Annotated in this window: 55 protein-coding genes, 2 tRNA genes, 2 rRNA genes and 1 riboswitch (2 of these 60 cut by a window edge); of the genes, 28 read left to right on the top strand and 31 right to left on the bottom strand. The window is 28.1% G+C overall.

Translation table 11 applies throughout. From position 1 onward, the window contains the following. Positions 1-1,221: the 5' portion of a hypothetical protein gene (locus AMN83_RS04690; protein ID WP_075504508.1), read on the bottom strand. It extends 483 nt beyond the left edge of the window; 1,221 of the gene's 1,704 nt are visible here — the first part of the coding sequence; its start codon is at positions 1,219-1,221; the stop codon falls past the left edge of the window. Between the two features lie 13 nt (positions 1,222-1,234). Beyond that, positions 1,235-1,798: an SIS domain-containing protein gene (locus AMN83_RS04685; RefSeq protein WP_075504507.1), complete on the bottom strand. Its 564-nt coding sequence runs from the start codon at positions 1,796-1,798 to the stop codon at positions 1,235-1,237. Positions 1,799-1,871: 73 nt separating this feature from the next. On the opposite strand from AMN83_RS04685, the gene AMN83_RS04680 reads away from it, so the two are divergent. From AMN83_RS04680 to AMN83_RS04650, 6 genes are all read left to right on the top strand, one after another. Continuing rightward, positions 1,872-2,549, top strand: a complete 678-nt coding sequence (locus AMN83_RS04680; RefSeq protein WP_075504506.1) for a glycosyltransferase family 2 protein — start codon at positions 1,872-1,874, stop codon at positions 2,547-2,549. A 3-nt stretch (positions 2,550-2,552) separates the two neighbouring features. Next, the gene (locus AMN83_RS04675; protein ID WP_075504505.1) at positions 2,553-3,029 is read left to right on the top strand and encodes a hypothetical protein; all 477 of its coding nucleotides are present in this window, start codon (positions 2,553-2,555) and stop codon (positions 3,027-3,029) included. A gap of 445 nt (positions 3,030-3,474) precedes the next feature. Beyond that, positions 3,475-3,987 (top strand): D-glycero-alpha-D-manno-heptose-1,7-bisphosphate 7-phosphatase, encoded by a 513-nt coding sequence (locus AMN83_RS04665; protein ID WP_075504503.1) that lies wholly within the window; start codon positions 3,475-3,477, stop codon positions 3,985-3,987. Continuing rightward, on the top strand, positions 3,984-4,766 hold the full coding sequence (locus AMN83_RS04660) for a 1-deoxy-D-xylulose-5-phosphate synthase N-terminal domain-containing protein (RefSeq protein ID WP_075504502.1): 783 nt from the start codon (positions 3,984-3,986) through the stop codon (positions 4,764-4,766). The genes AMN83_RS04665 and AMN83_RS04660 overlap by 4 nt, the downstream gene beginning before the upstream one ends. Continuing rightward, positions 4,756-5,664: a transketolase family protein gene (locus AMN83_RS04655; protein WP_075504501.1), complete on the top strand. Its 909-nt coding sequence runs from the start codon at positions 4,756-4,758 to the stop codon at positions 5,662-5,664. Before AMN83_RS04660 ends, AMN83_RS04655 begins: the two co-directional genes overlap by 11 nt. Beyond that, positions 5,661-6,323 (top strand): class I SAM-dependent methyltransferase, encoded by a 663-nt coding sequence (locus tag AMN83_RS04650; RefSeq protein ID WP_075504500.1) that lies wholly within the window; start codon positions 5,661-5,663, stop codon positions 6,321-6,323. Before AMN83_RS04655 ends, AMN83_RS04650 begins: the two co-directional genes overlap by 4 nt. On the opposite strand, the gene AMN83_RS04645 is transcribed toward AMN83_RS04650, so the two are convergent. Together AMN83_RS04645 and AMN83_RS04640 are read right to left on the bottom strand one after the other, a co-directional pair. Further along, positions 6,316-7,329, bottom strand: a complete 1,014-nt coding sequence (locus tag AMN83_RS04645; RefSeq protein WP_075504499.1) for an NAD-dependent epimerase/dehydratase family protein — start codon at positions 7,327-7,329, stop codon at positions 6,316-6,318. The two genes, AMN83_RS04650 and AMN83_RS04645, sit on opposite strands and share 8 nt — an antisense overlap. Position 7,330: 1 nt before the next feature. Then, positions 7,331-8,323, bottom strand: coding sequence for an NAD-dependent epimerase/dehydratase family protein (locus tag AMN83_RS04640; protein ID WP_075504498.1), 993 nt, complete (start codon positions 8,321-8,323; stop codon positions 7,331-7,333). 54 nt (positions 8,324-8,377) lie between these two features. Between AMN83_RS04640 and AMN83_RS04635 the strand changes: the two genes are divergently transcribed. Together AMN83_RS04635 and AMN83_RS04630 are read left to right on the top strand one after the other, a co-directional pair. Further along, on the top strand, positions 8,378-9,223 hold the full coding sequence (locus AMN83_RS04635) for a sporadic carbohydrate cluster 2OG-Fe(II) oxygenase (RefSeq protein WP_075504497.1): 846 nt from the start codon (positions 8,378-8,380) through the stop codon (positions 9,221-9,223). A gap of 1 nt (position 9,224) precedes the next feature. After that, positions 9,225-9,683, top strand: coding sequence for an LIC12192 family sporadic carbohydrate cluster protein (locus AMN83_RS04630; protein ID WP_075504496.1), 459 nt, complete (start codon positions 9,225-9,227; stop codon positions 9,681-9,683). On the opposite strand, the gene AMN83_RS04625 is transcribed toward AMN83_RS04630, so the two are convergent. The 6 genes from AMN83_RS04625 to AMN83_RS04600 are packed head-to-tail and all read right to left on the bottom strand — an operon-like array spanning position 9,676 to position 15,912. Then, the gene (locus AMN83_RS04625) at positions 9,676-11,157 is read right to left on the bottom strand and encodes a PfkB family carbohydrate kinase (RefSeq protein ID WP_075504495.1); all 1,482 of its coding nucleotides are present in this window, start codon (positions 11,155-11,157) and stop codon (positions 9,676-9,678) included. The two genes, AMN83_RS04630 and AMN83_RS04625, sit on opposite strands and share 8 nt — an antisense overlap. A gap of 48 nt (positions 11,158-11,205) precedes the next feature. After that, positions 11,206-12,402 carry a UDP-galactopyranose mutase gene (locus AMN83_RS04620; RefSeq protein ID WP_075504494.1) on the bottom strand — a complete coding sequence of 399 codons (1,197 nt, stop codon included), beginning with the start codon at positions 12,400-12,402 and terminating at the stop codon, positions 11,206-11,208. A 43-nt stretch (positions 12,403-12,445) separates the two neighbouring features. Beyond that, complete coding sequence (locus AMN83_RS04615) at positions 12,446-13,447, bottom strand: Gfo/Idh/MocA family oxidoreductase (RefSeq protein WP_075504493.1); 1,002 nt, start codon at positions 13,445-13,447, stop codon at positions 12,446-12,448. Beyond that, positions 13,444-14,316: a sugar nucleotide-binding protein gene (locus AMN83_RS04610; protein WP_075504492.1), complete on the bottom strand. Its 873-nt coding sequence runs from the start codon at positions 14,314-14,316 to the stop codon at positions 13,444-13,446. The genes AMN83_RS04615 and AMN83_RS04610 overlap by 4 nt, the downstream gene beginning before the upstream one ends. Further along, positions 14,313-14,789 (bottom strand): WbuC family cupin fold metalloprotein, encoded by a 477-nt coding sequence (locus AMN83_RS04605; RefSeq protein WP_075504491.1) that lies wholly within the window; start codon positions 14,787-14,789, stop codon positions 14,313-14,315. Before AMN83_RS04605 ends, AMN83_RS04610 begins: the two co-directional genes overlap by 4 nt. 1 nt (position 14,790) lies before the next feature. Continuing rightward, positions 14,791-15,912 carry a methyltransferase domain-containing protein gene (locus tag AMN83_RS04600; RefSeq protein ID WP_075504490.1) on the bottom strand — a complete coding sequence of 374 codons (1,122 nt, stop codon included), beginning with the start codon at positions 15,910-15,912 and terminating at the stop codon, positions 14,791-14,793. Positions 15,913-15,959: 47 nt separating this feature from the next. Between AMN83_RS04600 and AMN83_RS04595 the strand changes: the two genes are divergently transcribed. Continuing rightward, positions 15,960-17,144, top strand: coding sequence for a DegT/DnrJ/EryC1/StrS family aminotransferase (locus AMN83_RS04595; protein ID WP_075504489.1), 1,185 nt, complete (start codon positions 15,960-15,962; stop codon positions 17,142-17,144). A gap of 30 nt (positions 17,145-17,174) precedes the next feature. Here AMN83_RS04595 and AMN83_RS04590 read toward each other — a convergent pair whose 3' ends face one another. From AMN83_RS04590 to AMN83_RS04570, 5 genes are all read right to left on the bottom strand, one after another. Next, a complete protein-coding gene (locus AMN83_RS04590) occupies positions 17,175-18,284 on the bottom strand; it encodes a hypothetical protein (RefSeq protein WP_075504488.1) in 1,110 nt (369 codons plus the stop codon). A 46-nt stretch (positions 18,285-18,330) separates the two neighbouring features. Continuing rightward, a 23S ribosomal RNA gene (locus tag AMN83_RS04585) occupies positions 18,331-21,083 on the bottom strand. 131 nt (positions 21,084-21,214) lie between these two features. Next, a tRNA-Ala gene (locus AMN83_RS04580) sits at positions 21,215-21,290 on the bottom strand. 12 nt (positions 21,291-21,302) lie between these two features. Further along, a tRNA-Ile gene (locus AMN83_RS04575) sits at positions 21,303-21,379 on the bottom strand. 98 nt (positions 21,380-21,477) lie between these two features. Next, positions 21,478-22,952 (bottom strand): 16S ribosomal RNA (locus AMN83_RS04570). Together the 16S and 23S rRNA genes with 2 tRNA genes alongside form the textbook arrangement of a ribosomal RNA operon. 334 nt (positions 22,953-23,286) lie before the next feature. On the opposite strand from AMN83_RS04570, the gene AMN83_RS04565 reads away from it, so the two are divergent. Beyond that, positions 23,287-24,573: a M23 family metallopeptidase gene (locus tag AMN83_RS04565; RefSeq protein WP_075504487.1), complete on the top strand. Its 1,287-nt coding sequence runs from the start codon at positions 23,287-23,289 to the stop codon at positions 24,571-24,573. Here the strand turns inward: AMN83_RS04565 and AMN83_RS04560 are convergent. The 5 genes from AMN83_RS04560 to AMN83_RS04540 are packed head-to-tail and all read right to left on the bottom strand — an operon-like array spanning position 24,570 to position 29,269. Next, entirely contained in the window at positions 24,570-25,019 is a 450-nt protein-coding gene (locus AMN83_RS04560) for a DUF4167 domain-containing protein (protein WP_075504486.1), read from the bottom strand. The genes AMN83_RS04565 and AMN83_RS04560 overlap by 4 nt on opposite strands. 12 nt (positions 25,020-25,031) lie before the next feature. Then, entirely contained in the window at positions 25,032-25,874 is an 843-nt protein-coding gene (gene prmC, locus AMN83_RS04555; RefSeq protein ID WP_075504485.1) for a peptide chain release factor N(5)-glutamine methyltransferase, read from the bottom strand. 3 nt (positions 25,875-25,877) lie between these two features. Continuing rightward, complete coding sequence (gene prfA, locus AMN83_RS04550) at positions 25,878-26,951, bottom strand: peptide chain release factor 1 (RefSeq protein WP_075504484.1); 1,074 nt, start codon at positions 26,949-26,951, stop codon at positions 25,878-25,880. 4 nt (positions 26,952-26,955) lie between these two features. Further along, positions 26,956-28,053 carry a flavodoxin-dependent (E)-4-hydroxy-3-methylbut-2-enyl-diphosphate synthase gene (gene ispG, locus AMN83_RS04545; protein WP_075504483.1) on the bottom strand — a complete coding sequence of 366 codons (1,098 nt, stop codon included), beginning with the start codon at positions 28,051-28,053 and terminating at the stop codon, positions 26,956-26,958. Positions 28,054-28,057: 4 nt separating this feature from the next. Further along, entirely contained in the window at positions 28,058-29,269 is a 1,212-nt protein-coding gene (locus AMN83_RS04540; protein ID WP_075504482.1) for an aspartate kinase, read from the bottom strand. Positions 29,270-29,344: 75 nt separating this feature from the next. Here AMN83_RS04540 and ubiG point away from each other — a divergent pair, with 75 nt between their 5' ends. Beyond that, the gene (gene ubiG / locus AMN83_RS04535) at positions 29,345-30,067 is read left to right on the top strand and encodes a bifunctional 2-polyprenyl-6-hydroxyphenol methylase/3-demethylubiquinol 3-O-methyltransferase UbiG (RefSeq protein WP_075504481.1); all 723 of its coding nucleotides are present in this window, start codon (positions 29,345-29,347) and stop codon (positions 30,065-30,067) included. On the opposite strand, the gene AMN83_RS04530 is transcribed toward ubiG, so the two are convergent. Together AMN83_RS04530 and argJ are read right to left on the bottom strand one after the other, a co-directional pair. Then, the gene (locus tag AMN83_RS04530; protein ID WP_075504480.1) at positions 30,064-30,492 is read right to left on the bottom strand and encodes a DUF1178 family protein; all 429 of its coding nucleotides are present in this window, start codon (positions 30,490-30,492) and stop codon (positions 30,064-30,066) included. The two genes, ubiG and AMN83_RS04530, sit on opposite strands and share 4 nt — an antisense overlap. Before the next feature lie 38 nt (positions 30,493-30,530). Then, on the bottom strand, positions 30,531-31,832 hold the full coding sequence (argJ, locus tag AMN83_RS04525; protein ID WP_075504479.1) for a bifunctional glutamate N-acetyltransferase/amino-acid acetyltransferase ArgJ: 1,302 nt from the start codon (positions 31,830-31,832) through the stop codon (positions 30,531-30,533). A 65-nt stretch (positions 31,833-31,897) separates the two neighbouring features. On the opposite strand from argJ, the gene secA reads away from it, so the two are divergent. Next, positions 31,898-34,444: a preprotein translocase subunit SecA gene (secA, locus tag AMN83_RS04520; RefSeq protein ID WP_075504478.1), complete on the top strand. Its 2,547-nt coding sequence runs from the start codon at positions 31,898-31,900 to the stop codon at positions 34,442-34,444. Between the two features lie 3 nt (positions 34,445-34,447). On the opposite strand, the gene AMN83_RS04515 is transcribed toward secA, so the two are convergent. Further along, positions 34,448-35,542: an acetyl-CoA carboxylase carboxyltransferase subunit alpha gene (locus tag AMN83_RS04515; protein ID WP_075504477.1), complete on the bottom strand. Its 1,095-nt coding sequence runs from the start codon at positions 35,540-35,542 to the stop codon at positions 34,448-34,450. A 102-nt stretch (positions 35,543-35,644) separates the two neighbouring features. Further along, positions 35,645-35,728, top strand: a riboswitch (glycine riboswitch). An 82-nt stretch (positions 35,729-35,810) separates the two neighbouring features. On the opposite strand from AMN83_RS04515, the gene AMN83_RS04510 reads away from it, so the two are divergent. Further along, the gene (locus tag AMN83_RS04510; RefSeq protein WP_075504476.1) at positions 35,811-37,985 is read left to right on the top strand and encodes a malate synthase G; all 2,175 of its coding nucleotides are present in this window, start codon (positions 35,811-35,813) and stop codon (positions 37,983-37,985) included. On the opposite strand, the gene recR is transcribed toward AMN83_RS04510, so the two are convergent. From recR to kdsB, 5 genes are all read right to left on the bottom strand, one after another. Beyond that, entirely contained in the window at positions 37,960-38,571 is a 612-nt protein-coding gene (recR, locus tag AMN83_RS04505; protein WP_075504475.1) for a recombination mediator RecR, read from the bottom strand. The two genes, AMN83_RS04510 and recR, sit on opposite strands and share 26 nt — an antisense overlap. A 3-nt stretch (positions 38,572-38,574) precedes the next feature. Further along, the gene (locus tag AMN83_RS04500; protein ID WP_075485012.1) at positions 38,575-38,892 is read right to left on the bottom strand and encodes a YbaB/EbfC family nucleoid-associated protein; all 318 of its coding nucleotides are present in this window, start codon (positions 38,890-38,892) and stop codon (positions 38,575-38,577) included. Then, entirely contained in the window at positions 38,885-40,540 is a 1,656-nt protein-coding gene (gene dnaX, locus AMN83_RS04495) for a DNA polymerase III subunit gamma/tau (protein ID WP_075504474.1), read from the bottom strand. Before dnaX ends, AMN83_RS04500 begins: the two co-directional genes overlap by 8 nt. A gap of 140 nt (positions 40,541-40,680) precedes the next feature. Next, entirely contained in the window at positions 40,681-41,514 is an 834-nt protein-coding gene (locus AMN83_RS04490; RefSeq protein ID WP_075504473.1) for a prephenate dehydratase domain-containing protein, read from the bottom strand. Beyond that, positions 41,514-42,245, bottom strand: a complete 732-nt coding sequence (gene kdsB / locus AMN83_RS04485) for a 3-deoxy-manno-octulosonate cytidylyltransferase (protein ID WP_256998071.1) — start codon at positions 42,243-42,245, stop codon at positions 41,514-41,516. Before kdsB ends, AMN83_RS04490 begins: the two co-directional genes overlap by 1 nt. Positions 42,246-42,358: 113 nt before the next feature. Here kdsB and AMN83_RS04480 point away from each other — a divergent pair, with 113 nt between their 5' ends. Continuing rightward, entirely contained in the window at positions 42,359-42,898 is a 540-nt protein-coding gene (locus tag AMN83_RS04480; protein ID WP_075504471.1) for a c-type cytochrome, read from the top strand. Here AMN83_RS04480 and argF read toward each other — a convergent pair. Next, entirely contained in the window at positions 42,890-43,819 is a 930-nt protein-coding gene (argF, locus tag AMN83_RS04475; protein WP_075504470.1) for an ornithine carbamoyltransferase, read from the bottom strand. The genes AMN83_RS04480 and argF overlap by 9 nt on opposite strands. Before the next feature lies 1 nt (position 43,820). Beyond that, the gene (locus tag AMN83_RS04470) at positions 43,821-44,987 is read right to left on the bottom strand and encodes an aspartate aminotransferase family protein (protein ID WP_075504469.1); all 1,167 of its coding nucleotides are present in this window, start codon (positions 44,985-44,987) and stop codon (positions 43,821-43,823) included. A 167-nt stretch (positions 44,988-45,154) separates the two neighbouring features. Here AMN83_RS04470 and AMN83_RS04465 point away from each other — a divergent pair, with 167 nt between their 5' ends. Next, positions 45,155-45,649, top strand: coding sequence for a GcrA family cell cycle regulator (locus tag AMN83_RS04465; RefSeq protein ID WP_075504468.1), 495 nt, complete (start codon positions 45,155-45,157; stop codon positions 45,647-45,649). A gap of 1 nt (position 45,650) precedes the next feature. On the opposite strand, the gene AMN83_RS04460 is transcribed toward AMN83_RS04465, so the two are convergent. Further along, positions 45,651-46,637 carry a complex I NDUFA9 subunit family protein gene (locus AMN83_RS04460; protein ID WP_075504467.1) on the bottom strand — a complete coding sequence of 329 codons (987 nt, stop codon included), beginning with the start codon at positions 46,635-46,637 and terminating at the stop codon, positions 45,651-45,653. A gap of 16 nt (positions 46,638-46,653) precedes the next feature. On the opposite strand from AMN83_RS04460, the gene AMN83_RS04455 reads away from it, so the two are divergent. The 13 genes in view from AMN83_RS04455 to AMN83_RS04395 are tightly spaced (at most 16 nt apart) and all read left to right on the top strand, a layout consistent with a single transcriptional unit that may run on beyond the window. Then, positions 46,654-47,265, top strand: a complete 612-nt coding sequence (locus AMN83_RS04455; protein ID WP_082255117.1) for a ribonuclease D — start codon at positions 46,654-46,656, stop codon at positions 47,263-47,265. Beyond that, positions 47,265-48,233 (top strand): KpsF/GutQ family sugar-phosphate isomerase, encoded by a 969-nt coding sequence (locus tag AMN83_RS04450; protein ID WP_075504466.1) that lies wholly within the window; start codon positions 47,265-47,267, stop codon positions 48,231-48,233. Before AMN83_RS04455 ends, AMN83_RS04450 begins: the two co-directional genes overlap by 1 nt. Next, positions 48,234-48,809: an LPS export ABC transporter periplasmic protein LptC gene (gene lptC / locus AMN83_RS04445; RefSeq protein ID WP_075504465.1), complete on the top strand. Its 576-nt coding sequence runs from the start codon at positions 48,234-48,236 to the stop codon at positions 48,807-48,809. Next, positions 48,810-49,586: an ATP-binding cassette domain-containing protein gene (locus AMN83_RS04440; RefSeq protein ID WP_075504464.1), complete on the top strand. Its 777-nt coding sequence runs from the start codon at positions 48,810-48,812 to the stop codon at positions 49,584-49,586. Positions 49,587-49,594: 8 nt separating this feature from the next. After that, the gene (aroA, locus tag AMN83_RS04435; RefSeq protein ID WP_075504463.1) at positions 49,595-50,917 is read left to right on the top strand and encodes a 3-phosphoshikimate 1-carboxyvinyltransferase; all 1,323 of its coding nucleotides are present in this window, start codon (positions 49,595-49,597) and stop codon (positions 50,915-50,917) included. Continuing rightward, the gene (gene cmk / locus AMN83_RS04430; RefSeq protein ID WP_075504462.1) at positions 50,917-51,585 is read left to right on the top strand and encodes a (d)CMP kinase; all 669 of its coding nucleotides are present in this window, start codon (positions 50,917-50,919) and stop codon (positions 51,583-51,585) included. The genes aroA and cmk overlap by 1 nt, the downstream gene beginning before the upstream one ends. Beyond that, positions 51,572-53,299, top strand: a complete 1,728-nt coding sequence (locus AMN83_RS04425) for a S1 RNA-binding domain-containing protein (protein WP_075504461.1) — start codon at positions 51,572-51,574, stop codon at positions 53,297-53,299. Before cmk ends, AMN83_RS04425 begins: the two co-directional genes overlap by 14 nt. 16 nt (positions 53,300-53,315) lie before the next feature. Beyond that, positions 53,316-53,609: an HU family DNA-binding protein gene (locus AMN83_RS04420; protein WP_075504460.1), complete on the top strand. Its 294-nt coding sequence runs from the start codon at positions 53,316-53,318 to the stop codon at positions 53,607-53,609. Then, a complete protein-coding gene (gene pyrF, locus AMN83_RS04415; protein WP_075504459.1) occupies positions 53,599-54,291 on the top strand; it encodes an orotidine-5'-phosphate decarboxylase in 693 nt (230 codons plus the stop codon). The genes AMN83_RS04420 and pyrF overlap by 11 nt, the downstream gene beginning before the upstream one ends. Beyond that, positions 54,288-54,917 (top strand): phosphoribosylanthranilate isomerase, encoded by a 630-nt coding sequence (locus AMN83_RS04410; protein WP_075504458.1) that lies wholly within the window; start codon positions 54,288-54,290, stop codon positions 54,915-54,917. The genes pyrF and AMN83_RS04410 overlap by 4 nt, the downstream gene beginning before the upstream one ends. After that, positions 54,907-56,136, top strand: coding sequence for a tryptophan synthase subunit beta (locus AMN83_RS04405; RefSeq protein WP_075504457.1), 1,230 nt, complete (start codon positions 54,907-54,909; stop codon positions 56,134-56,136). Before AMN83_RS04410 ends, AMN83_RS04405 begins: the two co-directional genes overlap by 11 nt. Next, complete coding sequence (gene trpA / locus AMN83_RS04400) at positions 56,136-56,936, top strand: tryptophan synthase subunit alpha (protein ID WP_075504456.1); 801 nt, start codon at positions 56,136-56,138, stop codon at positions 56,934-56,936. Before AMN83_RS04405 ends, trpA begins: the two co-directional genes overlap by 1 nt. Continuing rightward, on the top strand, positions 56,933-57,671 hold the 5' portion of the coding sequence (locus AMN83_RS04395; protein WP_075504455.1) for an acetyl-CoA carboxylase carboxyltransferase subunit beta. 191 nt of this gene lie beyond the right edge of the window; 739 of the gene's 930 nt are visible here — the first part of the coding sequence; the start codon lies at positions 56,933-56,935; the stop codon falls past the right edge of the window. The genes trpA and AMN83_RS04395 overlap by 4 nt, the downstream gene beginning before the upstream one ends.

Here is a 57,671-nt window from a genome sequence, read left to right as displayed (position 1 = left end):
GCCACTAATTAAATATTTAATTTCATTCAAATCTTTTTTAAATTTTAATTGATCATACAAATATTTCTCATTTTTTTTTAAAATACTTTGAGAATAATTATTAAAAGATAAAACAAAAAAAATTATAAAAACAAACGAAAATAGAGCAATAATTCTTTTATATACTAATTTATTAAAAATTATATTTGTTATGAAAAAAATGTTTATCCATTGTAAAGGTTTGGAGAAATACATATCAACATGATAAAATTGCAAATCATAACCAATTAAAAACTTTGCGTTATAAACTATAAAAACTGTTAAAAAAGATAAGTTTAAATAAATAAATTTTTCTATTTTGTAAAATCTATAAAGAAGAAGATTTAAGCAGAAAAAAAATATAATAATGGAATTTCGTTTATCAAATATCAAATCATAATTAGCACCTAATAAAAATTTAGAAAACCAATTTGATTCTATCTGATTTAATAAATACCATAGAAAAAAAGAAAACAAATTTAATGATAGAAAATAAAAAATTTTTTGATTTTTGTATTTTTTTTTAAATAAAAAATAAAATGAAAATAGAAAAGATCCTGTAATTTGTATTAAAGAATTAAACGGATATATGAAATAGAATAATGGAGTAAACAGTAATATTTTTTTTTTGTTAGATTGAAAATATTTAAAATTCAAAAAGATAAATAAAACTAAAAAGATTGATGTCATTGATGGTGAGATTTGCCTATAAATATATGGCATGGACTTTAAATTCATATTTTTAAATATTTCTAGGAAAAAATTTATTGTGGTTGGACCTGTAGAAAATAAAATTAAAAATATTATGCTAAATAAACATGAATAAAATTTATCTAATTTTAAAATTTTGTTAAAAAAAAGGTGTATGGTAATCAAAAATCCAAAACTCAATATTATATCAATAAAAATTGGAAAATAATTATTAGTCAATAAAATTTTTAAAAATGATAAAACAATTATTGAAATTGACATACTGCTAAATTTAAAATTATTATCAATTTCATTTACACCAAAACTTTTGTTTTGGAGTAAGTTATCAGCTCTTAAAAAATAACTTGTTTGTTCATCCCAAATAAAATTACTCTGTAAAATAATATTTGGATCAAAGTTTTCAGAATTAAATAAATATAAATTGTAATAAAAAACTGTTGGTATTAATGAAATAATAAAAAAAATTAAAATAATTTTTAAACTTTCTTTCATTAAAATTTTCTGATCAAATAAACTTATCTTGACATATATTGTGAATAATTGTCATCTGTAAATCTTCCACTAGACCATAATTTTTTGAATTAAATTTAATACACACATCAGATTTTTTCTTAATTTTTCCTCCAGAAAAACCTGAAACTGATAATACATTAATACCTTTTTTTTTTGCCTTTTCTGCAGCTCTAATAACGTTTGGACTTGAGCCAGAAACACTAAAAACTATTAAAAGATCTCCTTTATTACCCAAGCTATCTAACTGCATACTAAAAATATTTTCATATCCAAAATCATTGGCAAGTGCTGTGATCATGGGAATATTAGAACTTAATGAAACGCATCTTGCTAATCTTTTATTTTTAAATTTAATTTGATTTGATATATCTACTGCTGCATGATTTGCATTCGCTGCAGACCCTCCATTTCCACAGATAAATAATGTTTTTTTACTCTTTATTTTTTTCAAAACTAACGATTTAAAATCATGATATTCTTTTGATTTCATTAAATTTTTGTAAATATTTCCAATATCTGAATAATTTAAGAATGATAATTTTTTTTTAGGCATCATTTATTAATATTTTTTTTTTTTTATTTGCATATATTTATAACAAAATTAAAACTTAAAACTAAACTATATTAAAATGCTTTCTATTATAATACCTGCTTACAATGAAGAAAAAAACCTTCATAATACACTAAATAATTTAGAGGAAGCTATTAATTCAAAATTCATAAACCATGAAATTATTATAGTAGATGATTGTAGTACCGATAACTCCAGTCAAATAATTAATGAGCTTTGCAAAAAAAATAGAAATATCATCTCAATAAAAAATAGTAAAAATTTAGGCTTCGGTTCAAGTTTTAAAAATGGTTTAAAAGTTGCTAAAGGAGATTGGATTATGATGCTTCAGGGTGATAATGCATGGAATAGTGATAATTTAAAAAAACTCTATAGCTATTATAATGAGAGAGATTTATTGATACAAATAAATTCAAAGATGCTTTCTGAAAGAGGTTTTTTCAGATGGTCAATTTCAAAAGTTTTTACAATATTATTAAATCTATTTAGAAAAAAAAAAATAAAATATTACAATGGACTGCAAATTCATAAAAAGGAGTATTTGAATAAAATTAAAATTGAAGAGTCTCAATATTGTTTTCAAGCTGAAATATTATTAAAAACAATTAAGGAATATGATAATTTCAAATATGTAGATATGCAGTCTCAAAGTAGAGATTATGGCTATTCAAAAGCTTTTAAATTAAAAAATATATTATCAACACTGCAATTTTTGATAAAATCCCAAAAATACTAATCAATGAATGTTCTTCTTTCTACATTATTATATGTAATTCTTATAATTTTAATTAGTAAAATTTTTAAGATAAAAAAAATTTTAAAAATCTTTTTATGTAATTATATAATTATATTATCTTTTTTTATAATTTTAAATTTTGAAAATAAGGAAATTTTTTATATAGATTTATTATTTCTTTGTTCAATAAAGTTATTTATTATTTGGTTTTATTTTACATTTGTTGATGGTTTTTCATCAAAACTTTTACTATTTATTAAAAAAGACAAAAAAACTAAAAAATTAGTTAGAAGATTTATTTCAAAAAATAAAAAAAATAAGATTATTGCTGAAAGAATAAATTACCTTAAAAAAGGAAATTATATTTATATACGTAATAATAAAATTTTTTTAAAAAATAAAATTAAACCTATAGTTTTAGCTCATAACTTAGTGAGTAATTTTTTAGGTGTGAAAAAAAGTGGTGGGATACAAAACTAATGGAAATCATAATTAAAATATTTGTATTACAATTTGTTTTTTTAATAATCCTATCATTAACAAGACTCCTTACAAAAAAAATAAGTATTCATCTACAGAATATTTTAAATTTGTTAATTCTTTTTGTGATAATAGTTATTTATCAAAATCAAATTAGTACTGTTTTGCTTATTAAGTTTTATTTTTCAAATGCAGTTATATTTACAATTTTATTGTCTACCCTAGAAAGATCAGTGGCATTAGGTTTACTGAGAAAAATTTATCTAAAAAAAGAAATTAATATTAAAGACCTTGAAAAGTCATTTAATATTGAAACTCTTATTTTTCAGAGACTAAAAAATCTACAAAATAATAATTTATTAAAAATAAATAATACGAATTTGTATCTCACAAAATCTGGTTCTTTTCTTTTAAATATTATTAAATATTCAATTAAAACTTTTAAATGATAGCATGTTTTTTAGATAGAGATGGTGTTGTCATAAAAGATAAAAATTATTTAAAAAACTTAAAAGATATTAAATATACAACTGGAATATTCGAGGGTTTAACAAAAATAATAGATAAGAAGTATTCAATATTTATTATAACAAATCAAAGTGGTGTTGGTAGAGGTTATTTTTCAGAGAAAAAACTAAAAAGTATACATAATAAAATAGAAAAAAAATTGAAATCTAAAAATGTCAAAATCAAAGGAATTAAATACTGTCCTTGCCACCCTAAAGCAAAGATAGAAAAATATAAAAGAAAATGTTCTATGAGAAAACCGAACCCTGGAATGATAAATTATTTTATTAAAAAATATGCTATTGATAGAAAGAAAAGTTTTTTAATTGGTGATAAAAGATCTGATGTATTGGCAGGTAAAAGAGCTAAATTAAAAAATAATTTTATATACAATGACAAAAAAAACTTTGAATCATTTGTAAATAATTTAATTAATAGGAATAAAATATGATTTCAAAACTAAAAAAAGCCAAAAAGAGATGTATTAATTATAGAAAAAGACTACTTGAAATCTCTCAAAAAGTTCAAGCTTTACATGTGGGTGGTTCGTTCTCATCTGTAGAAGCCATGGATGTAGTCTACAATGTTTTGAAGAAAAAAAATGATAAGGTAATACTTTCTAAAGGACATTGTGGTATAATTCAGTATATTATTTTAGAAGATCATAAAATTATTAGTAAAAAATTATTAAATAGCTATTGTCAGCCCAATGGTAAATTAGGTGTTCATCCAGAAGTATTTACAAGAGGTATAGAGGCTTCAACTGGTTCTTTAGGGCATGGTTTAGCTATTGCCGCAGGAATGGCAATTGCAAACAGAAAAAATAAAATATTTGTTGTTTTGAGTGATGGAGAATTGATGGAAGGATCTGTTTGGGAAACTGTCTTAATTATATCCTCACTTAATTTAAATAATATAATTATTGTCATTGATAATAATGATTTACAAAGTGCAACAAGAGCGACTAATACACATCCGTCCCTTTATCCAATTAAAGAAAAATTTATAAATTTTGGATGGGATTCTGAATATTGTGATGGTCATAACTCTTTTGATATTTATAAAAAAATTTCAAAAAAGAAAAAAAATAAACCTTTTGCTCTAATTTCTAAAACAATTAAAGGTTATCCAATCTCATTTATGAAAGATGTTCCTATGTGGCATTATCGATCTCCAAATAAAACTGAGTACAAACAATCATTAAAAGAATTAGAAAAATATGAGAAATAAATTTTCAGAAGAATTAGTAAAAATTGCTAATAAAAACAAATCAGTGCATATTGTAGTTGCTGATATTTCTCCTGCTGGGAGCATGGAAAAATTTCAAAAAAAATTTAAAAATAGATTTATAAACGTTGGGGTTTCTGAACAAGCTATGATTGGAATTGCTGCTGGACTTTCCCTTCAAAAAAAAATTGTATTTGCATATACAATTGCAAATTTTTCTCTTTATAGGCCTTTTGAAATGATAAGAAATGATTTGTGTTATCAAAAACTACCAGTGACAATAGTTGGTATGGGTTCTGGCACAATTTATGCAAATTTAGGTGGAACACATTTAACACAGGAAGATGTTTCTGTTGCTAGATCAATCCCAAATATGCAAATTTTAATTCCGTGTGATCCTGATGAGCTAAGTGAATGTATTAAATATTGTGCTAAAAATAAAAAAGGTCCGATATATTTGAAAATAGGCAAATCAGGAGAAAAAAATTTTACAAGAAATTCAGAGAAATGGGCCTTTGGAAAAATAAGAAAAATTAAAAGTGGCTATAAAACAGCAATCATTTCATGTGGACCTATTATAAGATATGCTTTTGGAGCTATAAATAATTCCAGTAAAGACTCGGTATCAATTTATAGTGCTCACACTCTAAAACCTTTCGATTACAATGGTTTAAAAAAAATTTTTAACAAATATAAAACAATAATTGTACTCGAGGATCACTCGTACATAGGTGGTCTGGGTAGTATTATTAAAGAAAGTGCTTATGAACTAAAATTTAAAGGGAAAATTCATCATTTAGCATTAAAAGATGATTTTTTAAAAGAATACTCAAGTCAAGAAAATCTATTAAAAAAGCATGGTATAACTGAAAAAAAAATAAGAAAATTAATCTATAAATGAACAAGCTAAAATTAATAAATAAATTACATCATTCAACAAAAAGAAACTACTTAAAAAGAATGACTGATAATAAAATTCATTGCATGAAAATTGCAAAAAAATATGAATTTGATTATTGGGATGGAAATAGAAAATATGGATATGGAGGTTATAAATTCATACCAGGCAGATGGACACCTATTGCAAAAAAATTAATTAAACATTTTAAATTAAATAATAATTCTAAAATTTTAGATGCTGGATGTGGAAAGGGTTATTTACTGTATGAGATAAAACAAATCCTTCCTAATATTAAAATAGTAGGATTTGATATATCAAGATATGGCATAAAGAACTCTCATCCAAAAATTAAGAAATATTTATTCAATCATGATATTAATCAGAAAACGAAGTTTAAAAATAAAGAATTTGATTTGGTTATTTCTCTTGGTTGTTTACATAATTTAAAAATTCATAATTTAATAAAAACTATCAAAGAAATTGTAAGAATTGGAAAAAAAAACTATATCATGGTAGAAAGTTATCGTAATGATAAAGAACTATTTAACCTTCAATGTTGGGCTTTAACATGTCAAAGCTTCTTTTCTGATGATCAATGGATTTGGATATTAAAAAGCTCAGGTTTCAAAGGTTCTTATGAATTTATTCATTTTAAATAAATTCTTTTTTTTCTAATTTGTTTTTTAACACTTTAATATTCTGAAACTTCGTATTAAATGTATCTGTTAAATTTCCATTTTCAAAGTTTTCACAAAGCTCTTCTACAGCATCTTCTATTGAAAATTCAAAATTAAAACCTAAAATATTCTGAATCTTATCAGATGTAATCCTGTAAGATCTTACATCATCAGATTTTGTAAAATTTAGTTCAACTTTTTTTGATTTTCTTTTTTCAACAACTCGTTTAACTATATTTGCAATTTCTGAAATTTTCAAATTTTGTAATCCAGCATTAAAAATCTCTCCATTAAATTTTTTAAGATCTTTAAAAATCAGCATTTCATACAATCTACACATATCGTTTAAATTAATATTGGGTCTATATTGTTCTCCACCAAAAATATTGATTTTGTTATTGATGTATGCATGGTTGGTTAAAATATTTACTGAAAGATCAAATCTCATTTTTTCACTATAACCACATACAGTAGCTGGTCTTATAACAATTCCATGAAAATTATTATCAACATATTTTATTAATAATGGCTCACATTTTGCCTTAAGCGTATTGTAGTCTGTTATTGGTTTAAGCTCGTGCTCTTCATCTACTCTTGGGTTGTCACTAATACCGTAAACCGAAGAGGTTGATGCATAAATAAATTTTTTAACATTATTTACTTTGCTAACTTTAACCAAATCTTCAAAACATTCAAAATTTATACTTTTAGATAAGCTTGAGTCCAGTTCAAAACTTGGATCATTTGATATACATGCAAGATGCAGAACAACATCTACAGAATGTTTTTTAATGACTTCTTCAAAATCCTCAGAATTTCTAATATCTTTTTTATAATATTTATATTTATCACTATCATTTGGAAGATGTTCGTCTCCAAATAATGAAATATCATAATTTATAATCTCTAAATCACTAAATTTCTCTAATAAATAATATGTAAGTCTCGAACCTACATATCCCGACCCCCCTGTAATCAAAACTCTCATATTATTTCCTTAAAAATTTGAACCACACTTTAGTTGCTTTTGAAATTTTTTGTGGTGTCCACAAAGGAGCATTACTCCAATAACTTATATCTTTCAATAATAATTTAACACCTTTCAATAAAGAAATTTTTGGTCTCCAGTTGAGCTCTCTTTTAATTTTTTTTATTTTCGCATTAGTTATTTTTGGCTCTCCTGGTCTTTTAGGAATGAAAATTTTTTTACCCTCTAAAATTGAAACAAGTTCATTTATACTTTTTGGATTGTTCGCACCTACGTTGTAAATTTTATTTTTCTTGCTTGAAAAAAGAGCCTTTTCAAAAGCATTCACAACATCTGAAACATAAATAAAATCTCTAGTTTGCTTTCCGTCTCCTACAATAGTGTAAGGCTTGTTTGAAAGTTTCTGCTTTAAAAAAACTCCCATAACTGCACCATATGCGCCATGAGTCCTTGATCTAGTTCCATAAACATTAAATAATCTGAGAGAAATATAATTTAATTTATAAATTTTTGCCCAATGTTGAATTGCTAGTTCACCAACATATTTACTAAAAGCATATGGATACTCTGGTGAGATTTTTTCTTTTTCGTCAGTAGGATATTTTTTAGGTATTCCGTAGCATGAGGATGAGGCTGCATAAATTATTTTTTTAACACCATAATGTCTCATACTCTCTAATATATTAATGGTTCCATTAAAATTTGTATTAATATAGTTTTTTGGATTTTCAATTGATGGAACAATGTCTGCTATTGCAGCTAAATGAATTACAGCATTTATACCTCTAAAATATTTTCTTATGGAATTAATATTAGTTATATCTGATTTGACAATTTTAAGTTTTTTGTATTTTACTATTTTACTTATATTTCTTCTATTTCCATCCTCAAAGTTATCTATCAATATTACTTTTTTTATTTTTTTTGATCTAATTAACTTTTCTATTAAATGACTTCCAATAAACCCTGCTCCACCTGTAATAATTATTTTCATTTGTTCTTATATATTTATTGTCTTTTAGTTATATTTAAATAAAATTCAATTGTTATGTCAGAATTAAAAAACTTAGAAAATCAACTAAAAAAAAAAGGTTATGTTATTAAAAGAGCAATCAATAAAAGTTCTCTTGATTTTCTTCAAAAGAAAATTTTAGAGTTAAGCTTAAAATCTAAACCAAGTTTAAAAAAAGTTTATAAAAGATACAAACAAACAGAAATTTTTTTTGAAAACATCCACAAACATGTAACTAAAAAAGAATTAAATAATTTTAGATTAAAAATTATTCAAGGAATTAATAAAGATGAGAAATTTAAAAAAAATTACTATGAGGTATCAAAATATTTATTACATAACCTTGTTGGCAATGAGTTAGCAATGCAAACCAAACTGAATATATCCATCCAAATACCAAATGATGATACTTCAATGCTTCCAATGCATTCCGATATTTATGCTGGTGAAAGTCCATTTGAAGTTGTCATATGGATACCTCTCACCAATGTTGCTTCCTGCTCACATTCAATGTTTATTACAGATCCAAAAAATAATCGGCTGATTAATAAAGAAGTAACAACTAGCAAAAATAGAACTATTCTTGAAATCTATAACAAACACAAAAAAAAATTTAAATTTATAAAAATAGATTATGGAAATGTATTATTATTTACGCCAGTGGTAATGCATGGTAATGTTGTTAACAAAACATCGATCTCAAGAATTTCTTTAAACTGTAGATTCAAAAGTTTACTTTCTCCTTACGATGTGTTCAGCAAAACACATAGAAATATACCGCATTTTTATAAACCTTTAACAGTTAAACCATTAACAAAAATTGGTTTTAATTTCATAAATGGTGTGAACGAAAATAAATTTAAAATTAATAAGAAATTATAAAATGGCAAAAAAAATAAAAGTTTACGCAGGATATTTACATCTAAAACCAATCAATGGTGTTATTTTTCCTTCTTATATTCAAAATCAAATGAACAAGAATTATATTAATGAAAAATTAAACGGACAATTTTTCATGACAACTAATGAAAATATGTATGGTGATAATGCAATAATTCTTAATTCATTGGCAAAAGAAAAGTCGATTAATGGAATTGTAATGTTATCTACATTTTGCCTACCAGAAAGTTTTGATTTAAGACATAAATTCTATAAGTTGTGTATCAAAAATAATAAATCTCTATATTTTATTTTCGAAAATATTAAGTTTGAAAAAAATTCTTCATCTTTAAGAGAAATTGAGGAAAATTTAATTTTTGATAATGAATTTTTTACAAAGAAAAAAATAGCTCTAACAAGACCAGAGAAAGAATTTATAGATAAAACTTGGCAGTTTATTTAAGCATGTATTGTATGGACTTAGTAACTTCAATTTTTTTGATATAATTTTCATGGCCAAGGATTTTAGTTGCAATAGATCCAAAAATATTTGAAACAAAAATTGTAGTTTCTGGGTCTACTTTAGCGGCTGATAATAAAGAGCATATTCCAAAAACTGCATCTCCGGCTCCCATAGTATCTAAAGGTTTTTTTTCAAAAGCAGGCAATTGTAATTCAGCTATTTTATTCTTTTTAATTTTTGATACTAAATGAATACCGTCTTTACCCATTGTAACCATTAAATTTTTAGTATTAATTTTTTTCATTAATTCTTTTGACAAAAGTGAAATACTTTTCTCTCTATCACTTAAAGCTAGTCTAATTTCGGGCTGATCAATTACTATATTATTTGCTCTTGAATATTTTGTAATTAAATTAAAACCTCTGTTGTCGGAATTTGTTTGTGTATTTATTGATAAAAATTTAGCATCTTTTTGGACTATATTAGATAAATTTTTATTTATAAAATTATGACCAAAATCAGATAAAATTACTAAATCATAATTTTTAATCTGTTTTTTTATGCTCTGCTCAAATAATTTTGAGTCAAATTTCCTGTCTTTTCCATCTCTCTCATAAATTTCAAAAAGTTTTCTACCTGAAAAATTTATAAATCTTGTTTTTGTGATTGTATTAAAGTTGTTCTTAAATATTTTTAAGTTTATGTTTTGATTTTTATTATCATTAAGTTTTTTAATTATTTCTCTTTTAAAATTTCCACCAATAAATAAATCAACACTTTTACAAAATTCTGAAATATTTTTTGCTATAGCAAATGATCCACCAAAATATAATTTTTCATTTTTTCTCTCTACAGCTTGAATCATTTCCTTTGATGGTTTCTCAAGCTCAGAACAATAAACATATTTGTCAAAAATCATTTCTCCAATTATACAAACTTTTAAATTTTTTATGTCATCAAGTGCTTTTATACATTTATCCTTAAATTTTTGATTATTTCTTACATTAAGTTGAGTTAAGTTAGTATTAATTATTTTTGAGGATGAAAATTGTACATCATCTGTGAAAATTATCTTGCCATTATTTCTTTCAACAGCATTTATTTCTTTTTGAATATTATTGGTAATATCGTTTTTAAAATTTTTATAATCATTTCCTTTGAAATAAAAATTTGGTTTAACTTTATTTATTAAATTTATTGACGTAACGTCATCATTTATTACCACAGCATCTACGTTTTCAAAAGATGAAATCATTTCTGCTCTATAGTCTTCACTAAACATTGGCCTATTAGGGCCTTTTCTAACATAACGATCTGATGTAATGGAAACTACCAAAAAACCGGTATATGATCTTGCAATGTCAAAGTGTTTTTTATGACCAATGTGAATAATATCAAAAACACCATGTACTAGTGAAAATTTTTTTTTTTTTAGCTTTTTTGCTAATTGATTAATTGTCAAAATTTTAGACAAATAAATCTCCTATAAGAGTGTATTACTATTATTATAGAATAATATCATTTACTCTTTACCCATACTAGAAAAATTTTTCATTCTATGTTTTTCCATTGGAACAGCATTTTCCCACTTTGATTTCTTAATTAAATCTGCAACAAAAAAAGCTTGCTCGATACAGTCATCTATATCTACACTGTATCTATAGGTACCATTTCTTCCTACGCAAAAAAAATTAGCTGGTAGATGATTATGATATTTCATCGCTTTATTTTGTTCTTCCTCTAAAGGTAAAGGATAATATTTTCCTTTTTTAGAGGGAATTTCAAGGCCAATCAAAGTATTGTTTGATTCATATTTTGTAAATCTTTTATACTCAACTATTCTTGTGAATATTTCTTCATTGGCATAATAAAGAAAGTATATATCTTTTGGAAAGCATTCTTTCATTGGTAATACGATTTTTAACAAATCTCTTCCCATATATTTAAGTTCACCATAAATATTACCAACTATTTCGTCTGGACTTATGGATGAAATTATAAAATCAAATTTATGAAACTCACCTTTAATTTTTACCTCAAGTTTATTTAGATTTATTTCTTCTATTGATGTATTTAACAATAAGTGCTTTACACCTTTTACCGCAATATCAAAATATTTATTATAACCATCTAAAGAAATGGGATAAGCTGAAATTACTTCATTATCAAATGCATCTCTTTTTCCTTTTTTAATTGGATCCCCCTTTGTGCTCCATCCAAAAGATTTGAAAACTTTATTATCATCAACCATCCACATTTTCTTATTATAATTTTCGACAACTTTTTTATATAGTATCTTTCCAATCGACGAGATCCAAAAGTCCTCTAAATTTTCAGGTTTTTGATTACTTGGATTTTTCTTAATATCATCAAGTTCATTATAAATTTGTTGTTTATCTGGCATCAATTCAATGTCGTCATAGCTTAATGGCATGCTATAAAACTGATCATCTTTCTCAACATAAGTAAGGTATTTATGTTCGCTACAATCTCTCATTGGGACGTATTTATTCAAAAAATCATAAAGTTTTTGATCTTTTGTTAAAAAGTGTCTTGGTCCAAATGTATATGGATGACCCCCCCAAAAATGTGTTCTTACGCCAGCTCCAAGCTGATTACTCTTTTCAACTAAGGTAATCTCATATTCTCCAGTTAAAGAAAGCGCATGCGCGTTTGCACAACCAGCAAAACCTCCTCCAATAATTAAAACTTTTTTCATTTAGTGTTCGTTATATTAATTAAAATTTAATTACAAGCTTAATTTAATGATTAGTTTTTTTCCATATGTCATCAATTAAACTAAAATCTTTTATCAAATCTTCTAAAGTTGAAAATGAAATATTTTTTTTATTATTGATAGTTGATTTTATTTCATCACGAAAAAGATTTGTATATTTAACATATTTTTTTGAAATACTAGTTTTTTTATCTTTAACTATAAGAATAGAGGCTTTATTTTTTAATGGATTAAACATCTTTAATTGATAAAAATATCTTTCATAATCAAATTTTATCTTAATTAAATAATTACCTTTGTTTGAAAATTTGACACCAATATTTTTATTTTTAAATGATAGCTCTGTTTGATAATTATATTTATCAATTATTTCAAATTTTTTTACTTTCAAATTATTTAAAAAAAAGTGGATTAAATTTATCATATGTGAATACCTATTAATAAAAATATGATAATTAACATGAAATTTTTTATTTAAGAAATTAGGGTAATTTTCAATTGAAAAATCAAAATCCTTTTTTTCTTTACTATTAAAATGTTTTTCATTTTTTAAATAAAAATTATTATTTGAAATATAGAAATCTGCTTTAATCAAGTTGTTTAATTTCTGTTTAGATAAAATTTTTTTTAATCTAATAATATTTTGATCAAAACGAGACATATATCCAAAAAAAACTTTGCTTTTATAATTTTTTGATATCTTTTTTAAATTTTTGGCTTGGGAATAATTAAAAACGCCTGGCTTTTCTGAAAAGATTATTTTTGAAAATTTAAGAAACTTTTTAATTACATAATAAGAACTTTGTCTTGAGGATATGTTAAAAATAATATCGAATTTTTTTTGCAATGTTTCTATTCCATCAAAATTAGTGAATCTGAATAATCCCTTTTTTTCAAATAAAATTTTGTTTAATAATTTTTTTCTTGGATCAATCAAAATTTTAATTTTTGTATTTTTTCTTATATTTTGCAAATGTACTAATTGAAAAAGCTTTCCACAGCCAACTACTAAAGATTTTTTTTTCATACCAACTCGTTAACAATCTTTGTTATTTTTATAGGATAAAATTTCAATTTTTTTTTAGTATTTTTCATCCCGAGTGCGGTAATTGAATTTTTAAATAATAATTTTTTTTTTTCTTTTGTGGATGTAGTGCTAATAATTTGTAAATAAGATTTATTCAATTTTTTTACGAGTAATCTAGCAAAATCGTAATAGTTTAAATCTTTTTCTCCACTTAAGTGAAAAATTCCATATGCCTCTTTTTGAATTATTTTAAATAAAATTTCTGCTGAATCTCTAAACCTAACAGGGGCAAAAAATAAATCATTAAAGCATTTTATTTTTTTATCTTGTTTAATAAATTTTATCCACGAATTAAATGGTTCTGTTTTTTTATTAACATTTTTTGTTAATCTAAGAATGCTTAATTTTTTATAAATTTTTTTCTTTTTTGAATATGAAATTATTTTATTCTCAGTAATTTTTTTCATTTTAGAATAATCAAATTTAGGATTAGCTTCATCATATTCATTTTGTGGTGTTTTTTTTTCAAACACTGTATTAGTGGAAACAAAACAAGTAAAAATATTCAAATTTAAAAATAGTTTTATTAATTTAGTTGTTTGTATGCAATTTATTTCATAAGCCTTTTTAAAATTTTTTTTGCAATCATAGTAGTCTGTAATTCCAGCACAAAAAATTACTGAATTAATGTTTTTTTTATTTATATATTCTTTTATTTTTTTTAAATTTGGTTTTTTTATATTTAATTGTAAAGAATTTTTATATTTTTTTCTATGAGTATAATAAATATTAAAATTTTTATTTTTTATATTTTTTTTTATTTCTTTAGCTAATCTTGAATTTCCTCCTACAACTAATACATTTTTCATTTAAAGTATCTTTTTTTATATACTTTTTCCCAAGGTGGAATTTTCATATTTTTTTTTAAAAATGGACCTTTTGTAACTTCCTGAAAAATAAAATAATCCGATTTGATGATTAAACTATGATAGGTTAATTTTCTCATTCGATAAAATCCTACTCCTTTTTTTTTATCTGAAATTAAAATTTTCTTTTTAATATTACCTTTGTTATCGAAAATTAGTAAATCTGCAGATCCTGATATTACGTTAAGAGATTCAGCATTTTTTAAATGTTTGTGTGGTGGAACATAACTTTTTTTTGAATGAATAATTATCATTTCATGTAAAGATGATTTTGGGTTTTTATGAAAGCAAATTCTGCATTTACCAGATAAATTTTTTTTTGAATGTGAAATTAAAAAATTAAACATTTTTTTATCAAAAAAAGATATTTTGTCTTTTATGTAAAAAACTTCATTATTTATTTTTTTAATTTGCATATCAGCTTCCTTTAATATTTAAAAAATAATTTTTTGAATGAGGAAAAATTGAATAAATCTTAGGTCTTTTTTTTAATTTTTTTAATTTTGAAAGAATCTTGTTCTCTAAAGCTAGGTTACATGAAATAAAAATTGCTAATTTATTATCATCTATCTTCATGAAATTATTAAAATTAATTATTGGTTTTTTGATAACTGAAAAAAATTTATTTCTCTTTTTTATATCATCATCAATCAAATAATCCGCTTCTTTAATTTTATTTATATTAAGAAATGTATTTAACATGTGTGTTGCGCCATAAAACACTAATTTAAAATTATTTTTTTTTAAATTTTCAAAAAAAGCTTTATTCTTAATTTTTTGTTTACTTAAATTTTTTAAATAACTTAAAGATAAATTTTCTAATATTCTATTTTTTTTTATTTTTAAAACTTTTTTTTTTTTAATCTTTAATAATAAACATAAGTTATCTTCTTGTGGATGAGGAATTCTTTTAAACAAAACAATTTCAAAACCTAAATTTCTTAATTCTCCAATTAATGTATGTTTGGTATAATAATACCTATGTTCTTCCCAAATCATTGAATAATCAAGATTTTTTATCAGTTTAAGACAATCAGGAACCTCTATGTAAATTAAATGATCATTTTGAATTATTTCTTTTAATTTAAGAAAAAATTTTTTTTGATCATAAATATGTTCCCAGATATGCCGTAGTATAACAATATTATATTTTTCATTAAATTTTTTTTTTGTAAAAAAATAAATAGTTTTTTCCAAACTTGCTCTTCGTGAAAAAACTTTAAATTGAGTATTTTTGTTTTTTTCTCGAATTTTTTTTAAAAGAGTCTCATCTTTAATAGAAATTCCTATTGCTTTTATTTTTTTTGACTTAATTTTTTTGAGAATCAATTTAGATATGAAGCTTATGTGTTCTTCAGGTTCTGAATATTTAATTATTTTATTATTTTCTTTAAATTTACAAAGATCAAAATTATTTTTTAAATATAACAATGAAGAATTTTTTGATTTTTTTAAAGTAACATTATTTAAAAATATATTTGAGTATTTTTTTGAATAATTATTAGCAATAGTAAAATTTTTTATTTTAAGATCAGCCATATTTTGTTTTACTATTAATATTCAAACTGTTAAAGATATTAAAAACAATGAAATTTCCACCTAGAAAAGCTCTTGGTTCTAATGAGATAAAATCAATAAATCAAGTTATACGTTATTATAAAAAAAAAGGTATTGATCCTGGATATCAGGGTTATTTTGAACATAGTCTTTGTAAAAAATTTTCATTAATGATGGGAGGTGGATATACAGATGCTTGTTCTTCCGGGACGGCAGCTGCTTATATTGCAATTAGTGCACTTAATTTAAAAAAAGGTAGCGAAGTTTTGATTTCTCCCGTAACTGATAGTGGACCATTAAATGCACTTATTTTATTGGGTTTAAAACCAAGATTAATAGATAGTTATCCTAATAGCTACAATGTTAGTCTTAAACAATTTTTAAATAGGGTCACAAAAAAAACTAAAGCAGCTTTAATAATGCATATTGGCGGTGAAACTTCACAAATTTATGAAATTTGTAAAGAAGCAAAAAAAAGGAAAATTAAAGTTATTGAAGATTGCAGTCAGGCACCATTTGCAAGAAGTATATGGAACAAAAAATATTCCTTATGTAATAAAAAATTTGTTGGCGCATTTGGGGATATTAGTTTTTTTTCTACAATGTATTCAAAAACAATTTCATCAAGTGGAAGTTCAGGTTTAGTTTTTACAAAAAATAAGAAACTTTATAGAAATGTTTTATCACATGCAGATAGAGGAAAACAAATATGGAGAAAAAACATAAATTTAAAAGATCCATCAAAAGCCTTGCATCCAGCATTGAATTTAAATTCCAATGAATTTTCGTCAGCTATTACACTTGCATCACTAAATAGAGTAAAAAAAACAATTAAGGGAAGAATTAAATTTTTAGAAAATTTAAACAATGATCTTAAATCTTCAAAAACATGCTCTGTCGTTTATAAAAATTTTAAATTATTTTCACCATTCTTCATAAGTATCCATATTAAGACTCATTTATTAAAAATAGGTAAGATTAATTTTGTAAATAATATTAAAAAAGAAGGCGTTCCACTTTTAAATTCTTATGGCTGTATAATTTCCGATTGGAAATGGGCGAGAAAATATATGCAAGATAAATTTATAACAAAAAATGCGATTAATTTTAAAAATAATTCATTTAATTTATTTTTAAATGAAAATTATGGAAAACAAGAGTCCAGAGCTATTGTTGCTAAGATAATAAAAGTTGAAAAAAAATTTTTAAAATAACTATTTAAATTCATAAAAACTTTTTATTTTTTATTGAATTTTTATTTTATCTAAAATTATCTTTTTAGTAATCTCCTCGGCAATCAATTTAGTGCCTTTTGAATTAAAGTGAACATCATTTTTTAAATAAAAATCTCTAATTTGATCTTTTTTAATTTCAAAAAATTTTGGATAAGTATTTAAAAAATTATCACAATTTCTTTCACAAAAGTTTTTCCAAATCTTAACATATTTTGATTTTAAAGAGTCGTGGTAAAGATTACCCGGCCAGGGGTAAACAACTACTGTTAATTTTATATTTTCTTTTTTTAATAAAATTGCTAATTCTTTTGCATAATTTAGTGAAGTTTTTATTGCTAAATCTATCTCATTTTCATTATTTGGTATTTCTCTAACAAATGAATTTTTTAGGAAATTATTATTATACGGCCAACCTGCGCGCACAAAACACTTGTCTAAATAATTACACTTATTTGAAAATTTTTCCTTTATTAACCACAATGAATGGTAAGTAAACGGAAATAGAGATCTCAAATTATTTTTAACTAATCTTTCTGTCTTAACTGGAGCCTGGCTAATAACTCGATTGCCTGTTTCATCAAATTCATAATAATAACTATCATCCTGAATATCACTTAAATCAGCTAACAAAATCAATTCATCAAAATTATAATATTTTTTATCTAGGATTTCTTTAATTCTATTTAAGTATATTATATTTGAATATGACCTAATACCTAAATTTAAAAACTTAAGATCAGGATTTAAATTCTCCAAATGGCCTACAAAAGTATCTTCATGATTTAGACCTATACCTTCGGTAAAACTATCGCCAATTAAAGCAAAATTATAGTCAGAAATATCTTTTTTAAAATTTTTACATGAAATTTTATGTCCATGATGATCTGTGCATAATTTATGGGTATTTTTATTCCAAGTTATTGTTTGATTAAAATTTTCTTGTAATTTGTGATGATGTAAACTGTCACTAATTTGTTCAACACCTGTAGGATTCAAAGGTTTATAAATTACATCAGAAATTTTATTTCCAAAGATAAAATCAATAAATAGAAATAAGCTAATAGATATTAAAAATGTATAAATATTAGATTTGTTAATTATTTTGTTATTACGATTCAATTTAAATTAATATTAAAATGTTTTTTTAAAAATTTTTTTCAGTGCATAAATCAAGCCAATTGAGCTATTAGTACTGGTCAGCTGCACGCATTACTGCGCTTCCACATCCAGCCTATCAACGTGGTGGTCTACCACGGCTCTATAGGAAGAACTAGTTTTGAGGTGAGTTTCCCGCTTAGATGCTTTCAGCAGTTATCTCGTCCATACTTAGCTACCCGGCACTGCAGCTGGCGCTACAACCGGTCCACCAGTGGTATGTTCAACCCGGTCCTCTCGTACTAGGGTCAACTCCTCTCAATTCTTCTACACGCATAGCAGATAGGGACCGAACTGTCTCACGACGTTCTGAACCCAGCTCACGTACCACTTTAATTGGCGAACAGCCAAACCCTTGGGACCTGCTCCAGCCCCAGGATGTGATGAGCCGACATCGAGGTGCCAAACACTGCCGTCGATATGAGCTCTTGGGCAGTATCAGCCTGTTATCCCCGGCGTACCTTTTATCCGTTGAGCGATGGCCCTTCCACTCAGAACCACCGGATCACTATGACCGACTTTCGTCTCTGCTCGACTTGTCAGTCTCACAGTCAGGCAGGCTTATGCCATTGCACTCTACGAACGATTTCTGACCGTTCTGAGCCTACCTTCGCACGCCTCCGTTACTATTTGGGAGGCGACCGCCCCAGTCAAACTACCCACCATACAATGTCTTGATGCCGGATAACGGCAATCAGTTAGATACCAAGAAAAACAAAAGAGGTATTTCACTGGTGACTCCACAAAAGCTGACGCCTTTGCTTCAATGTCTCCCTCCTATGCTAAATATGTTTTTCCTAATACCAATGTAAAGTTGCAGTAAAGGTGCACGGGGTCTTTCCGTCTAACTACGCGAACTCCGCATCTTCACGGAGAATTCAATTTCACTGAGTTGATGTTGGAGACAGCGGAGAAATCGTTACGCCATTCATGCAGGTCGGAACTTACCCGACAAGGAATTTCGCTACCTTAGGACCGTTATAGTTACGGCCGCCGTTTACTGGGGCTTCAGAAGTTAGCTTGCACCAACCGCATTAACCTTCCAGCACCGGGCAGGCGTCAGACCCTATACATCCACTTACGTGTTAGCAGAGCCCTGTGTTTTTGATAAACAGTCGCTTCTCCCTGGCTTGTGCCACCCTCCCATAGTTGCCTACAAGAAGGTCTTCCTTATCCCGAAGTTACGGAAGTATTTTGCCGAGTTCCTTCAACATCATTCTCTCAAGCGCCTAAATATACTCTATTAATCCACCTGTGTCGGTTTAGGGTACGGTCTTATGATGGAGCTATTTCTTGGAATCTTTTCGCGGCAAGCTCAATCCATTAAGAACTCACAACTTACAAGATCCGTCACTACCATCTGGTTAAGGAATATTAACCTTATTTCCATCGACTACGGCTTTCGCCCTCGCCTTAGGTGCCGACTAACTCTGCGCGGATTAACCTTGCGCAGAAACCCTTGGATTTTCGGCGAAGAAGTTTTTCACTTCTTTTATCGTTACTTATGTCAGCATTCGCACTTCTGATACCTCCAGTATCCCTCACGGGTATACCTTCACAGGCTTACAGAACGTTCCGCTACCAGTTGTAATTTTCGAAAAAATTACAAATCCACAGATTCGGTATATGATTTTAGCCCCGTTACATCTTCGGCGCAGAAACTCTATTAGACCGGTGAGCTGTTACGCTATCTTTAAAGGATGGCTGCTTCTAAGCCAACCTCCCGGCTGTTAAGGAATTTCCACATCCTTTCACACTTAATCATAATTTGGGGACCTTATCTGGTGGTCTGGGCTCTTTCCCTCTCGACCATGGACCTTAGCACCCACAGTCTGTCTGCTGAAGAACAACATTTAGCATTCGGAGTTTTATTAGGTTTGGTAAGAATCTCTTCCCCCTAGCCCATTTAGTGCTCTACCTCTAAATGTCTATTTATTCAACGCACTACCTAAATAGTTTTCGCGGAAAACCAGCTATCTACGAATTTGGTTGGCCTTTCACCCCTTACCACAAGTCATCCAAAGACTTTTCAACGTCAACTGGTTCGGTCCTCCGGTTGGTGTTACCCAACTTTCAACCTGCTCATGGTAAGCTCATTCGTTTTCGGGTCTAATTCATTAAACTAATCGCCCTATTAAGACTTGCTTTCGCTGCGCCTACACCTAGATGGCTTAAGCTTGCTTAATAAATTAAGTCACTGACCCATTATACAAAAGGTACGCCGTCACTCTAAAAAGAGCTTCGACTGATTGTAGGCATGCGGTTTCAGGTTCTATTTCACTCCCCTAATAGGGGTTCTTTTCACCTTTCCCTCACGGTACTAGTTCACTATCGGTCACTGAAGAGTATTTAGGCTTAGAGGGTGGTCCCCCTATATTCGAGCAGGATTTCACGTGTCCCGCTTTACTCAAGAATTTTGTTAAACATTACTCATACGGGACTATCACCCTCTATGGTTAGCATTTCCAAACTATTCAAATTTTTTTAACAAAACTACTGGCCTAGTCCGCGTTCGCTCGCCACTACTAACGGAATCTCAATTGATTTCTTTTCCTCTGGTTACTTAGATGTTTCAGTTCTCCAGGTTGTCTCTTTAAACCTATGTATTCAGTTTAAAGTACCACAAAAAGTGGTGGGTTTCCCCATTCGGAAATTTTCGGATCAAAACTTACATACAGCTCCCCGAAACTTATCGCAGTATATCACGTCCTTCATCGGCTTTCAGTGCCAAGGCATCCACTACACGCCCTTAAACGCTTGATTTATGCACAGAAAAAAATTCTGTGTTGAATCAAATTTTTATTTTGAACATTAGCTAATAACATTTCTAATGTTCGGATATAGATATTGATATTAATTATTAATTATTTACGATTTTATATAACTAAGTGTTTTGGTGGAGGATAGCGGGATCGAACCGCTGACCTCCTGAATGCAAATCAGGCGCTCTCCCAGCTGAGCTAATCCCCCATGATCTTAAATTGGTGGGCCGAGAAAGACTCGAACTTTCGACCCCACCCTTATCAAGGGTGTGCTCTAACCAACTGAGCTACCGGCCCCCATGCAAGAGAAACACTATTTAAGAAGAGAAATGAGGACGGTCAACATTATCCATGTATATTATTTAGAATGAAATTTTACTTTCATTCTTCCTTAGAAAGGAGGTAATCCAGCCGCAGGTTCCCCTACGGCTACCTTGTTACGACTTCACCCCAGTCGCTGACTATACCGTGGTCAAGGGTTTGAAACCTTGCCTTAAGGTAGAACCAACTCCCATGGTGTGACGGGCGGTGTGTACAAGACCCGGGAACGCATTCACCGTGGCACGCTGATCCACGATTACTAGTAATTCCAGCTTCATGCACTCGAGTTGCAGAGTGCAATCCGAACTGAGGTATCTTTTAAGGATTTGCTTAACTTCGCAGTTTTGCTTCCTGTTGTAGATACCATTGTAGCACGTGTGTAGCCCAACACGTAAGGGCCATGAGGACTTGACGTCATCCCCACCTTCCTCCAGCTTATCACTGGCAGTTCTTTCAGAGTGCCCAACTTAATGATGGCAACTAAAAGTGAGGGTTGCGCTCGTTGCGGGACTTAACCCAACATCTCACGACACGAGCTGACGACAGCCATGCAGCACCTGTGTTTCGTCCGGCCGAACCGAAAACTTTAATCTCTTAAAGTCGCGACGAACATGTCAAGTGTTGGTAAGGTTCTGCGCGTATCTTCGAATTAAACCACATGCTCCACTACTTGTGCGGGTCCCCGTCAATTCATTTGAGTTTTAACCTTGCGGTCGTACTCCCCAGGCGGTGTGTTTATCGCTTTCGCTGCGACACTGAAAATAAATTTCCAACGTCTAACACACATCGTTTACGGCATGGACTACGAGGGTATCTAATCCTCTTCGCTACCCATGCTTTCGTTCCTCAGTGTCAGTAATGATCCAGAAAGCTGCCTTCGCAATTGGTATTCTTTCTAATATCTACGAATTTCACCTCTACACTAGAAATTCTGCTTTCCTCTATCATACTCTAGCTGAAAAGTTTTAATGGCAGTTCCAGAGTTAAGCTCTGGGATTTCACCACTAACTTTTTCAACCACCTACGAACTCTTTAAGCCCAGTAATTCCGAACTACGCTAGGTCCCTTCGTATTACCGCGGCTGCTGGCACGAAGTTAGCCGGACCTTCTTATTCGGGTACAGTCATTTTCTTCCCCGACGAAAGAGCTTTACAACCCAAAGGCCTTCTTCACTCACGCGGCATCGCTGCATCAGAGTTTCCTCCATTGTGCAAGATTCCCCACTGCTGCCTCCCGTAGGAGTTTGGGCCGTGTCTCAGTCCCAATGTGGCTGATCATCCTCTCAAATCAGCTATTGATCACAGTCTTGGTAGGCCATTACCCCACCAACAAACTAATCAAGTGCAGGCTCATCCAATGGTGCATAAAGCTTTCTCCGTAAAGACTTATCCGGTATTAGCACAAGTTTCCTCGTGTTATTCCAGGCCAAAGGGCAGATACCTACATGTTACTCACCCGTCTGCCACTAAGTATTGCTACTTCGTTCGACTTGCATGTGTTAGGCGTGCCGCCAGCGTACGTTCTGAGCCATGATCAAACTCTCAAGTTTAAAAACGGCGCACACTAGCTTCCATATAAATTCTAAGAATAAAATTTATATGTGATTGAAGTGTGTACGACAAATTTTTGGTAACCTTAACCGTCCACACTTCTCTTCTTAAATTTTTACTTTTTAAATAGCTAATTGAGCAAAAAGCTCAATATTCCTCATTTATTTATTGAAATTACAATATTTTATTGAGAAAGTTCAGTGCTTATAGGCTAAAATTAAAGTAAATCAAGCATTTAAGAACAAAAAAAAACACTAAAAATTGATTATTTTAAAGGGTTTTTTTTGCTTTTTAAGCACCCGTAAACTAATAATTGAATTTGTCTAAAATCAAATGATCAAAAACTTAAAAATAAAAAAGAACTTTGAAGTTTTTTTCCTAATTTTTCTTATCATATTTACTGTAATTTCTACTAGTTATTTTAATTTTAAAAAAAAAGATAACCAAAATATTTACTTAAATTTTGTAGATAACGTTTATTTAAAAAAAACCTTAACACACATAATCAATAATTTAGATCCAAAATACAAAAAGATTAAACATAGAGTTAAATCTGGAGAAACTTTTGATAAAATATTGGAGAGTTATTCAATTGATAAAACAGAAATAATTAAAATTAAAAATTCTTTAAATAAAAAAGTAAATCTTAATAAGCTAAATACTAAACAAATTATTCAATTTAGTCTTGATAAAACAACTAATAAAATTGAAGAGTTCACATATCAAATTTCAAATACTAAAAAAATATATTTAAAAAGAAATATTAAAGAAAACTCTTTTAATAAAGAAATAGTCTCAATCAAATTAGAAAAAAAAATAATTTATAAAGAAAATGTAATTATTCAAAGTCTATATAAAGCAGCTACAGATGAAAAGATACCACCAAATATAATTATTGATTTCGCAGGTATATATGGATTTCAAGTAGATTTTCAAAGAGATATTAGAAAAAAAGATAAGTTCCAAATTATGTATGAAATATTTTTGAATGAAAAAAATGAATTAATCGAAACTGGAAATATACTTTTTTCAAATTTATTATTAAGCGGTCAGGACAATAGTTTATATTATTTTGACAACGCAAATAGTCAAGGACACTATGATAAAAATGGTAAAAGTGTAAAAAAAGCATTAATGAAAACACCTATAAATGGTGCAAGGCTCTCTTCTCCATTCGGGATGAGAAAACATCCTATAGATGGTTATAATAAAATGCATAAAGGTACAGATTTTGCTGCGCCTATGGGAACTCCTATAATGGCATCAGGTGATGGAATTATTAAAAAAGCTGGATGGTGTGGGGGAGGAGGAAACTGTGTAAAAATTAAACATAATTCTACATATCAAACAGTATACGCTCACATGTCAAAATTTGCACGAGGAATTAAAACTGGAGTAAGAGTAAAGCAGGGTCAGACAATTGGTTTTGTGGGATCCACAGGTAAGTCTACTGGTCCTCATTTACATTACGAGGTAATTGTAAATGGGAAAAAGGTTAACTCACAAAAATTAAAATTGCCTTCAGGTAAAGTATTAAAAGGTAAGGAGAGAAAATTATTTGAAACTAAAAAAATTAAATTAGATGTTCTTAAATCTGAAAAAATTCTTGGTATTAATTAATTTATTTCAATTTGAGATTTAATATTTTTTTCAATTTTAGTTTTATCATTAGATTTATCATCTATATCTTTAGACAATTTTTGTTCAGAATTTTCAGTATTTTCTTCAATAACATCAGAATTGTTTTCATTATTACTGTCAGTTAATTTCTCTCTCCTAAAACTTTCTCTTTCGTTTAATATTCTTGTAAAATGATCTGCATGTTGAAGGTAATTTTCTGATAAAATTTTATCACCATTTGATAAAGCTTCTCTTGCTAAATCATTGTATTTTTCAATTAATTTAGGAGCATTATGATTATTTCTTCCTGGTGCTTTCCTTTTAAAATTATCATTATTTGAAAAATTGGAATTAAATTTGGAGCTGTCACCATTTGATTTAAAATTTCTAGTATTTCTTCTAAAACTATTTCTTCTATTATTGTTGTTATTTCTAAATGTTACCATGATTTTAATAAATTATATTTTTGTACTTACGATGCACCTATCATTATTTGCTAAATCTTTCTTGGTGCTATTTATATAAAAACCTTCTCTTTTTAATAGATTAATAACTTTATTTTTTTGATCAAATCCGATCTCTAAAATAAATTTGCCATTTTTTTTTATCAGTTCAGAGGCTTTTTTAGTTACTTTTCTGATTTCCGATAAGCCGTCTAACCCACCATCTAATGCTAGTTTTGGCTCAAACTTAGCAACGTCTCTTTCCAAATATTTTAATTCATTTGTTTTAATATAAGGAGGATTAGAAACTATCACATCATATTTTCCTAAATTAAATTTGTCAACATTTGATTTATACAATTTTAATCTAGAAGTAACTTTAAGTTTAGCTGCATTTATTGTACTAATATTTAAAGATTTTTTGCATATATCTATACCAGTTCCATAAAAATTTTTTCTTTCTTTTAAGACCGATAAAAGAATACAGCCTGAACCAACTCCAATATCTAAAATATTAATTTTATTTTTCTGTTTTGTTAGATTTAATACATTCTCGACCACCAACTCTGTGTCAGGTCGAGGTATTAATGTATCATTAGTAATAAAAAACTCTGAATCCCAGAAAAACTTCTTTCTAGTTAGATAGGCAACTGGTTTACCTAAAGATCTCTGATTAATTAAAAGTTTAAACTTGTTATAATCGTCTTCAAGCAAACTTTTATAAGAATTTAACAAAATATATCTTCTATCTTTATTAATCGTTTCTGCCATTAAAATTTCAGAATCTAATTGAGAATTAGGTATAAATTTATTCTTTAAGATTTTTGATCCCTGAGTTAATGCTAAATTAATATTCATATTTTATTTTAAATTACTTAAACTATCTTCTTGAGCTTGCAATGTGAGAGCTTCTATCATTTCATCAAATACCTCTCCCTCCAAAAATTCATCTAATTTATGAAGTGTTAAATTTATTCTATGGTCTGTAACTCTACCTTGTGGAAAATTGTAGGTTCTAATTCTTTCAGATCTGTCTCCAGTACCAATTTTTGTTTTTCGATCCTGAGATCTTTCTTGATCTATTCTGGATCTTTCAAGCTCATAAAGGCGCGCTCTTAAAATTTTCATTCCTTTAGCTTTATTTTTATGCTGTGATTTTTCATCTTGTTGAGAAACAGAAATACCCGTGGGAATGTGGGTAATTCTGACTGCACTATCAGTTGTATTAACAGATTGTCCACCTGGCCCCCCTGCTCTAAATACGTCAATTCTTAAATCAGCATCATTTATTTTTAAATCTACTTCTTCTGCCTCAGGCAAAACAGCAACTGTTGCGGCTGATGTATGTACCCTTCCTTGTGTCTCTGTATCCGGAACTCTTTGAACTCTATGCACTCCACTCTCATACTTTAAAGTAGAATAAATATTACTGCCTTTAATAGAGGCTATAACTTCTTTTAAACCTCCCGCATCACTTCTTGATATTGAAATTAATTCTAAAGACCACCTTTTTTTATGGCTTACTTTTTCGTACATTTTGAATAAATCTGATGCGAATAAACTTGCCTCTAATCCACCTGTTCCAGCTCTTATTTCAATAATCGCATTTTTTTTATCTGCTTCATCTTTTGGTAATAAAAACAATTTTAATTTTTTTTCGTTAATTTCATATTGAGACTTTAAGCCTGTTAATTCTGTCTCAGCCATATTTTTAAGTTCATCATCTGATGTTTGATCTTCTAAAATTTTTTCTAACTCTTGTTTGTCATTTTCAAAAGAGATATGCTTTTTTGCAATATGTACAATTTCATTAATATCTGAGTACTCTTTAGATTTTTCTGCAAATAATTTTTTATCAATTTCTCCAGAAGAAAGTTCTTTTTCTAAAATTGAATGTTTTTCAATAAGCTCTTCAATTGTTTTTGTTGGAATCATTTCTTTACTTTTTTTCTAACTGAGAAGCTTTTTTTTCAACTTCTGAGACTACTTTATTTACAATTTCTCCTGTTAAGACTTTTTCACTTTGAACACCTGATAAATACAGCATGTTATTTCCTTTTCCTCCTCCAGTTATACCAACATCAGTTAAAGCCGCTTCTCCTGGTCCATTTACAACACAACCAATAATTGACAGTGTTATAGGTGTTTTTATGTGAGATAATTTTTCTTCTAATATTTTTACTGTTTCAATTACTTGAAAAGCTTGTCTGGCACAAGATGGACAAGATATTATTTTTACTCCTCTATTTCTTAATCCCAAAGACTTAAGTATTTCATTTCCAATTTTTACTTCTTTTACAGGATCATCAGATAAAGACACTCTAATAGTATCACCAATACCATCTAAAAGTAATGAACCAAGGCCTATTGAAGACTTAACGCTGCCTGTAACAAAACTTCCAGCTTCAGTTATTCCTAAATGCAATGGATACTCCGTAACCTTAGAAAGTTGTCTGTAAGCAGCAATAGATAAAAATACATCCGATGATTTAACACTTACTTTAAAATTAAAAAAATCTTGATCTTCTAAAATTTTTATATTTCTTAAAGCACTTTCCACTAATGCTTCTGGACACGGCTCTTTATACTTTTCAAGTATATCTTTTTCTAAAGAACCAGCATTAACACCTATTCTAATTGAGCAATCATTATCTTTTGCAGCTTTCAAAACATCATGAATTTTATTTATTTCACCAATATTTCCTGGATTGATTCTTAAACACTTTGCGCCATTTTCTGCCGCTTCAATAGCCCTTTTATAATGAAAATGAATATCAGCAATTATTGGAATTTTAACATTTTTTGTAATTTCTTTTAAAGCTTTTGATGAGTCTTCATCTGGACATGACACTCTTACAATATCAGCACCTTCCTCATGAATTTCTTGAATTTGCTTTATTGTTGCCGATACATCAGTTGTCAATGTATTGGTCATTGATTGAACTGAAATTGGATTATTTCCACCAACTTTTACATCACCTACTTTAATTACTTTAGTTTTTTTTCTATCAATATTTCTAAAAGGCCTTAGGCTCATAAAATTAGTCTAGTTTAAATTCTTTATGTAAGACTGCTACAGCTTTTTTAACATTCTTAGAAGAAATAAGTACTGAAATTTTTATTTCAGAAGTAGATATAACAAGAATATTTATTTTTTTTGAAGCTAATGCTTGAAACATTCTATAAGTTATTCCAGGTGTAGTAATCATTCCAACGCCAATAATAGAAACTTTTGATAAATCTTTATCAAAAGAAAATTTTTTATAAGATATTGACTTATTGTTTTTAATCAATCTTTCAGTTTTTTTTAAATCCTCAGACTTGATGGTAAATGTTAAATCTGTATCTTTTCCATTTTGAGAAATATTTTGAACAACCATATCGACATTAATTAAATTTTTAGATAACGGTCTAAAAATTGATGCTGCTACTCCAGGTCTATCTTTAACACCTACAATTGTAATTTTAGCATCATTTTTAGTTGATGAAATTCCAGTTATAATTTTATTACTAAAAATCTTTTTAGAACCTGTTATCAAGGTTCCACTTTTTGAAACAAAAGATGATTTAACTTTGACATCAATTTTGTTTAGTTTTGCATCCTGAACTGATGTGGGCTGCATTACTTTTGACCCAAGTGATGCCATTTCCAACATCTCGTCATAAAATATTTTTTTAATTTTTTTTGCTCTTTTATATTGTCTTGGATCTGTGGTATAGACTCCGTCTACATCAGTATAAATTATACACTCATCAGCTTTAATAAATTTTGCGAGCATAATTGCTGTTGCATCAGATCCACTTCTTCCTATAGTCGTAATTCTAAAATCATTGCTAACACCTTGGAAACCCGTTATTATTGGTATACCACCTAAATTTATATATTTTTTTAGTTCTTTAATACCTATCGAACTAATCCTTGCACTTGAGTGAGGGCCGTCTGTTAAAATAGGTAATTGCCAAGATGTCCAAGATCTTGATTTAAACCCATTATGTTTAAGTCTACCTGCAATAAGTGCACATGATGCTTGTTCTCCAGTCGAAACTAATGCATCATATTCTGCTTTATCAAAATTTCTACTTATCAGTTTAGATTTATTAACTAACTCATTTGTCACACCACTCATTGCCGATGAAACAACTACTACCTTATTTTTTTTCTTTTTGTAAAAAGCAATAATTTTACATACCTTTTTTATTCTATCTACAGTTCCTACGGATGTTCCACCAAATTTTAATACGATAGTTTTCATGCTAGCTTTAATTATTAATATTTAATAAATAATTGATAAAATACATCTAAATTATTATGTCAACTATTTATCACAATGACTAGCGTAAATAAAAAAGAAATAGATAAATTTTCTAAAATGGCCGATGAATGGTGGGATCCAGAAGGTAAATTCAAACCACTTCATAAATTTAATCCAACAAGAATAAAATATATAAAGGAAAATATTATTAATAATTTCAAATTAAAAAATAAATTCAGACCTTTATTGGGAATAAATATTTTAGATATTGGATGTGGTGGAGGATTATTATCTGAACCGATGTCAAGAATGGGAGCAAATGTAACAGGTATAGATGCATCTGATAAAAATATAAAAATTGCAAAACTTCATGCAAAAAAAAACAATCTAAAAATTAATTATTTATGTTCGTCACCTGAAAAATTAAAAATTACAAAGAAATTTGATGTTATTTTAAATATGGAAATTGTTGAACATGTAGAAGATATAGATTTTTTTTTAAAGTCTTGCTCAAAACTTTTAAAAAAAAATGGACTAATGTTTGTTGCAACAATAAACAAAACTTTAAAATCTTATATTTTTGCAATTATTGGAGCAGAATATGTTTTGAGATGGCTTCCAATTGGAACACACGAATGGGAAAAATTTGTTAAACCTGAGGATCTTAAAAAAATTTTAATGAAATATGATTTATCTCTCAATAAATTAGAGGGCATGAATTTTAATATTATTAAAGATGAATGGAATATTTCTAGAGATTTATCTGTAAACTATATAGCAAAGTTTATTAAAAACTAATTTTCTTTATCATCTATCCAAGGGATCATTTGAGCATCTATACCTTCTTCTTTTAATTCTTTCAAATCTTCATTTGATGCACTACCGTAAATACCCTTTGATTTTTTTTTAACATTATAATGAATTGATCTCGCTTCATAAGCAAAATTGTCACCAACATAATTAAAATTATCTTTAATAAATTTTTGATAATCTTTTATAGTTTTTTTTACTTTATTATATTTTTCTAAGTTTAATTTTTCATCAGTTTTTGATTTATGAGTTATTAGCCTAGGTGCCATAATTGTTTTTTCAACTTTTTTTGAATTGCAATTATGGCAATTCAAAAGTTTTTTCTTTTTTATTCTTTCATACTCGTTTGAGGATGCAAACCAACTATCAAATTTTAAATTACATTCTTTACAAAAGAGTTTATATTTAATCATAAATATTATTTAATTATAAAATTTAGGTTTTCAATAAGTTAACTTCTATAGTCTGCATTAATTTCAATATATTTTTTTGTTAAATCCATAGTATAAGCTGTGAAGTTTTTATTTCCTGTAAAAGTTTCAATGTTTATTTCTATATTTTCAGATTTCATATAATTTGCTGTTTGTTTTTCATCATAACTTTGATTTAATTTTCCACCTTCTACAATTGTTATATTTCCAAACTTAACGGATAATTTTTTTAAATTAATTTTAGGTCCCGCTTTACCAATTGCCATTATAACTCTGCCCCAATTTGGATCTTCTCCAGAAATTGCCGTTTTCACTAGTGGAGAATTTGCGACAGATAAAGCAATTTTTTTTGCATCTATCTCATTTTTACATCTGCTAACATTTATTGTTATGAATTTTGATGCTCCTTCACCATCTGAAACAATTCTTTTGGCTAAATTCAAAAGAACATTATTTAATGCTTTATCAAAATTTTTAATTTTATTTTCATTCACACTTTTTACTTGAGAATTTTTAACTTCATTAGTTGCAAAGATAGTTGCCATATCATTGGTGCTGGTATCTCCATCACAAGAAATAGCATTAAATGTATTAGTTATATTTTTTTTTAATAGCTTTCCTAAAACGTCATTAGATAAAGTTGCATCAGTAAATATATACGCAAGTGTCGTAGCCATATTTGGATGTATCATTCCTGAACCTTTAGCAATTCCATATATTTTTACTTTTTCACTTCCAATATAACATTCCTCCATAGCTAATTTTGGCTTTGTATCCGTAGTCATGATTGCAAGTGCTGCCTTCATCCAAATAAATTTATTTTGAGTATAAGTAATTTTTTTTATTAAATTTGGAATATTGTTAGAAATTTTTTCATATGGAAAAATTTCTCCAATTGTACCAGTGCAACCAAAAATTATATTTTTTGAAGAAATTTTCTTTGGATTCTCTTCGTCTTCTTCTTGTTTTTTATTTAATTGTTTCGCAGTTAAATCTGCTATTTTTTTTAAACTTTCATACCCTTGCTTTCCAGTAAAAGCATTTGCATTTCTTGTGTTTACAATTAGAGAATATATTTTTTTTGGTCTTTGATTGATATTCCATTTTATATTTTCAGATACTATTTTTGACTGTGTATAAACAGAAGCATAATTTGCACCTTCTCTAAAATAAAACATAGTTAAATCATCTCTGATATCTTTATATAAATTTGCTGAAACAACTGAAATTGAAAGACCATCTAGATGATCAAGGTCTTGAAAATCAATCATTTTAGTATTTTTTGATTGAGATGATAAAAAATTCGTTAAATTAATTCCCATATTGTTTAAATTATTTATTTAATACATATATTAAACAATATAAGTAAAGAATAAATCAAATAGTCATGTTTAACCCATTAAATTTAATAACAAAATTTATCAAATCTAGTAATCAAAAAGAGCTGGATAGGATTGGTAAAATTGTAGAAAAAATAAACTTATATGAGGAAGAGTTAAAAAATTTAAATGACAACGACTTTCCAAAAAAAACTAATGAATTTAAAAATCAGATAAAAGATGGAAAAACATTAGACGAGTTACTTCCAGAAGCTTTTGCTTTAGTCAGAGAGGCTGCCAAACGAACACGAAATGAAAGACACTTTAACGTTCAGTTAATAGGAGGTGTGGCCTTACATGAGGGTAAAATTGCTGAGATGAGAACTGGAGAAGGAAAAACCTTAACCATAACACTTGCTGCATACTTAAATGCATTGAGCGGTAAAGGCGTACATATAGTAACTGTAAATGATTATCTTGCAAAAAGAGACTCAATTGAAATGGGACAAATTTATAATTTTCTTGGTCTTTCATCAGGATTTATTAACAACTATCAAGATGATGCAGAACGAAAGAAAAACTACAATTGTGACATTACTTATGCAACTAATAGTGAATTAGGTTTTGATTACTTAAGAGATAATATGAAATTTTCTGAAGACCAAATGGTTCAGAGAGATCATAATTTTTCAATAGTAGATGAAATAGATTCATGTTTGATTGATGAAGCAAGAACACCTTTGATAATTTCTGGAGCAGCTGAAGATAAAACAGCCCAATATCTAGCAATTAATAAATTAATTAGAGTCTTAAATACTAAAGATTTTGAAATAGATGAAAAAGAAAAGAGTGTTTTATTAACAAATGATGGAATTAATAATGTTGAAAAACTTTTTTCTAACGCTGGTATTTTAAAAAATAATAATTTTTATGACCCAGAAAATTTACATTTAGTTCATCATGTTAATCAAGCTTTACGAGCAAATCATTTATTTGAAAAAGGCAGAGACTATATTGTTAAAGATGGAAGTCTTAAAATTATAGATGAACTTACTGGAAGAATTTTAGAGGGCAGACGTTTTGGAGATGGTTTGCATCAAGCATTAGAGGCCAAAGAAAATATTCAAGTACAAGCTGAAAACCAAACCTTAGCTTCAATAACTTATCAAAATTATTTTAAACTTTATAAAAAAATATCTGGCTGTACTGGTACTGCCGCAACAGAGTCTGAAGAATTTTTTGAAATTTACAACCTGCCTGTTGTTGTTATTCCAACAAATAAAGAAATGATCCGAAAGGATTTTAATGATTTAATTTTTAGAACAGAAAAAGAAAAGAATAACGCAATTATAGAAAAAATAATTGAAAGAAACAAATTGGGTCAACCTATTTTAGTATTTACCTCAAGCATTAATAAATCTGAAGTTTATTCAAATTTATTAAATCAAAAAAATATTAAACATTTAGTATTAAACGCAAAAAATCATGAAAATGAAGCTGAGATAATTGCAAATGCGGGAAAAGAAAATTCATTAATAATTACAACAAGTATTTCGGGAAGAGGAGTTGATATTCAACTTGGTGGTAAAAAAGGTTCTATTCCAGAAGAGGAACTTAAAATTAATAAAGATAAAATAAAATCTTTAGGTGGTTTATTTGTAATTGGTACTGAAAGAATGGAATCTAGAAGAGTCGATAACCAGGCAAGAGGAAGATCTGGAAGACAAGGAGATGAAGGAAGTTCTGTATTTTACGTTAGTCTAGAGGATGATTTAATGAGAATTTTTGGATCAGATTCTATGAATAGTATGCTCGAAAAGCTAGGACTTAAAGATGGTGAAAGTATTGATCATCCATGGATTAATAAAGCATTAGAGAGAGCTCAGCAGAAAGTAGAAGCAAGAAATTTTGATATAAGAAAAACACTTATTAAATTTGATAATGTCCTTAATGATCAAAGGCATGTTGTATTTTCACAAAGAAAAAATGCGATGAATAGTGAAAATATCTTTGATTATTCAGATGAATTTTTAAAGGAAATATCTGATGATTTAATAAAGTTAAAAATTTCAAATTTAGCCAATCCTAAAAGTAACGAATTTAATAATAAAACTAAGCAAATAGTTGGAAAAAGCTTTGAAGAAACTGAATTTAAGGATTTAATTGAAGCAAAAGATAAAGATTTTAGAGAAAAGATTTCAAATAAATTTCAAGAAACTAGGAACGAACGAATTAAACTTCTTGGTGATGAGCAAGCAAAAGATATAGAAAAAAGAATATTTCTTCAGTCAATTGATTTAAATTGGAAATCCCATATCCAATATTTGGAACAATTAAGACAAGTTATAGGTTTAAGATCTTACGGTCAGAGAGATCCATTAGTTGAATACAAAAAAGAAGCATTTGAACTTTTTTCCAATCTTTTAGATAAATTAAAATTGGATTATGTAACAATACTTATGAACTTAAAGGTCGTAGTCGAAACAAACCAAAATGACGAAAGTAAAAGAGAGGATAAATATAAAGAAATTGCAAAAAATAAAAAAATAGGCAGAAATGAGCCATGTTATTGTGGTTCTGGTAAAAAATTTAAGCACTGCTGCGGTGCTTTATAAAATTTAAATTAATAAAAAGATTGAAGTAACTAAAATTAATCCACCAATAATTGCTAGTAATGTTTTTTTTGATTTAAAAATTTGATCTAAATTACTTTTCTTAATAGTTAATGTGCTTAGATCCTCGGTACTAGTCATAAAACCATCGTTTCTTCCAATTTTAAGAAATTTATTTTTTCTCTCATTCATTATTTCTTCTGAAGATAATTCATCAAAATTATTTAAATTTTTTGTTAAGGTTTCTCTCACGTTGTTTAATATAATATCTCTATCTCTATGCGCACCACCTAAAGGTTCTTCAATTATTTCATCAATAACTTTTAATTTTAATAAATCTTTTGCTGAAAGCTTCATGGCTTTTGCCGCATCGAGCATTTTTTTTGGATCTCTCCAAAGAATAGTTGCACATCCCTCTGGGGATATTACTGAATAGATTGCATTTTCAAGCATAAGAACTTTATTTGATGAAGCTAATGCTATTGCTCCACCAGAACCTCCCTCACCTATAATTATTGCAATTGTTGGAACTTTAAGCTCCATACAGCACTCAATAGATTTTGCAATCGCCTCTGCCTGTCCTCTTTCTTCAGCCCCCACACCTGGATATGCTCCTGGAGTATCAATAAATGAAATTATTGGAATATTAAATTTATTTGCTAAATTCATTAATCTTATTGTTTTTCTATAGCCTTCAGGCCTCATCATTCCGAAATTTCTCTCAATTCTACTATCTAAATCTTCTCCTTTTTCTTGACCTATCACTAATACAGATTTTCCATTAAATTTTGCAAATCCTGTTAATACTGATTTATCTTCTCCATAATATCTATCTCCAGACAGAGAGATGAAATCATCAAACAAATTATCAATAAAAAATTTTGCTTTAGGTCTATCTTCGTGACGAGCAACCATAGTGGTCTGCCAAGGATCTAGATTGGAATAAATATTTTTTAATTTTTCGTCTATTTCATTTTGAGTACTTGAAATTTTTTGAGTATCAACTTCAGATAATCCCTCTTGGTTGTAGGGATCTTTCAATTTTTCTAGCTCGTTTTCTAGCTCCTTAATTTCTGTTTCAAAATTTAAGTAATTTTTCATATTTTATTTATAGCGGATGGTTAAAATACAAAAAAGGCAATAAAATGATATTAAATTAAAGAGTAATTCTTATTAATTGACTTAAATTATTTAACAGATACAAATTCACTATCGGGAGAGACTATTTATAGCGCCGAAGGAGCAACCACCCCGGAAACTCTCAGGCAAAAGGACCGATTAAAGCATAACACTCTGGAAAGAGATTGATTTCCGCCGAAGGAGTAAAGCTCTCAGGCAAAAATACAGATGGGGTACGAACTTAAGTGCTATGCAAGAAAAATATATTAAAATTAATAATCTTCAAGTATCAGAAAAACTATCAAACTTTGTAAATGATGAATTATTGAAAAATACAAATGTATCCTCAGAAAATTTCTGGTTAGGTCTTGAAAGAACCCTAGATGAGCTTGCACCAAAAAATAAAGAATTAATTAAATTTAGAGAAAATTTACAAAATAAAATTGATGATTGGCATATCAAAAATAAAGGGAAAGAATTTAATTCAGATGAGTATAAAAAATTTTTATTAGAAATTGGTTATTTAAAAAATGAGGGGCCTGATTTTAAAATAGAAACTGAAAATGTTGATGAGGAAATTGCAAGTATAGCAGGGCCTCAGTTGGTTGTGCCTGTGATGAATGCAAGATATGCATTAAATGCTGCGAATGCAAGATGGATGAGTTTATATGATAGTCTTTATGGTACGGATGTAATTGAACAGTCTGAAGATAGTGTGTCTGAAAGATATGACCCTCTAAGAGGTGAAATGGTTATAAAATATGGGAGAGATTTTTTAGATAAGTACTTTCCGTTAGCTGGATTGAGTTGGAATAAAATTACAAGTTTTGCTGTAAAATATGGGAAATTAAAAGTTTTAAAAGGTGCGGATATTTTTGATTTGGAGGACGAAAATAAATTTGTTGGACATAGAGGTGAAAGTGATAATCCATCCGCAATTATTCTAAAAAATAATAATTTACATATTGAAATTTTAAAAGACTCGAGAGCTTTTGCTGCCCAACAAGATCATGCAGGTATTAGTGACATAATACTAGAATCAGCAGTGTCAACAATTTGTGATAATGAAGATAGTGTAGCAGCAGTTGACTCAGAGGATAAAATTATTTGTTATCGAAATTGGCTAGGTCTTATGAAAGGAGACCTTAAGTCAAAATTTGAAAAAGAAGGAAAATTATTTGAGAGAAAATTAAATCCACACAGAAGCTATATCTCAAAAGATGGCAAAGGTTTAAAGTTACATGGTAGAAGTTTATTACTTGTAAGAAACGTTGGTCATTTAATGACTAACCCTTCAATTTTATTAAGTGATGGAAGTGAAATACCTGAGGGTATTATGGATGCATTTATAACAACGGCAGCTGCGCTACACGATATTAAAAACAAAAATAATTCAAGAACTGGATCGGTTTATATTGTAAAGCCTAAAATGCATGGTCCAGACGAGACAGCATTTACAGATTTAATTTTTTCTAAAGTTGAAGAAGTTCTAAATTTACCCAAGTATACTTGTAAGATTGGAATTATGGATGAAGAAAGACGAACATCAGCAAATTTAAAAGAGTGTATTAGAAGTCTTAAAAATAGAGTTTTTTTTATCAATACTGGCTTCCTAGATAGAACTGGTGATGAAATGCATACATCAATGGAAGCTGGTCCTATGATTAAAAAAGGTGACATGAAATCATCTAAATGGATTACTGCTTACGAAAATAACAATGTTGATATTGGTTTAAGTTGTGGGTTTTCTGGTAAAGCTCAAATTGGAAAAGGAATGTGGGCAATGCCAGATAAAATGAAAGATATGATGGAACAAAAAACAGGACACTTAAAAGCAGGAGCAAACTGCGCATGGGTTCCTTCTCCAACAGCAGCTGCATTACATGCTTTACATTATCATGAAATAAATATTTTCAAGGAACAAAAAAAATTAATTGATAGAGAGCCAGCTAAGCTTGATGATCTCTTAACAATCCCAATAGCAGACAGACCAAATTGGTCTGTGGAAGATATAAACAAAGAAATTTCTAATTCAGCGCAAACCTTGTTGGGTTATGTTGTAAGATGGGTCGATCAAGGTGTAGGTTGTTCAAAAGTTCCTGATATTAATAATATTGGCTTGATGGAAGACAGAGCCACTCTTAGAATTTCATCCCAACATATAGCAAACTGGATTCATCATGGAATTACAACAAAAATACAAGTAACTGAAATAATGAAAGAGATGGCTAAAATAGTAGATAACCAAAACAAAGATGATCCACTATATGTTAAAATGAGTGGTGATTATGAAAACTCAATAGCTTTTCAAACGGCGTGTGATTTAGTTTTTAAAGGTAAAGAGCAACCTTCAGGTTATACTGAACCATTACTTCACTTAAATAGGTTAAAAAAAAAATCTAATCTGAGTTCGAAACCAAATTAGATCGATTTTTAAAAGCAGAAAATAAAGTACCATCATCTAGACTTTCAATCTCTCCTCCCACTGGTAAACCTTGTGCTAATTTAGTAATTTTAACATCTAAATTTTTTAGACTATCTTGAATATAATATGCAGTGGTTTGACCTTCTACAGTTGCACTAGTTGCAAGAATTACCTCTTCAATTTTATCTCTATTAACTCTTTCAACTAATGAGTTAATTAACAAATCTTCTTTTCTTTGGCCAACTGAAGAAATTGTCCCTCCTAAAATATGAAAATAGCCCTGAAATATATTTGAATTTTCAATCGACCATTGGTCTGCAATATCCTCTACTACACAAATTTTATTATATTTTTCTTTTACATTTTCACAATTTAAACAACCATTTGAATTTGACTTTAAAGCACCACATGAATTGCATCTAACTACATTTTTATAAACCTGTACCAATGTATTTGCCATAGGTTTTACAAGTTCGTCGCGATTATTTATTAATTTTAAAACAATTCTTTTTGCTGATTTGGGGCCTAAGCCTGGAAGTTTTGAAATTAATTTAATTAATTCTTCTATCTCACTGATGTTTTGCATCTATTACAAAGGCCATTTAAAACCAGGAATTCCAAAACCTCCAGTTGCTTTTGAAATTTCCTCAGTTGTTTTTGATTTAAGTTGAGATTTAGCACTATTATGTGCTGCAACAATTAAATCTTCGATTATAGTTTTGTCCTCTTTCATAATTTCATCAGATAACTTTATTGTTTGCATCTCTCCCTCTCCATCCAAAGTTATCTTTACAGAATTTGAACCCGAAACTCCCTCAACTCTAATTTCCTTAATCTTTTGTTGGCTTTCTTTCATTTTTGCCTCAAGTTCTTTTGCTTTATCTAAAATTTTACTAAAATCAGTCATTTTCAACTCCATCTTTGTTTGAATTTACATCAATTAATTCAGCATCAGGAAATTTATCCATCACACTTTTAAATATCTCTGAATTTTTCATTTCATCCATTAACTGTTTTTTTAAATTTTTTTCTTTATCTTTTACTGACATTTGCCCTTTTAATTTACTGAACGTGATAATCCATCTTTCACCGGTCCATTCAAAAAGCTTTGATGATAAATCTTTTACAAAATCTTTATCTAAACTTTCATTAAAAGATATTTCAATTCTATTTTTTTCAAATTTTACAAGGTTAACATTTTTTTCTAACTCATATTTAAGTTTGATGTCTTTTTTTTTTGAACAAATTTCAATTAAATCCTCAAATGCATTTATATTAATTTTATGTTCTGCTTCAATTTCTGTATGAACTTCTGGTTTGTTTTTTTCTTCCTGTGCAACATTCTTAATTTGATTTATTGTTTTAGAAGTTAATTCAGTTTCTGTATTCTTTACAAAATTTTCACTCTTCAAGTGCGTCTCAACATTTTCAATTTTATTTTCAGATTTTATAGAACTTAAATGCATTAGTCTTATTAAGAACATCTCAATTGAAAGGTGTTGATTAGAAACTATGTCAATCTCTTCGAGAGAAGAGATGGCAAATTGCCAAAATAATATTAATACCTCTGAATCTATTTGATTTGATAAATTTTTGATTTTAGAAAATTCTTCATCATTTAATGAAAAGTTTGTACTTTCTAAAGTTAAAGAATTAATATTCTTAAAATAGTAAAGTAACTCTAAGAAATCATTAATAAAAACCTTTGGTTCAACACCTTGGTCATAAATTTTTCTATAAATACTTATTACTTTTGTTTCTTCACCTTTTAAAATTAACTCAAACAAATCGATTAATTGAGATTTATCAAAATACCCAAAAATTTTTTGAGCTGAATTTAAGTCTAATACTTTTCCTTCATCCAAACTTAATAGCGCTCTATCGAGCAACGATAAAGAATCTCTAACAGAGCCCTCAGAAATTTTTACTATAAGCTTTAAAGCATCGTCGCTTATTTTTCCATTTTCCTTGTCCTTAATTTTTTTAATAAACTCCAATAATTCTGAGGATTTAATTCTAGATAAATCAAATCTTTGACATCTAGATACTACTGTAATTGGAATTTTTTTAATTTCTGTGGTTGCAAAAATAAATTTTAGATATTCTGGTGGTTCCTCTAAAGTTTTTAATAAAGCATTAAATGCTTGTTTGCTTAACATATGAACCTCATCAATAATGAAGATTTTATATTTAGCCGAGGTAGGCCCATATCTTGAAAATTCGATTAAATCTCTTACGTCATCTACACCTGTTTTGCTTGCTGCATCCATTTCAAGCACATCTATATGACTAGACTCACTTATAGATTTACAGCTTTCACAAAAGTTTTCTTTACATAAATTATCAATACCATTTGAACAATTAAGTGCTTTTGCAACAATTCGTGCTGTTGTGGTTTTTCCTATTCCCCTTATTCCGGTGAACAAATATGCATTAGGTATTTTGTCAGCTTTAATCGAGTTAGTAATAGTTTCTACAACAACCTCTTGACCAATAAGATCATCAAAAGTTTGTGGTCTATATTTTAATGCTAATACTTTTGAATTATTGTTCATATATCTATAAGGAGACTAGAACCTGAATAACTGTCTCTACGACTGCTTCCGTTAAGATCTGGTCGGGTTCAAGCAGCATTCACCTCTAGCCTCCAAAACCATTATAGCAGTTAAAATTTCTAATCTACAAGAAAAGATTCTTATTTTTTTTGTCTCAAGTTATCTGCTTCGAAAACACCTAGAACGTGAAAATCCTCGCAATGTAGACCTAGCTCTTCAAGAGATTTCTGAACTTTTGGATCTTCGATGTGTCCATCCAAATCACATAAGAAAAAATAAGAGTCGAAACTATTTTTTTCTGGATAACTTTGTAGTTTAGTTAAATTTACACCATTAATAGCAAAACCTCCTAATGATTGATAGAGGGCAGCTGGCTTACTTTTCAATTTAAATAAAAAAGAGGTTATGTAAATTTTATCTTTAAATTCTGGTTGAGAAATATTTTTTCCCATAACCAAAAATCTTGTCAAATTACCGCTTTCATTTTCTATATTTTTTTTTATTACTTCTAAGCCATAAATTTCGGCACTCAATGAGGATGCTATAGCTGATTGCTTAACATCTTTTGTTTTGGAAATCATTTCAGCAGATCCAGCAGTATCTGCTCTAATATGTTCTGCTAAATTATTCTCTTTTATAAATTTTGAACACTGGGACAGCCCTTGTGCGTGAGAGTATACTTCTTTGATATCTTTTAATTTAGCACCAGGTTGTCCTAATAAGTTGTGTTCAATTTTTTGAAAATGCTCTTTATAAATATTTAGCCTATGTTTAAATATTAAATATTCAATTCCAATGTTACCAGTAATTCTATTTGACTCTGGTATTATAATTCTGCTATCTGACTCTTCAGATGCTTTGTTAAAACAATCGTCAAAAGTTTTACAGGGCAATATTTCTGCTTTAGGATCAATAGACAGTGCTGCTAAATGAGAATATGCACCAAAGGTTCCCTGAAAATAAATTTTGCTCATCAATTCTTATATTCCATTATTTTTTTTAAGGCTAGATAATCTTCCTCTGTATCTACCCCTATTGGAGATGACTTTGCAAGTGAGATATTAATATCAATATTATTATCTAATGCTCTTAATTGCTCTAACCGATTTTCTATTTCATTTTTAGATTGATTCAGTTGAACAAATTTTTCGAGTGACTCTTTTGAATAGCAATAAACTCCAATATGATGATAAATATTATCTATTCTCTCAGACTTTCTTAAAAAAGAAATACCCTTTGGAAAATTGTTCTCTTCTAAAGCATTTTCGGTAATTACCTTTACAATATTTTCATTATTCAAACTTTTATTTTCTTTTATTATCGCAGCAAGAGTTCCTATATTAGAGGGATTTTGTAACATTTTATCATTCAATCTTACTATATCTTGGATGTCGATTGCTGGTTCGTCACCTTGTAAATTCATAATAAAATCAACATCCTTAATATTTGATTTTTCAAGCGCTTCGTGAATTCTATCTGTACCTGTTTTGTGTTTATTGCTAGTCAAAATAGCGTTGAAACCATTTCTTTTAACATCATCAATAATTTCCTGGTCCTCTGTAGCAACAATCACATCTCCAATATTAGCCTCTTCTGCTTTTTTGGATACATGTGAAATAATTGATAAACCATTTATTTTTAGCAAAGGTTTACCTGGAAGCCTTGTAGCGGACATCCTAGAGGGTATAATTATTAAAGTTTTCATTATATTTTCAAATTATTATACTCATTAAACAACTATAGAGGCAAATTTATACATTAAATTTTAGCTTTTTTTTAATTTATCATGTTATACGTTCACTACAAAATTTAGAAAAAATGGATTCTTTCGAAATAAATAAAATTGTTGCTGCAGTTTTAATGGTTGCTTTGCTTGTTATCGGTATTGGAAAATTATCTGATGTTATATTCCACGTAGAAAAACCTGAAACACCTGGTTATTTAGTTGAAATAGAAGCTGCAACAACTGTATCCACAACCAGCTCAGACACGACGTCAGACAAAATTGATATATCAGCATTGATGGCAATGGGAGATATTGCGCATGGTGAAAAGGTTTTTAAAAAATGTGCAGCTTGTCATTCAATTATTAAAGGAGGAAAGAATGCTATAGGTCCAGCTCTGTATAATGTTGTAGGAAGAAAAGTTGGAGCGATTGAAGATTATAAATATTCCAAAGCACTAGCAGCTTATGATAAGAATTGGACTTTTGAAGAACTGAACGGATTTTTAATAAAACCAGCTAAATGGATAAAGGGAACAAAGATGGCATATGCAGGTCTTAGAAAAGAAAAAGATAGAGCCTCTGTAATAAAATATCTAAATGAGAATTCAGACAGCCCTTTACCGCTACCTTAATTTTCCAAAACAATATAATAAAATACTTTTTTGTACGTGAACTCTATTGAGTGCTTGTTGCCATACGTGAGATTTTTTTCCCAAGAAAACATCATCACTCACTTCATCTCCTCTAGGTAAACAATGTAAAAAAATGCAATTTTTTTTTGCATAACTCATTAATTTTTTATCAATTTTAAAATTTTTAAATGCTTTTATTTTTTTCTTCTTATTAACTTTGTCATTTAAAGAAATAACTTTATCAGAAAAAATTACATCTGCATTTGAAACTGCTCTTTTTGCATCATTATAAATATAAATTTTTTTATTATTTTTTTCGATCCAAGTTCTAACTTCTTTTCCTGGTTCAAATTTTTTTGGACAACCAATACTTAACTTGAAAGAAAATTTTACTGATGCAGCTATTAAACTATCCAAAACATTATTTGAATCACCAATCCAAGAAATATTTAATTTTGAAATAGGTTTTTTCATTATTTCCTCAACAGTAAAAACATCTGATAAAACCTGTGTTGGATGAGATGAGGGACTTAAACCATTGATGACGGGTATAGATAAATATTTTTCAAAATTTTCGACTTTTTTATCACTATCAGTTCTAAGCATAAATCCATCACCATAGGTAGAAAGAATTTTAGCTGTATCAGCAATGCTCTCTCCACCTTGACCCAAATGAAGCTCATTAGATCTCAAAGTCAAAGTACCACCGCCTAATTGTTTGATAGCTAAATAAAAGCTTAATCTTGTTCGCAAACTAGATTTTTCAAACATTTGAATTAACAATTTTCCTTTCAAGGGTGCACCCTTATCAACCTCTAATGTACTTAGTTTTTTTCTTAAACTTTTTCTTTTCTTAGCATCAATAATAATCTTTCTGAGATCTTTTGCAGGTATATCTTTTAAATTAATAAAGTGTTTCATATTATTTTATCTGCGAACAGACCTTTTCAATAATTTTTAATGCTAAATCTAGTTCATTTTTTTTGACATTTAATGGAGGTAAAATCCGAACAACATTTTCTGCAGCTCTAATAGTCAGTAGCTGATTGTTCATTAATTTTTTTATAAATTCATTTTGATCTTTATACAACTGTATCCCAATCAAAAATCCTTTTCCTCTTATTTGCTTAATAACATTTGGATATTTTTCTTTAATTTTATTAAGCTTTAATAAAAAATATTTTGATAAATTTTTTACATTATTTAAAAATTTCTTATTTGATATAATATCCATTACAGTGTTTCCAATAGACATTGCCAAAGGGTTTCCTCCAAATGTTGATCCATGAGTACCTGGTGTCATGCCAGAGGCTACTTTTTTATTCATTAAAACTGCTCCAAGAGGAAATCCTCCACCTATTCCTTTTGCAATTGGCACAATATCAGGTTTTACTTTTGATTTTTCAAAAGCAAAAAAATCACCAGATCTTCCTATTCCACACTGAACTTCGTCAAGAATTAATAATATTTTTTTCTTGTTACATAATGCTCTTAACTCTTTTAAGCACCAATCTGGTATTACTTTTATACCGCCTTCACCCATAATTGTTTCAACCATAATAGCAGCTGTGTTTTTATTAATTTTCTTTTTAAGAGAATGATGATCTCCAAAACTGAAGTGATCAAAACCTGTTACTTTTGGAGCAAATCCCTCTGTCATTTTCTTTGATCCACTAGCAAAAATTGTCGCTAAAGTTCTGCCATGGAAAGAGTTTTTAATACATAAAATTCTATTTTTATTTGGTTTACCTATTGAATAAAAATATCTTCTAGCAACTTTAATTGCTGCTTCAGTAGCTTCAGCCCCACTATTTTGAAACATTACATAATCAGCAAAAGTTTTTTTACATAGCTTTTTAGCTAATTCTTCTCCCTCTGGAATTTTAAATGCATTAGATACATGCCATAATTTTTTTGATTGATCTTTAATAGTTTTTACTAATTTAGGATGTACATGACCTAAAGAATTAACTGCTATTCCTTGCACAAAATCTAAATATTTTTTTTTATCAGTGGAGTATAAATAGCTACCTTTGCCATATTTAAAGGAAATTTTTTTTCTATTATAATTTTTTACTAAATGACTCATAAGTTAATTTGTTTTATAAAGTTTAATTATTAATACAAGTTAGGATTGAAAATATACACATTCTTGCTAATTAAATTAATGTTAATAACTCTTAATTTTTGATTGTTTAATTTAATTTTATATCAGTATATTGTTGTTATATATAAATAATATACAAGATATTGATTATGAGTTGGACTGAAGAAAAAGTTGCAAAGTTAAAAGAGCTTTGGGGAAAAGGTAATACTGCAAGTCAAATTGCAGAGATAATTGGCGGTATAAGTCGAAATGCGGTCATTGGAAAAGCTCATAGACTTAATTTGTCAGCAAAAATAAAGACTAGAACAGCTACCTCAACTCAAAACTTTAATAGTTCAACAAATCAAAAAAATATTCGATCTGGAAGAGGACGTAAAAATAAATTTAAATCTTTAATAATTGAAAAAGATTTTGAACCAGAAAACCCAAAACAGCTAGAAGAACTTGATGAAAATTCTTGTAAATGGCCGATTGGTCATCCTGATGAAAAATCATTTTATTTTTGTGGAAGATCATCGTTAAAAGATTTTTCTTATTGTAAGTTACATCTTTTATATGCTTACCAACCTAAAGGTAAAAAAGAAGACGTTACAGAAAAAGAAGAAGTGCCTGAATTTATTGAAAAAAAAATAAAGTCAGCCTAATTTAATTAGGATCACTTTCTAAATCGTTTTCTGCTTTATACTTGTTAGTAGAGAATTGTCCGCCATCTCTCCACATATAGCAATATTTTTCTACTTCTTTATCAAAATACCTTGTACTAGGAATACCTAAATCATAATTACTTTTATATTTTCCTGATAAAATATTATCATATTTTAAAAGTTTTAATTGGTCTCTTGTAAGTAAAGGCTTAGGTAATAATTCTAAAACACTTGCTGTTAACCTACCCATTAGCAAAGGTAAAGGTAATAACAATCTTTTTTTTCCAATTAATTTTAATAATTTTTGAATAATTTCTTTAAATGTAATTATCTCTGGACCTACACATTCAATAATTTTAGAATATACATTATTTGAAATAACATGATGAATTGTATCAGTTAAATCAGAACAATGAATTGGTGCAAATTTTGTTTTGCCATTATAATAAAGCGGAAACACAGGAAGTCTATTAAGCAATGTCATAAAATTAGTAGTAAAGTTATCATCTACAGAGTAAACAATTGATGGTCTTAATATTGTTGCTAGGGGAAAGTTTTTTAATATATTGTCTTCACCTTCTAATTTACTTTTAGCATAAGCAGAATCTGATGCATTATTAACTCCTAAAGCTGACAAATGAATAAAGTGTTTATGATCGTATTCCTTACAAAGCTTAGCTAATAATGAGGGAAAAACTGAATGTATATTTTTAAATGTATTGCCCTTTTTTTTTTCATACAAAATTCCTACTAGATTTATACAAATATTTGTTTTTTTAAAAAGTTCTCTAATTTTTTTTTCATCAAAAATATTTGCTTCAACTACATCAATATAACCAGCATTAGCCTGGGTTTTAATAATATAACTTTTTTGATGAATATTTCTTGTTACAACTATGACCTTTATGTTATTCCTAGTAAGTTTCCTTATTAAGTTTCTTCCTACTTGGCCACTACCACCAAAAATTAGACAATTTTTTGCTTTCATATATATATGTATTCAAATGAGTATTAATATTAAATTACACAAAAACGATCTACCAGATGATTTAGTGTTAGGCAATATAATAGCTGTCGATGGTGAATTTATGGGTTTAAATGTTAGACGAGACCCATTGTGCCTAATTCAAATATCTTCAGGAAACTCAGATGCGCATATTGTGCAATTTGACAGAGAAAATTATAATGCACCAAATTTAGTAAAATTATTGAGTAATGAAAAAATTAAAAAAATTTTTCATTTTGGAAGAGCAGATATGGCTCATATAAAGTATTACTTAAAAACTGAAACTAATAATATTTTTGATACAAAAATAGCTTCAAAGCTAGCACGATCTTACTCCGATAATCATTCTCTTAAAACACTAATAAAAGAATTTATAAATATAGATATTAGTAAACAATTTCAGAGTTCAGACTTTGGTGGTGAACTTACTCCTGCACAAATGAAATATTGTGCAAATGATGTAATCTATCTTCATAGAATCCATGAAGCACTGATAAAAATACTTGAAAGAGAAAATAGAATTAAACTTTATGAAGAGTGTTTAAATTTTTTAAAAACAAGAGTTAATCTTGATTTGGCCTTATTTAAGGATGATATCTGGTCGCATTAATGAAAAGAAAAAAATTTATATCTGCTGCTAAAGATGTAATTAATCTTGAAATAAAAGCCCTACAAAGCCTAAAAAAAAATATCAGTAATTCGTTTAATCAGGCTGTTTTTCAAATTGCTAAATGTCAGTCAAAAGTAATTTTGTGCGGAGTAGGAAAAAGTGGACTTATAGCGTCTAAAATTGCTGCAACGCTTGCTTCAGTTGGAACACCATCTTTTAGCATTTCAGCTAGTGAAGCTTCACATGGAGATCTTGGTATGATCTCAAAAAAAGATATTTTACTTTTAATAAGTAATTCTGGTGAAACAAATGAGCTGAAAAATATTATTCAATATGCAAAAAGAAATAAAATATTATTAATTGGAATTGTTTCTAAAACAAATTCTCTTCTTTTTAAAGCATCAGATATTAAACTTAAAACTCCAAAGGTTATGGAGGCTGAAGGCATAGTTCCTACCGCAAGTACAACTGCTCAACTTGCGCTAGGCGATGCATTGGCAATATCAGCAATGAAATATAAAAAATTTGACAAAATGGATTTTAAAAAATTACATCCAGCAGGAAGCTTGGGTGCTCAGCTAAAAACAGTTGAGGACATAATGTTCACAGGTAAAAAAATACCTTTTATTGATGAGAATATTCAGATGCAAAAAGCTTTGAAAATTTTAAGTCAAAAAAAATTAGGAATATTAATTGTAAGAAATAAAAAAAAAAAAACCACTGGTATAATTACAGATGGACAGATTAGAAGATTCAATCAAAAAAAAATAGATTTTCTTTCCTTACCAGTAAAAAAAATAATGACAAAAAAACCTATTTTTATTGATAAAAATGAATTAGCTGCAAAAGCACTTTCTCTTATGAATAGTAAAAAAATTACATCACTTATAGTAAATAATAAAGCAAAACCATCAATTGCTATTGGTGTTATTCATGTTCATACAATTTTACAATCAAATATTTCATAAATGTTAATAAGAAAAATTACGGTAATTTTTTTTATACTTGGTATTTTGTCAATTGTTTCTTTTTTAATTTATAAAAATTTTTTTTATAATAATGAAATTGTTCAACCAGAACTTGAAACAAAAGAAGACATTATTTACAATTCTAATATCATTAGAGATGTGAATTATACCACTAAAGACCCTAATGGTAATGAGTATATAATCACAGCATTAAAGGGCGAAATAGATTTTTCAAATTCAAATATAATTTTTCTTACAAATGTAAATGCTGTGATTAAATTAAAATACTCTGATATTATCACTATTGCTTCAGATTTTGGTAAATATAATTCTGAGAATTTTGATACTATTTTTTCTAAAAATGTAATATTAAATTATTTGGATAACAAAATAACAGGAGAATATCTTGATTTTTCGCTTAGTAGAAATTCAATGATAATTTCTAGAAATATTGTTTATACTAATTCAAAAAATGTTCTGAAAGCGGACGTAATTGAAATGGACATTAAAACTAAAGATACAAAAATTTTTATGTATGAGAATAAAAAAAAAGTAAATATCAAAAGTAAAGATTAGATGGCTATTATTAAAAAATTTAGAATTAAATCATTTAAAAATATAAATACAATTATTGAGTTTGAAAATATTTCATTGGCATATGGTAACCGATTAATTTTAGATAACTTAAATTTCAAAATTAATGAGGGTCAAATTTTTGGAATGCTTGGTCCAAACGGAGTTGGGAAATCAACAATATTTAATTTGGTAACTGGTTTAATTAACCCGGGAAATGGTAAAATCAAGATTGCAGGCACAGATGTCACAAAATATCCAATTTATTTAAGAACTAAAAAATTTAAAATTGGGTATGTGCCTCAATATGGAGGATTTTTTAATGATTTAACATTACATGACAATTTAAAAGCTATAAGTGAAATTGTAATAGATAATAAATCCTACAGAGCTGAAAGAATAAATTATCTAATATCTAAATTTGAATTAGATAATTTAAAAGATATCAAAGGAAAATTTTTGTCAGGTGGGCAAAAAAAAAAATTAGTTATTGCTTTATCACTTCTTAGTGAACCAAAAGTTCTTCTTCTGGATGAATGCTTTGCAGCACTTGATGTCTTGACAATAAAAATGCTTCAAGAAATTATTGTAAATTTACAAAATGAAAACAGAATTACTATATGTATATGCGACCATCAAGCTAGAGATCTTTTAGCTTGTGTTGATGTTGCAATGATATTAAGTAACGGAAAAATAGTTGCACAGGATACACCTGCAAATTTAGTAAAAAATATTAATGCAAAAAATGCATACTTTGGCGACAATTTTAAATTTAATTAATTTTTTAAATGCCAAAATTATTAATAATTAAAAAAAAAATCAAAAAATTTAATAAAGTAATTACTGTTAGTGGTGATAAAAGTATAAGCATAAGATGGGTTTTATTTTCTTCCCTGGCTAATGGTGTATCAAGAGCTAAAAATTTATTAATGTCAGAGGATGTTTTGGCTGCATTAAAAGCTATAAAAAAGTTAGGCATAAAATCAAAATTTAAAAATAATTTTTGTGAAATATATGGCAAGGGTGTAGATGGTTTTACCTATAAAAAAAAATTAACTATTAACGCTTTTAACTCTGGCACTTTAGGGAGACTTTTGCTTGGTTTTTTAGTAAACACCGACCATAGAATTAAAATTGTTGGAGATAAAAGTTTATCAAAAAGAGATTTTAAAAGAATTTCAGATCCTCTTAGCAGGTTTGGTGCAAGTTTCATTTTAAAAAAAAAAAAAAATTTACCATTAACAATTAATGGAACATCAAATTTAAAACCAATAAAATATTTTGAAAAAAGAGGTTCGGCACAATGTAAAAGTGCAGTCATGTTTGCTGCTATGAGAACCACAGGAACAACAACAATTATTGCTAAAAAATCTAGAAATCATACAGAGCTATTATGTAAATATTTAAAATTGCCCGTTAAAATAAAAAATAAAAAAAATCATGATGAAATAAAAGTTAACAAAATAAAAAGTATAAAAACTTTAAATTATAATATTCCCTCGGATATAAGCTCTAGTGCTTTTTTTTTAACTCTTACAGCTCTTTCAAAAAACTCAAAATTAGTTATTAAAAAAGTAAATATCAACCCATCAAGGATTGGTATTATAACAATACTAAAAAGAATGGGGATAAAAATTTTTTTTAAAAATAAAAAAACTTATAAAGGTGAAAAAATTGCAGACATCAAAATAATAAGTCCTGAATTTATTAAACCCATCAATTGTCCGGCCAAATTTAATAGTGGCGCAATTGATGAATTTCTGCTTATTTTTTTAGTTGCAGCAAAAGCAAGAGGTGTCTCTTATTTTAAAGATCTAGCTGAACTCAATCAAAAAGAAAGTCCACGATTAGAATGGGGTAAAAAAATTTTAAAAAATATGGGAGTTAAAACAATTTCAACTAAAGATTCAATTAAAATATTTGGAAATCCACATCTACATATCGAAAAAAAAAAAATAACTATTAAAAATTATTTAAAAGATCATAGAGTTTTTATGACTAGTGTAATAGCAGCATTATCATTTGGGGGAATTTGGAATATTCATAATAAAGATTCAATTAATACATCTTTTCCAAACTTTCTTGAGATAATTAAAAAATTAAAGAACTAATGAAAAAAAGAAAAAATATATTAAAAATCGCAATTGACTCACCTGCCGCTGCAGGTGCAGGAACATTAGCAAAATCAATTTCAAAGCATTATGATCTTTTTTATCTTGATACTGGGAAAATATATAGATTTATTGCTTATTTAAAAATAAAATATCCAAAAAAATTTAACTTTAATTTTATTAAAAAAAAAATAAAAACTTTAAAGATTTCTGATCTTTCCAAAAAAGTCTTATTGTCTGATGAAATTGGTACTGAGGCATCTGTTATCTCAAAAAACAAAAATTTAAGAAAAATAGTTCACTCATTTCAGTTAAATTTTGCATACAATCCTCCAATAAAATATAAAGGATCTTGTCTAGATGGAAGAGATATAACTTACAACATTTTACCCGACGCTGACTTTAAATTTTTTATCACTGCGAATATTAAAACTCGAGCTTTACGAAGATATAAAGAGTTAAAAGCCCTTAAAAAAAATGTTTCATACACAGAGGTTCTAAAAACCATTAAAAATCGTGATAAAAGTGACTTTAAAAGAAAAATTTCTCCTCTAAGAAAAACAAAAGATTCACTATTGATTAATACGACAAACCTTAATAAAAGGGCATGTTTTTTAAAAATAAAAAAAATAATAGATAAAAAATTTAAATTTAATGGAAATATATAAAGACTTAACAAACTCGGCATCTAAAGAATTTGAACAATTATTAAACAATCAGCTCTCAAAAATTCAAATTGAAGAGGGTAAAATTATCGAAGGTAAAATAAATAAAATTACTGAAAAATTTGTGTTTTTATTTGTTGAAGGACTTAAATCTGAACCAGTTCTAGATATAAATGAATTAAAATCAATGGGTCTATCAGAAAAAATTAAACTGGGAGAGAAGATACCAGTATTATTGGAAAAAATAGAAGATAAAAATGGTGAAGTTTTGGTATCTGCTAGCAAAGCACAAAAAATTAAAGGTTGGGATAAACTAGTTGAAGCTTACGAAAAAAACGAACCTATAATGGGTAAAATTACTTCAAAGTGTAAAGGAGGATGTATTGTTGAACATATAGAAACAGGCTCACTTATGTTTCTACCTGGCTCTCAAATAAGTGACAAACCTTTAAAAGATATCAGTCATTTAATGAATGAGCCCCAAAAATTTGCTCTAATTAAATTAGATAAAGTAAGAGGAAATGCATGTGTTTCAAGAAGAGAAATTATCTCATCATTTAAAAAAGAGGATAAAGCTAAAATAATTGATAAATTTAAAGTTGGAGACATTATAAAGGGAGCAGAAGTAAAAGGCTACAGTAACTTTGGTTGCTTTTTTAATGTAAATGGAGAATTAGATGTACTAGTGCATCTTCAAGAAATTTCTTATTCTAGAGTGAATCATCCAGATGAAGTATTCAATATTGGTGAGAAACATGATTTAAAAGTAATAAGTGTTGATAAAGAAAAACTACAAGTTGGTTGCTCTGTTAAACAATTATCACCTGATCCTTTTGAGCATATTGAAAATTATGAACTAAATAAACTTTACAAAGTTAAAGTTGTGAAATTAATGGATTTTGGTGCATTCTGTGAATTAGAGCCTGGCCTGACTACATTACTACACTCTAGTGAATTGAGTTGGACAAAGAAAAATATATCAGCAAAAAAAATGTTTAAGGTTGGAGATGAGGTTGATTGTGTAATTACGGAGATTGATAAGGAAAAAAGAAGGGTAGCAATTTCACATAGACTTTCCCAAGAAAACCCTTTCGATACTTTTGAAAAAAAATATCCTGTTGGCAGTATTGTTGAAGGTCAAATAGTAAGCAAAAATGAATACTCTTTATTCGTGAATATTGAAAATACAGAGATAGATGGTTTTTTACATTGTAACGATTTAACCTATTTAAATAATGGTGAAGAAGAATTAGCAAAATATAAAAAAGGTGATAAGATTAATGTTAAAGTTCTAGAAATTAAATCTTCTGAACAAAAAATTAGAGTTGGTCTAAGACAAACACAAGAAGATCCTTTAGATTTTTTCAAAGACAAAGAAAAAAATCAAATTATTACTGTTAAAGTAGTAAATACAGACAATAAAGGTTTAATTGTAAGACCTGAGGGTTGTAATATGGATTTTCAAATTAAGAAGTCTGAAATAGCAATTAATGCTTCTGATGCAAGGCCATCTAGATGGACTGGTGGTGAGAAAGTGGATGTTGCCATTAAAGATTTGCAAATAGACAAAAGAAAAATAGTGCTAAGTATAAAGCTTTTAGAGGAACTAGACCGTGATATTGCTTTAAAAACTTATGGAAGTGAAGCAAGTGGAAAAAATTTACCTTTCTCGTCTCTTTCTGAGGATATAAAGAAAAAAGAGAAAGAAAAAAAATAATTAGAATAGATTTAAATTGGCTATTGTAAAATCAAAGCTTCTAAAACAACTTTCAAATAATTATCCGAATTTTTTAAAGAGAGATCTTGAAAAATTTACTAATATAATTTTAGAAGAAATAAAAAAAGCATTAAAAAGAGGGGAAAGGGTTGAGCTAAGAGGTTTTGGTATATTTTCTACAAATATACAAAAAGCTAGAATATCTAGAAATCCCAAAACTGGAGAGAAAGTTAATACTCCAGAGAAGAAAACAATTCACTTTAAAATGTCAAAAGACTTGTTTAAAAAATTGAATAATAATGAAGAATAAAACTGTATTTGTCGCTTGTGATAGCTCAAATCTTAAGAAAATAAAAAAAATAATTTCTCAAACTAGAACTAATAAACTTAAAATTATTCCAAAATTTGGTCTGCAATTCTTTTATTCGAAACAAGGTAGGAAATTTTTAGAAAACATTAAAAATGATTTTTGGTTAGATTTAAAAATAAATGATATTCCACAAACAGCTTTGTCGGCAATAGATAGCTTAAAAGATTTAAAAAAATGTAAGTATATAACAGTCCATGTAAATGGTGGTTTGGAAATGCTTAAATCAATTAAAAAAGAGGCAAAGAAAATAAATAAAAATTTAAAAGTTTTAGGAGTTACAGTTTTAACAAGTCTCAATAATAAATCTCTTAAAGAGATAGGTTATACAAAAAATGTAAAACAGTTGGTATTAAGACAAGCAGCATTAATTAAAAAATCAGGATGTCATGGTATAGTTTGTTCTGCTCAAGAAGCCATGATGATTCGTAAAAGACACAAAAATTTATTAATCATAACTCCAGGAATAAGATTGCCTGGCGATAGCTCAAATGATCAAATGAGAATTATGACACCTAAACAAGCTTTCAAAAATAAGGTTTCTGGTATTGTTATAGGAAGATCTCTTACAAAAGGTAATATAAAGAATAACACTATAAAACTCATTGATCATTTAAACAAATGATCAGAGGTTGTAAGATTTGTGGTATAAAAGATTTTGATACTTTAAATTACATAATAAATCATCCCTATCCCCCAAAATTTATTGGTTTCGTTTGTAATTACCCAAAAAGCTCAAGATATGTTGAGCTTAACTCTCTAAATAAATTGTTAAATGTAAAAAAAAACAAAAGTGAATTTGTTGCTGTCTTAGTAAAACCTGACAATAAAATTTTAGAAGAAATAAAAAATTTACCTTTTGATTATTATCAATTGTATGACTGTACTCCAGATGAAATCAAAACTATCAAACAAAAATATCAAAAAAAAATTATTACAGCTCTTACAATAAAAGATGAAACCGATGTTCTTAGGTATAAGTCATTTGTTGACGTAACAGATGTATATTTATTTGATAGCAAAGGTTATGAAAAAAGTCAGAGCTTTGATCATAACTTGATTAAAAATATCCAATTAAACAAAGAATTAATGCTAGCTGGTAATATAAAATTCGATGATAACCTAAAAAATTATGAGAAAATTGCTAATTACTTAGATTTATCTGGAGGCTTGGAAACTTCTGGATTAAAAGATACATCCAAAATAAATATTTTTTTAAATAATTTAAATAAATTAATAAATGAAACTTAAAAAAAAAATTCCTCTAATTGACCAGCATGATCGTTACGGTTTTTGGGGTGGTAAATTTGGAGGAAGTTTTATTCCTGAAACTTTAAAAAAACCTGTGGAAGATCTGACGCTGGAGTTTTCAAAATTAAGAAATAATAAGAAATTTTTAAAAAAAAGAGATTATTATTTTAAGAACTACATAGGATCACCTACATCATTTGTAAAATTAGAAAATTTGTCTAATCACTTAGGTGGTGCTCAAATATGGGCCAAAGTTGTATCGGAAGCTAATGGTGGAGCCCACAAAATATATAATGCAACTGTTCATGCTCTAATTTGTAAGGCAATGGGTAAGAAATATATCGTTGGAGATACGGGCGCAGGTTATGCTGGTAAAATGTTAAGTATGGCTGCTAAGAAATTTGGTCTGAAATGTAAAATTTTCATGGGCGCAAAAGACATCAAGAGACAAAAACCAAATTGTGATGCTATAAGAAAAAATGGTGCTGAAATAGTTCCTGTATATTCAGGCAGTCAAACATTAGTCGATGCAGTCAGTGAGTGTATGAGATATTGGGTATCAAATTGTGACACTACACATATGTGTGTTGGAAGTACAGTTGGTCCAAATATATTTGTAAAAATTTGTGGATGGAGTACAGCACAAATTTCAAAAGAATTAAAAATACAAATTAAACAAGAATTCAAAAAAATTCCAAAAAAAATTAAATTAATTAATTGTGTGGGTGGTGGAAGTTCAGCATATGGTTTTTGGAGTGAATTTATAGATTTTAATAAATCGCAAATTGAGTTGGTTGGTGTAGAGGCTGGAGGTCCAAAAAAATCAAAACTCCATGCTGCACCTTTAAGTAGAAATGCTAAAATTGGAATTTTACATGGAGCAGCCTCTTATGTTTGTCAAAACAATGAAGGTCAAATTAATGACACTGAATCAATTAGTGCTGGATTGGATTATCCTGGTGTAAGTCCAATTCATTGTTTTTTAAAAGATACAAAGCGAGCAAGATATACTTATGCAACTGATGAAGAGGCACTAAAAGCACATGTGATGGTTACTAAATTTGAAAAACTTAATCCAAGCCTCGAGCCAAGCCACGCATTCGCAGAGGCTATCCGAATTGCCCCCAAGTTAAGCAAAGACACAATTATAATCGTTAACTCATGTGGTGATGCTAAAAAAGATAGAGATATCTTAAGAGAGAGGTTAGGTAAAAATTAATGAATTCATTAATCAGTAAAGCTTTCTCAGCTGCAAAAAAAGAGAATAGACCAGCTTTACTGACTTATACTGTCGCTGGAGACAATACTAAAAAAAAATCTTTAGAAATATTAAAATCAATTTCAAATTATGCAGATATTTGTGAATTAGGTTTTCCACATAACACTCCTATAGCTGATGGAGGACAAATTCAAACAAGTGCTTATAGAGCAATTAAAAATGGTATTAAAATTAATGATGTATTTTCAATAGTAAAAAATTTTAAAAAAATAAAAAAAAATAAACCAATTATACTGATGGGTTATTACAACATGATATATCAATATAATCAGAATAGATTTTTAGAAAAATGCAAGAAATCAAAAGTTGATGGTTTAATAGTTGTTGATTTACCTTATCCAGAAAATAAAAATTTTGCGTCAAAATGCAAAAAAAAAGGAATTAATTTTATTCAATTAGTTTCTCCAACGACTTCTAAGATAAGATTGAAAAAAATCATAAAAGACTCACACGATATGATTTATTATATAAGCATGTTATCCACCACAGGTGGAAAGCTTAAAGTGTCCCCAAAGAAAATATTAGAAAAGTACAATAAAATAAAAAAACAAAATAAATCAAAAAATGTTGTTATTGGTTTTGGAATTACAGAAAAAACCATCCAATCTCTTAAAAAAGCTGATGGTTTGGTGGTAGGAAGCGCAATTTGTAAAGAAATCTCTAAATCTATTGAAAAGAGACAAAATGCTGTCACAAATGTTACTAATATCGTTAAAAGATTAAAAAATAAAATTCTATGAACTGGATAACAAAAATTATCAAAGCAGGTGAAAAAATTAAAACTGCTATACGTGAAAGAGCTACAAAAGAGGATATTGCAAAAAGTGATTGGACATCATGTTGTAAGGGTCCAATTTTAAAAAAAGATTTAGAGGAAAACTTGTGGGTTTGTCCAGATTGTAAGCGTCATCATAGAATAAAACCACATCAAAGATTTGATATATTGTTTGGAAAAAACAATTACGAAATTTTCAAAACTCCAATACCAAAAGACGATCCACTAAATTGGACAGACTCCAAACCTTACAAAGAAAGGTTAAAAAGTGCCCGAAAAAAAACAGGATTAGAATGTGGAATGATGGTTGCTTCTGGAACTATAAATAATATTAAAATTACCGCTGTAGCTTCTGATTTTGATTTTTTAGGAGCTTCAATGGCAGCAGCAGAAGGTGAAGCTTTTTTATATGGAATACAGCATGCGATAGAAAATCAAACACCTTTTTTATGTATTAGCGCTGGTGGAGGAATGAGAATGATGGAAAGTTTAATTTCTTTATCTCAAATGACAAGAACAACACTTGCAATTAATGAATTAAAGAAAAACGGTCTTCCTTATTTAGTTTGTATCACTGATCCTACTGCAGGGGGTATTACCGCATCATACGCTATGTTGGGTGATATTCATATTGCAGAACCAGGAGCTTTAATTGCATTTGCAGGAGCAAGAGTAATACAAGGAACTGTTAAAGAAGAAC

The organism is Candidatus Pelagibacter communis (assembly GCF_001180025.1).
In the GTDB taxonomy this organism is placed as follows: domain Bacteria; phylum Pseudomonadota; class Alphaproteobacteria; order Pelagibacterales; family Pelagibacteraceae; genus Pelagibacter; species Pelagibacter ubique_A.
This window is presented reverse-complemented; position numbering and strand designations above follow the sequence as displayed.

Coding starts and splice junctions, on each gene's coding strand:
- prmC (WP_075504485.1), bottom strand. CDS start 25,874: ATGAATATTAATTTAGCATTAACTCAGGGATCAAAAATCTTAAAGAAT.
- AMN83_RS04405 (WP_075504457.1), top strand. CDS start 54,907: ATGAAACTTAAAAAAAAAATTCCTCTAATTGACCAGCATGATCGTTAC.
- AMN83_RS04530 (WP_075504480.1), bottom strand. CDS start 30,492: ATGATTAAATATAAACTCTTTTGTAAAGAATGTAATTTAAAATTTGAT.
- AMN83_RS04450 (WP_075504466.1), top strand. CDS start 47,265: ATGAAAAGAAAAAAATTTATATCTGCTGCTAAAGATGTAATTAATCTT.
- ubiG (WP_075504481.1), top strand. CDS start 29,345: ATGACTAGCGTAAATAAAAAAGAAATAGATAAATTTTCTAAAATGGCC.
- AMN83_RS04510 (WP_075504476.1), top strand. CDS start 35,811: ATGCAAGAAAAATATATTAAAATTAATAATCTTCAAGTATCAGAAAAA.
- dnaX (WP_075504474.1), bottom strand. CDS start 40,540: ATGAACAATAATTCAAAAGTATTAGCATTAAAATATAGACCACAAACT.
- AMN83_RS04595 (WP_075504489.1), top strand. CDS start 15,960: ATGAAATTTCCACCTAGAAAAGCTCTTGGTTCTAATGAGATAAAATCA.
- AMN83_RS04615 (WP_075504493.1), bottom strand. CDS start 13,447: ATGAAAAAAAAATCTTTAGTAGTTGGCTGTGGAAAGCTTTTTCAATTA.
- AMN83_RS04665 (WP_075504503.1), top strand. CDS start 3,475: ATGATAGCATGTTTTTTAGATAGAGATGGTGTTGTCATAAAAGATAAA.
- AMN83_RS04620 (WP_075504494.1), bottom strand. CDS start 12,402: ATGAAAAAAGTTTTAATTATTGGAGGAGGTTTTGCTGGTTGTGCAAAC.
- AMN83_RS04675 (WP_075504505.1), top strand. CDS start 2,553: ATGAATGTTCTTCTTTCTACATTATTATATGTAATTCTTATAATTTTA.
- cmk (WP_075504462.1), top strand. CDS start 50,917: ATGAAAAAAAGAAAAAATATATTAAAAATCGCAATTGACTCACCTGCC.
- AMN83_RS04480 (WP_075504471.1), top strand. CDS start 42,359: ATGGATTCTTTCGAAATAAATAAAATTGTTGCTGCAGTTTTAATGGTT.
- prfA (WP_075504484.1), bottom strand. CDS start 26,951: ATGATTCCAACAAAAACAATTGAAGAGCTTATTGAAAAACATTCAATT.
- AMN83_RS04645 (WP_075504499.1), bottom strand. CDS start 7,329: ATGAGAGTTTTGATTACAGGGGGGTCGGGATATGTAGGTTCGAGACTT.
- AMN83_RS04460 (WP_075504467.1), bottom strand. CDS start 46,637: ATGAAAGCAAAAAATTGTCTAATTTTTGGTGGTAGTGGCCAAGTAGGA.
- AMN83_RS04610 (WP_075504492.1), bottom strand. CDS start 14,316: ATGAAAAATGTATTAGTTGTAGGAGGAAATTCAAGATTAGCTAAAGAA.
- AMN83_RS04660 (WP_075504502.1), top strand. CDS start 3,984: ATGATTTCAAAACTAAAAAAAGCCAAAAAGAGATGTATTAATTATAGA.
- lptC (WP_075504465.1), top strand. CDS start 48,234: ATGTTAATAAGAAAAATTACGGTAATTTTTTTTATACTTGGTATTTTG.
- AMN83_RS04605 (WP_075504491.1), bottom strand. CDS start 14,789: ATGCAAATTAAAAAAATAAATAATGAAGTTTTTTACATAAAAGACAAA.
- AMN83_RS04465 (WP_075504468.1), top strand. CDS start 45,155: ATGAGTTGGACTGAAGAAAAAGTTGCAAAGTTAAAAGAGCTTTGGGGA.
- AMN83_RS04635 (WP_075504497.1), top strand. CDS start 8,378: ATGTCAGAATTAAAAAACTTAGAAAATCAACTAAAAAAAAAAGGTTAT.
- AMN83_RS04515 (WP_075504477.1), bottom strand. CDS start 35,542: ATGAAAAATTACTTAAATTTTGAAACAGAAATTAAGGAGCTAGAAAAC.
- pyrF (WP_075504459.1), top strand. CDS start 53,599: ATGAAGAATAAAACTGTATTTGTCGCTTGTGATAGCTCAAATCTTAAG.
- AMN83_RS04470 (WP_075504469.1), bottom strand. CDS start 44,987: ATGAGTCATTTAGTAAAAAATTATAATAGAAAAAAAATTTCCTTTAAA.
- AMN83_RS04685 (WP_075504507.1), bottom strand. CDS start 1,798: ATGATGCCTAAAAAAAAATTATCATTCTTAAATTATTCAGATATTGGA.
- ispG (WP_075504483.1), bottom strand. CDS start 28,053: ATGAGCCTAAGGCCTTTTAGAAATATTGATAGAAAAAAAACTAAAGTA.
- AMN83_RS04440 (WP_075504464.1), top strand. CDS start 48,810: ATGGCTATTATTAAAAAATTTAGAATTAAATCATTTAAAAATATAAAT.
- argF (WP_075504470.1), bottom strand. CDS start 43,819: ATGAAACACTTTATTAATTTAAAAGATATACCTGCAAAAGATCTCAGA.
- AMN83_RS04425 (WP_075504461.1), top strand. CDS start 51,572: ATGGAAATATATAAAGACTTAACAAACTCGGCATCTAAAGAATTTGAA.
- argJ (WP_075504479.1), bottom strand. CDS start 31,832: ATGGGAATTAATTTAACGAATTTTTTATCATCTCAATCAAAAAATACT.
- AMN83_RS04540 (WP_075504482.1), bottom strand. CDS start 29,269: ATGAAAACTATCGTATTAAAATTTGGTGGAACATCCGTAGGAACTGTA.
- AMN83_RS04560 (WP_075504486.1), bottom strand. CDS start 25,019: ATGGTAACATTTAGAAATAACAACAATAATAGAAGAAATAGTTTTAGA.
- AMN83_RS04680 (WP_075504506.1), top strand. CDS start 1,872: ATGCTTTCTATTATAATACCTGCTTACAATGAAGAAAAAAACCTTCAT.
- AMN83_RS04455 (WP_082255117.1), top strand. CDS start 46,654: ATGAGTATTAATATTAAATTACACAAAAACGATCTACCAGATGATTTA.
- AMN83_RS04655 (WP_075504501.1), top strand. CDS start 4,756: ATGAGAAATAAATTTTCAGAAGAATTAGTAAAAATTGCTAATAAAAAC.
- secA (WP_075504478.1), top strand. CDS start 31,898: ATGTTTAACCCATTAAATTTAATAACAAAATTTATCAAATCTAGTAAT.
- AMN83_RS04490 (WP_075504473.1), bottom strand. CDS start 41,514: ATGAGCAAAATTTATTTTCAGGGAACCTTTGGTGCATATTCTCATTTA.
- AMN83_RS04640 (WP_075504498.1), bottom strand. CDS start 8,323: ATGAAAATAATTATTACAGGTGGAGCAGGGTTTATTGGAAGTCATTTA.
- AMN83_RS04500 (WP_075485012.1), bottom strand. CDS start 38,892: ATGACTGATTTTAGTAAAATTTTAGATAAAGCAAAAGAACTTGAGGCA.
- AMN83_RS04630 (WP_075504496.1), top strand. CDS start 9,225: ATGGCAAAAAAAATAAAAGTTTACGCAGGATATTTACATCTAAAACCA.
- recR (WP_075504475.1), bottom strand. CDS start 38,571: ATGCAAAACATCAGTGAGATAGAAGAATTAATTAAATTAATTTCAAAA.
- AMN83_RS04600 (WP_075504490.1), bottom strand. CDS start 15,912: ATGGCTGATCTTAAAATAAAAAATTTTACTATTGCTAATAATTATTCA.
- AMN83_RS04650 (WP_075504500.1), top strand. CDS start 5,661: ATGAACAAGCTAAAATTAATAAATAAATTACATCATTCAACAAAAAGA.
- trpA (WP_075504456.1), top strand. CDS start 56,136: ATGAATTCATTAATCAGTAAAGCTTTCTCAGCTGCAAAAAAAGAGAAT.
- AMN83_RS04410 (WP_075504458.1), top strand. CDS start 54,288: ATGATCAGAGGTTGTAAGATTTGTGGTATAAAAGATTTTGATACTTTA.
- kdsB (WP_256998071.1), bottom strand. CDS start 42,245: ATGAAAACTTTAATAATTATACCCTCTAGGATGTCCGCTACAAGGCTT.
- aroA (WP_075504463.1), top strand. CDS start 49,595: ATGCCAAAATTATTAATAATTAAAAAAAAAATCAAAAAATTTAATAAA.
- AMN83_RS04565 (WP_075504487.1), top strand. CDS start 23,287: ATGATCAAAAACTTAAAAATAAAAAAGAACTTTGAAGTTTTTTTCCTA.